This window comes from Actinomycetospora atypica, assembly GCF_042653685.1.
GTDB classification, from domain to species: domain Bacteria; phylum Actinomycetota; class Actinomycetes; order Mycobacteriales; family Pseudonocardiaceae; genus Actinomycetospora; species Actinomycetospora atypica.
The window spans coordinates 54,523-109,449 of sequence record NZ_JBHSIV010000013.1; the positions used below are offsets into that span (position 1 = coordinate 54,523).

54 protein-coding genes (2 of these 54 cut by a window edge) are annotated in these 54,927 nt (G+C 74.0%); 26 read left to right on the top strand and 28 right to left on the bottom strand.

Annotation, left to right across the window (positions count from 1 at the left end; translation table 11 throughout):
• Window positions 1-18, bottom strand: the start of a protein-coding gene (gene solA, locus ACFPBZ_RS14260) for an N-methyl-L-tryptophan oxidase (RefSeq protein WP_378036730.1). It extends 1,167 nt beyond the left edge of the window; the window shows 18 of its 1,185 coding nt (coding positions 1-18); it begins with the start codon at window positions 16-18; the stop codon falls past the left edge of the window.
• A gap of 163 nt (window positions 19-181) precedes the next feature.
• Between solA and ACFPBZ_RS14265 the strand changes: the two genes are divergently transcribed.
• Window positions 182-1,111, top strand: a complete 930-nt coding sequence (locus tag ACFPBZ_RS14265; protein WP_378036731.1) for a LysR family transcriptional regulator — start codon at window positions 182-184, stop codon at window positions 1,109-1,111.
• Between the two features lie 44 nt (window positions 1,112-1,155).
• Here the strand turns inward: ACFPBZ_RS14265 and ACFPBZ_RS14270 are convergent, their stop codons facing one another.
• The 6 genes from ACFPBZ_RS14270 to ACFPBZ_RS14295 all read right to left on the bottom strand — a co-directional run bounded on the left by ACFPBZ_RS14270 (window position 1,156) and on the right by ACFPBZ_RS14295 (window position 6,298).
• Complete coding sequence (locus ACFPBZ_RS14270; RefSeq protein ID WP_378036732.1) at window positions 1,156-1,917, bottom strand: SDR family NAD(P)-dependent oxidoreductase; 762 nt, start codon at window positions 1,915-1,917, stop codon at window positions 1,156-1,158.
• 33 nt (window positions 1,918-1,950) lie between these two features.
• A complete protein-coding gene (locus ACFPBZ_RS14275) occupies window positions 1,951-2,988 on the bottom strand; it encodes a transketolase family protein (protein WP_378036733.1) in 1,038 nt (345 codons plus the stop codon).
• On the bottom strand, window positions 2,985-3,854 hold the full coding sequence (locus tag ACFPBZ_RS14280) for a transketolase (RefSeq protein ID WP_378036734.1): 870 nt from the start codon (window positions 3,852-3,854) through the stop codon (window positions 2,985-2,987). Before ACFPBZ_RS14280 ends, ACFPBZ_RS14275 begins: the two co-directional genes overlap by 4 nt.
• A 28-nt stretch (window positions 3,855-3,882) precedes the next feature.
• Window positions 3,883-5,274, bottom strand: coding sequence for an MFS transporter (locus ACFPBZ_RS14285; RefSeq protein ID WP_378036735.1), 1,392 nt, complete (start codon window positions 5,272-5,274; stop codon window positions 3,883-3,885).
• 171 nt (window positions 5,275-5,445) lie between these two features.
• Entirely contained in the window at window positions 5,446-5,589 is a 144-nt protein-coding gene (locus ACFPBZ_RS14290) for a hypothetical protein (RefSeq protein ID WP_378036736.1), read from the bottom strand.
• A gap of 43 nt (window positions 5,590-5,632) precedes the next feature.
• Window positions 5,633-6,298 carry a GntR family transcriptional regulator gene (locus ACFPBZ_RS14295; protein WP_378036737.1) on the bottom strand — a complete coding sequence of 222 codons (666 nt, stop codon included), beginning with the start codon at window positions 6,296-6,298 and terminating at the stop codon, window positions 5,633-5,635.
• Between the two features lie 128 nt (window positions 6,299-6,426).
• Between ACFPBZ_RS14295 and ACFPBZ_RS14300 the strand changes: the two genes are divergently transcribed.
• Window positions 6,427-7,812, top strand: coding sequence for a glycoside hydrolase family 28 protein (locus ACFPBZ_RS14300; protein ID WP_378036738.1), 1,386 nt, complete (start codon window positions 6,427-6,429; stop codon window positions 7,810-7,812).
• Between the two features lie 8 nt (window positions 7,813-7,820).
• Here ACFPBZ_RS14300 and ACFPBZ_RS14305 read toward each other — a convergent pair whose 3' ends face one another.
• Window positions 7,821-10,082, bottom strand: a complete 2,262-nt coding sequence (locus ACFPBZ_RS14305; RefSeq protein WP_378036739.1) for a M20/M25/M40 family metallo-hydrolase — start codon at window positions 10,080-10,082, stop codon at window positions 7,821-7,823.
• A 72-nt stretch (window positions 10,083-10,154) separates the two neighbouring features.
• Here ACFPBZ_RS14305 and ACFPBZ_RS14310 point away from each other — a divergent pair, with 72 nt between their 5' ends.
• Entirely contained in the window at window positions 10,155-11,462 is a 1,308-nt protein-coding gene (locus ACFPBZ_RS14310) for a hypothetical protein (protein WP_378036740.1), read from the top strand.
• Here the strand turns inward: ACFPBZ_RS14310 and ACFPBZ_RS14315 are convergent.
• The 5 genes from ACFPBZ_RS14315 to ACFPBZ_RS14335 form a co-directional block, all read right to left on the bottom strand.
• Window positions 11,459-11,623 (bottom strand): hypothetical protein, encoded by a 165-nt coding sequence (locus ACFPBZ_RS14315; protein ID WP_378036741.1) that lies wholly within the window; start codon window positions 11,621-11,623, stop codon window positions 11,459-11,461. The two genes, ACFPBZ_RS14310 and ACFPBZ_RS14315, sit on opposite strands and share 4 nt — an antisense overlap.
• A gap of 252 nt (window positions 11,624-11,875) precedes the next feature.
• Window positions 11,876-12,574: a hypothetical protein gene (locus tag ACFPBZ_RS14320; RefSeq protein WP_378036742.1), complete on the bottom strand. Its 699-nt coding sequence runs from the start codon at window positions 12,572-12,574 to the stop codon at window positions 11,876-11,878.
• A 94-nt stretch (window positions 12,575-12,668) separates the two neighbouring features.
• Window positions 12,669-13,217 carry a DUF6434 domain-containing protein gene (locus ACFPBZ_RS14325; protein WP_378036743.1) on the bottom strand — a complete coding sequence of 183 codons (549 nt, stop codon included), beginning with the start codon at window positions 13,215-13,217 and terminating at the stop codon, window positions 12,669-12,671.
• A 254-nt stretch (window positions 13,218-13,471) separates the two neighbouring features.
• Window positions 13,472-14,431 carry a pyridoxal-phosphate dependent enzyme gene (locus ACFPBZ_RS14330; protein WP_378036744.1) on the bottom strand — a complete coding sequence of 320 codons (960 nt, stop codon included), beginning with the start codon at window positions 14,429-14,431 and terminating at the stop codon, window positions 13,472-13,474.
• Window positions 14,380-15,231 carry an SDR family NAD(P)-dependent oxidoreductase gene (locus ACFPBZ_RS14335; protein WP_378036745.1) on the bottom strand — a complete coding sequence of 284 codons (852 nt, stop codon included), beginning with the start codon at window positions 15,229-15,231 and terminating at the stop codon, window positions 14,380-14,382. Before ACFPBZ_RS14335 ends, ACFPBZ_RS14330 begins: the two co-directional genes overlap by 52 nt.
• A 107-nt stretch (window positions 15,232-15,338) precedes the next feature.
• Between ACFPBZ_RS14335 and ACFPBZ_RS14340 the strand changes: the two genes are divergently transcribed.
• A complete protein-coding gene (locus ACFPBZ_RS14340; RefSeq protein WP_378036746.1) occupies window positions 15,339-15,899 on the top strand; it encodes a CGNR zinc finger domain-containing protein in 561 nt (186 codons plus the stop codon).
• A 13-nt stretch (window positions 15,900-15,912) separates the two neighbouring features.
• On the opposite strand, the gene ACFPBZ_RS14345 is transcribed toward ACFPBZ_RS14340, so the two are convergent.
• Window positions 15,913-16,593, bottom strand: coding sequence for a GntR family transcriptional regulator (locus ACFPBZ_RS14345; protein ID WP_378036747.1), 681 nt, complete (start codon window positions 16,591-16,593; stop codon window positions 15,913-15,915).
• A gap of 95 nt (window positions 16,594-16,688) precedes the next feature.
• Here ACFPBZ_RS14345 and ACFPBZ_RS14350 point away from each other — a divergent pair, with 95 nt between their 5' ends.
• On the top strand, window positions 16,689-17,219 hold the full coding sequence (locus tag ACFPBZ_RS14350; RefSeq protein ID WP_378036748.1) for a YbhB/YbcL family Raf kinase inhibitor-like protein: 531 nt from the start codon (window positions 16,689-16,691) through the stop codon (window positions 17,217-17,219).
• An 84-nt stretch (window positions 17,220-17,303) separates the two neighbouring features.
• On the opposite strand, the gene ACFPBZ_RS14355 is transcribed toward ACFPBZ_RS14350, so the two are convergent.
• Genes ACFPBZ_RS14355 through ACFPBZ_RS14365 form a run of 3 tightly spaced genes read right to left on the bottom strand, consistent with a single transcriptional unit; the run spans window position 17,304 to window position 20,180 of the window.
• The gene (locus tag ACFPBZ_RS14355; protein WP_378036749.1) at window positions 17,304-18,209 is read right to left on the bottom strand and encodes a hypothetical protein; all 906 of its coding nucleotides are present in this window, start codon (window positions 18,207-18,209) and stop codon (window positions 17,304-17,306) included.
• On the bottom strand, window positions 18,202-18,699 hold the full coding sequence (locus ACFPBZ_RS14360; protein WP_378036750.1) for an SCO family protein: 498 nt from the start codon (window positions 18,697-18,699) through the stop codon (window positions 18,202-18,204). Before ACFPBZ_RS14360 ends, ACFPBZ_RS14355 begins: the two co-directional genes overlap by 8 nt.
• Complete coding sequence (locus ACFPBZ_RS14365; protein WP_378036751.1) at window positions 18,696-20,180, bottom strand: linalool dehydratase/isomerase domain-containing protein; 1,485 nt, start codon at window positions 20,178-20,180, stop codon at window positions 18,696-18,698. The genes ACFPBZ_RS14360 and ACFPBZ_RS14365 overlap by 4 nt, the downstream gene beginning before the upstream one ends.
• Window positions 20,181-20,286: 106 nt before the next feature.
• Between ACFPBZ_RS14365 and ACFPBZ_RS14370 the strand changes: the two genes are divergently transcribed.
• The 3 genes from ACFPBZ_RS14370 to ACFPBZ_RS14380 are packed head-to-tail and all read left to right on the top strand — an operon-like array spanning window position 20,287 to window position 23,523.
• Window positions 20,287-21,801 carry a class I adenylate-forming enzyme family protein gene (locus tag ACFPBZ_RS14370; protein WP_378036752.1) on the top strand — a complete coding sequence of 505 codons (1,515 nt, stop codon included), beginning with the start codon at window positions 20,287-20,289 and terminating at the stop codon, window positions 21,799-21,801.
• Window positions 21,802-21,832: 31 nt separating this feature from the next.
• The gene (locus ACFPBZ_RS14375) at window positions 21,833-22,927 is read left to right on the top strand and encodes a sensor histidine kinase (protein ID WP_378036753.1); all 1,095 of its coding nucleotides are present in this window, start codon (window positions 21,833-21,835) and stop codon (window positions 22,925-22,927) included.
• Window positions 22,918-23,523, top strand: coding sequence for a response regulator transcription factor (locus ACFPBZ_RS14380; protein ID WP_378036754.1), 606 nt, complete (start codon window positions 22,918-22,920; stop codon window positions 23,521-23,523). The genes ACFPBZ_RS14375 and ACFPBZ_RS14380 overlap by 10 nt, the downstream gene beginning before the upstream one ends.
• On the opposite strand, the gene ACFPBZ_RS14385 is transcribed toward ACFPBZ_RS14380, so the two are convergent.
• Window positions 23,520-24,509, bottom strand: a complete 990-nt coding sequence (locus tag ACFPBZ_RS14385; RefSeq protein ID WP_378036755.1) for a substrate-binding domain-containing protein — start codon at window positions 24,507-24,509, stop codon at window positions 23,520-23,522. The two genes, ACFPBZ_RS14380 and ACFPBZ_RS14385, sit on opposite strands and share 4 nt — an antisense overlap.
• A 74-nt stretch (window positions 24,510-24,583) precedes the next feature.
• Between ACFPBZ_RS14385 and ACFPBZ_RS14390 the strand changes: the two genes are divergently transcribed.
• On the top strand, window positions 24,584-25,204 hold the full coding sequence (locus ACFPBZ_RS14390; protein ID WP_378036756.1) for a TetR/AcrR family transcriptional regulator: 621 nt from the start codon (window positions 24,584-24,586) through the stop codon (window positions 25,202-25,204).
• A gap of 23 nt (window positions 25,205-25,227) precedes the next feature.
• Window positions 25,228-26,223, top strand: a complete 996-nt coding sequence (locus ACFPBZ_RS14395) for an adenosine deaminase (RefSeq protein ID WP_378036757.1) — start codon at window positions 25,228-25,230, stop codon at window positions 26,221-26,223.
• Here the strand turns inward: ACFPBZ_RS14395 and ACFPBZ_RS14400 are convergent.
• The 3 genes from ACFPBZ_RS14400 to ACFPBZ_RS14410 form a co-directional block, all read right to left on the bottom strand.
• A complete protein-coding gene (locus ACFPBZ_RS14400) occupies window positions 26,214-27,146 on the bottom strand; it encodes a hypothetical protein (RefSeq protein WP_378036758.1) in 933 nt (310 codons plus the stop codon). The two genes, ACFPBZ_RS14395 and ACFPBZ_RS14400, sit on opposite strands and share 10 nt — an antisense overlap.
• Window positions 27,147-27,224: 78 nt before the next feature.
• A complete protein-coding gene (locus tag ACFPBZ_RS14405; protein WP_378036759.1) occupies window positions 27,225-32,009 on the bottom strand; it encodes an Lhr family helicase in 4,785 nt (1,594 codons plus the stop codon).
• A 42-nt stretch (window positions 32,010-32,051) separates the two neighbouring features.
• Window positions 32,052-32,186 carry a hypothetical protein gene (locus ACFPBZ_RS14410; RefSeq protein WP_378036760.1) on the bottom strand — a complete coding sequence of 45 codons (135 nt, stop codon included), beginning with the start codon at window positions 32,184-32,186 and terminating at the stop codon, window positions 32,052-32,054.
• A gap of 114 nt (window positions 32,187-32,300) precedes the next feature.
• On the opposite strand from ACFPBZ_RS14410, the gene ACFPBZ_RS14415 reads away from it, so the two are divergent.
• The 6 genes from ACFPBZ_RS14415 (at window position 32,301) to ACFPBZ_RS14440 (ending at window position 38,191) form a co-directional block, all read left to right on the top strand.
• Window positions 32,301-32,495, top strand: a complete 195-nt coding sequence (locus tag ACFPBZ_RS14415; protein ID WP_378036761.1) for a DUF3046 domain-containing protein — start codon at window positions 32,301-32,303, stop codon at window positions 32,493-32,495.
• Between the two features lie 185 nt (window positions 32,496-32,680).
• A complete protein-coding gene (gene recA / locus ACFPBZ_RS14420) occupies window positions 32,681-33,721 on the top strand; it encodes a recombinase RecA (RefSeq protein ID WP_378036762.1) in 1,041 nt (346 codons plus the stop codon).
• Complete coding sequence (locus ACFPBZ_RS14425) at window positions 33,721-34,326, top strand: regulatory protein RecX (protein ID WP_378036763.1); 606 nt, start codon at window positions 33,721-33,723, stop codon at window positions 34,324-34,326. The genes recA and ACFPBZ_RS14425 overlap by 1 nt, the downstream gene beginning before the upstream one ends.
• A 217-nt stretch (window positions 34,327-34,543) precedes the next feature.
• Window positions 34,544-35,395, top strand: coding sequence for a hypothetical protein (locus ACFPBZ_RS14430; protein ID WP_378036764.1), 852 nt, complete (start codon window positions 34,544-34,546; stop codon window positions 35,393-35,395).
• Window positions 35,395-37,332: a fumarate reductase/succinate dehydrogenase flavoprotein subunit gene (locus ACFPBZ_RS14435; protein WP_378036765.1), complete on the top strand. Its 1,938-nt coding sequence runs from the start codon at window positions 35,395-35,397 to the stop codon at window positions 37,330-37,332. The genes ACFPBZ_RS14430 and ACFPBZ_RS14435 overlap by 1 nt, the downstream gene beginning before the upstream one ends.
• Before the next feature lie 4 nt (window positions 37,333-37,336).
• A complete protein-coding gene (locus ACFPBZ_RS14440; protein WP_378036766.1) occupies window positions 37,337-38,191 on the top strand; it encodes a succinate dehydrogenase/fumarate reductase iron-sulfur subunit in 855 nt (284 codons plus the stop codon).
• Window positions 38,192-38,218: 27 nt separating this feature from the next.
• Here the strand turns inward: ACFPBZ_RS14440 and ACFPBZ_RS14445 are convergent, their stop codons facing one another.
• The 5 genes from ACFPBZ_RS14445 to ACFPBZ_RS14465 form a co-directional block, all read right to left on the bottom strand.
• Entirely contained in the window at window positions 38,219-38,992 is a 774-nt protein-coding gene (locus tag ACFPBZ_RS14445; protein ID WP_378036767.1) for an SDR family NAD(P)-dependent oxidoreductase, read from the bottom strand.
• Between the two features lie 156 nt (window positions 38,993-39,148).
• A complete protein-coding gene (locus ACFPBZ_RS14450) occupies window positions 39,149-39,997 on the bottom strand; it encodes an amino acid ABC transporter permease (RefSeq protein WP_378036768.1) in 849 nt (282 codons plus the stop codon).
• Window positions 39,994-40,668, bottom strand: a complete 675-nt coding sequence (locus tag ACFPBZ_RS14455; protein ID WP_378036769.1) for an amino acid ABC transporter permease — start codon at window positions 40,666-40,668, stop codon at window positions 39,994-39,996. The genes ACFPBZ_RS14450 and ACFPBZ_RS14455 overlap by 4 nt, the downstream gene beginning before the upstream one ends.
• A gap of 69 nt (window positions 40,669-40,737) precedes the next feature.
• On the bottom strand, window positions 40,738-41,637 hold the full coding sequence (locus ACFPBZ_RS14460; protein ID WP_378036770.1) for a glutamate ABC transporter substrate-binding protein: 900 nt from the start codon (window positions 41,635-41,637) through the stop codon (window positions 40,738-40,740).
• An 8-nt stretch (window positions 41,638-41,645) separates the two neighbouring features.
• Window positions 41,646-42,374: an amino acid ABC transporter ATP-binding protein gene (locus ACFPBZ_RS14465; protein WP_378036799.1), complete on the bottom strand. Its 729-nt coding sequence runs from the start codon at window positions 42,372-42,374 to the stop codon at window positions 41,646-41,648.
• 159 nt (window positions 42,375-42,533) lie between these two features.
• On the opposite strand from ACFPBZ_RS14465, the gene ACFPBZ_RS14470 reads away from it, so the two are divergent.
• Window positions 42,534-43,190 carry a response regulator transcription factor gene (locus tag ACFPBZ_RS14470; protein WP_378036771.1) on the top strand — a complete coding sequence of 219 codons (657 nt, stop codon included), beginning with the start codon at window positions 42,534-42,536 and terminating at the stop codon, window positions 43,188-43,190.
• Window position 43,191: 1 nt separating this feature from the next.
• On the top strand, window positions 43,192-44,631 hold the full coding sequence (locus ACFPBZ_RS14475) for a sensor histidine kinase (protein ID WP_378036772.1): 1,440 nt from the start codon (window positions 43,192-43,194) through the stop codon (window positions 44,629-44,631).
• Here the strand turns inward: ACFPBZ_RS14475 and ACFPBZ_RS14480 are convergent.
• Window positions 44,628-45,596, bottom strand: a complete 969-nt coding sequence (locus tag ACFPBZ_RS14480; RefSeq protein ID WP_378036773.1) for a TAXI family TRAP transporter solute-binding subunit — start codon at window positions 45,594-45,596, stop codon at window positions 44,628-44,630. The genes ACFPBZ_RS14475 and ACFPBZ_RS14480 overlap by 4 nt on opposite strands.
• Before the next feature lie 95 nt (window positions 45,597-45,691).
• Here ACFPBZ_RS14480 and miaB point away from each other — a divergent pair, with 95 nt between their 5' ends.
• Entirely contained in the window at window positions 45,692-47,239 is a 1,548-nt protein-coding gene (gene miaB / locus ACFPBZ_RS14485; protein ID WP_378036774.1) for a tRNA (N6-isopentenyl adenosine(37)-C2)-methylthiotransferase MiaB, read from the top strand.
• A complete protein-coding gene (locus ACFPBZ_RS14490) occupies window positions 47,236-47,700 on the top strand; it encodes an Rv2732c family membrane protein (RefSeq protein ID WP_378036775.1) in 465 nt (154 codons plus the stop codon). The genes miaB and ACFPBZ_RS14490 overlap by 4 nt, the downstream gene beginning before the upstream one ends.
• A gap of 7 nt (window positions 47,701-47,707) precedes the next feature.
• On the opposite strand, the gene ACFPBZ_RS14495 is transcribed toward ACFPBZ_RS14490, so the two are convergent.
• Complete coding sequence (locus ACFPBZ_RS14495; protein WP_378036776.1) at window positions 47,708-49,678, bottom strand: potassium transporter Kup; 1,971 nt, start codon at window positions 49,676-49,678, stop codon at window positions 47,708-47,710.
• A gap of 111 nt (window positions 49,679-49,789) precedes the next feature.
• Between ACFPBZ_RS14495 and ACFPBZ_RS14500 the strand changes: the two genes are divergently transcribed.
• From ACFPBZ_RS14500 to ACFPBZ_RS14525, 6 genes are all read left to right on the top strand, one after another.
• Complete coding sequence (locus tag ACFPBZ_RS14500; protein WP_378036777.1) at window positions 49,790-50,056, top strand: hypothetical protein; 267 nt, start codon at window positions 49,790-49,792, stop codon at window positions 50,054-50,056.
• 126 nt (window positions 50,057-50,182) lie between these two features.
• Window positions 50,183-50,845, top strand: coding sequence for an HAD family hydrolase (locus ACFPBZ_RS14505; RefSeq protein WP_378036778.1), 663 nt, complete (start codon window positions 50,183-50,185; stop codon window positions 50,843-50,845).
• A 153-nt stretch (window positions 50,846-50,998) separates the two neighbouring features.
• Window positions 50,999-52,213: a sedoheptulose 7-phosphate cyclase gene (locus tag ACFPBZ_RS14510; RefSeq protein ID WP_378036779.1), complete on the top strand. Its 1,215-nt coding sequence runs from the start codon at window positions 50,999-51,001 to the stop codon at window positions 52,211-52,213.
• Window positions 52,210-52,995, top strand: a complete 786-nt coding sequence (locus tag ACFPBZ_RS14515; protein ID WP_378036780.1) for an O-methyltransferase — start codon at window positions 52,210-52,212, stop codon at window positions 52,993-52,995. Before ACFPBZ_RS14510 ends, ACFPBZ_RS14515 begins: the two co-directional genes overlap by 4 nt.
• Window positions 52,992-54,299 carry an ATP-grasp domain-containing protein gene (locus tag ACFPBZ_RS14520; protein ID WP_378036781.1) on the top strand — a complete coding sequence of 436 codons (1,308 nt, stop codon included), beginning with the start codon at window positions 52,992-52,994 and terminating at the stop codon, window positions 54,297-54,299. Before ACFPBZ_RS14515 ends, ACFPBZ_RS14520 begins: the two co-directional genes overlap by 4 nt.
• A protein-coding gene (locus tag ACFPBZ_RS14525; protein ID WP_378036782.1) for a D-alanine--D-alanine ligase family protein crosses the window boundary here: on the top strand, window positions 54,289-54,927 show its 5' portion. Its footprint extends 396 nt past the window's final position; only the first 639 of its 1,035 coding nucleotides appear in the window; the start codon lies at window positions 54,289-54,291; its stop codon lies off the right edge, out of view. Before ACFPBZ_RS14520 ends, ACFPBZ_RS14525 begins: the two co-directional genes overlap by 11 nt.

Below are 54,927 nucleotides of genomic sequence, written 5' to 3' on the forward strand. Positions count from 1 at the left end.
GGCGCGGTAGTGGTCCATGACGGACTCCTGCTTCCTCTGCCGGAAAGGCACGTCCCGGCACGTCAGGGGGCACATCCCGGGGGCTGCGTCGCCGGCCTCGGGCTGCTGCGGAGAAGTGTCGCCACCCGTCTCCTGTGGCGTCCATCTCAGATTCGTACAGCTGATCTTGTACGATCCGTACATGATCGACCGGCGGCTCAGCGTGCTCCGGGCGATCGCCCGGCACGGCACCGTCACCGCCGCCGCGGAGGTCTGCCGGCTCACGCCGTCGGCGGTCTCGCACCAGATGTCGGCGCTGGCCCGCGAGCTCGACGTCGCCCTCCTCGAGCACGTCGGGCGCAACGTCCGGCTCACCGAGGCGGCCGGGACGCTGCTCGAGCACGCGGAGAAACTCGCCGCGCAGTGGGAGCGGGCTCAGGCCGACCTGGCCACCCACCGGGAGGACGAGCTCACCGGGACGCTGCGGATCTGCGGGTTCTCCACCGCCGCCGCGGTCGTCGCGCCGCGGGCGCTCGTGCTGCTGCGCGACGAGCACCCGGCGCTGCGGCTGCACCTGCGCGAGATCGAGCCCGCCCGGGCGTTCGACCTGCTCGCCGCGGACGACACCGACATCGCGGTCGTCGTGGCGACCCCGAGCATCCCGCCGCGGTCGGACCCGGCCTTCGAGCAGTTCCCGTTGTTCGCCGAGCCGCTCGACATCCTCGTCGGGCCGCAGCACCCGCTCGCGGCCCGCGACGCGGTCGACCTCCTGGAGATCGCCGGCGACCCCTGGATCGTCGGGTCCCCGTCGCGCGCCTACTACCAGCTCGTGATCCTCGCCTGCACCAGCGCGGGCTTCGCCCCGAACGTCGCCCACTACGCCGACGAGTGGGACACCGGCGCGGCCCTGGTGGCCGCGGGGTTCGGCGTCGCCCTCGTCCCGCGGCTCGCGGCCCTGCCCGGGCACCACGACACCCGCCGCATCCCCATCCGCGGGCCGATGGTGCCCACCCGGCACGTCCTCGCCGCGATCCGGGCCGGCTCGCGCGCCCAGCCCGACGTCGCCGCCGGGCTCGACGCGCTGCGTCGCGTCTGCGCGACCGACCTCCCGGAGCTCGCCGAGCCCTGGTGACCGGTCCGGGCCTGCCCGCCCCCCGGGGGCAGGCCCCTCGCGCATCAGTGGATGTGGGAGCCGCCGTTGACGTCGTAGGTGGCCCCCGTGACGTAACCGGTCTCCGGCCGGCACAGGTAGGTGATGAGGTCGGCCACGTCCTCCACCCGGCCGTTGCGCCCGACCGGGATGCCGGCGAGCAGCGCGGTCTTCTTCTCGCCCTCGAGGGCGCCCCCGGTGATGTCGGTGTCGATGAGCCCGGGAGCGACGGAGTTGACGGTGACCCCGTGCGGGCCGAGCTCGCGGGCCAGGGCGCGGGCGAAGCCGAGCTGCCCGGCCTTGGCCGCGGAGTAGGCGACGCCGCCGAAGACGCCGCCCCCGCGCTCGGCGGAGACCGACGACAGGAAGACGATGCGCCCGAAGCCGCGCTCGGCCATACCGGGCGCGAGGCGGCGGGTGATGGTGTAGGCGCCGCGGACGTTGACCGCGAACACCCGCTCCCACTCGGCGTCGTCGACCTCGAGGAACGGCACCGGGGAGGTGATCCCGGCGTTGTTGACCAGCGCGCCGACCGGGGGCAGGGCGCCGTCGAGGGTGGCGAGGGCGGCCTCGACGGAGGTCGCGTCGGTGACGTCGCAGGCGAGGCCGGTGGCGCGGACGCCGTGGGTGCCGGCCGCCTCGTCGGCGGTCTCCTTGGCGCCGGCCTCGTCGAGGTCGAGGACGGCGACGTTCCAGCCGGCGGCGGCGAGGGTGTGGGCGGTGGCCCGCCCGATGCCTCGTCGGGAACCGGCGCCGGTGACCACGGCGGTCATCTCGGAGGGGGACATGGGGTGCTCCTTCGGTGGCTGGTGGGGTGGCGATCAGGCGCTGGCGGGCTCGGGCTCGGCGGCCCACGGCGTGTGGCCGTCGAGCCCGGCCCTGATCCGCGCGACGAGGGCGTCGGTGGACAGGCCGTAGCGGTCGTGCAGCGTGGGCAGGGCCCCGGCGGCGAGGAACTCGTCGGGCAGCCCGACCTGGCCGAACCTCGTCGAGAGCCCGGCCAGGGCGAGGGTCGAGCCGACCGCCTCCCCGAGACCGCCGATGACGGTGTGGTTCTCGCAGGTGAGCACGAGGCGGTCGGGGCGGGCGGCGCGCACGATCGCCTCGCGGTCGAGCGGCTTGATGGTGGGGACGTGGAGCACGGCGACGTCGACGTGGTCGGCCTCGAGCCGGGCGGCGGCCTGCAGCGCCCGCATCGTCATGAGCCCGCTCGAGATCAGCAGGACGTCGCGGCCGGTGCGCAGCTCGGCGGCCTTCCCGAGCTCGAAGCGGTAGTCGTACTCGTCGAGCACGGTGGGCACCGACCCGCGCAGCAGCCGCAGGTAGGTCGGCCCGTCGTGCTCGGCCAGGGCGGGGACGGCGGCGGCGATGTCGACCGAGTCGCAGGGGTCGACGATCGTCAGGCCCGGGCAGCCGCGCAGGATCGCGAGGTCCTCGGTGGCCTGGTGGCTGGGGCCGTAGCCCGTGGTCAGGCCGGGCAGACCGCCGACGACGTTGACGTTGAGCCCGGGCTCGGCGATGTCGAGGCAGAGGAAGTCGTAGGCGCGGCGGGTGGCGAACACCGAGTAGGTCGAGGCGAACGGGACGAGCCCGACCTCGGCCATCCCCGCGGCGGCCCCGAGCATCACCTGCTCGGCCATGCCCATCTGGAAGAACCGGTCGGGGTGCGCGTCCCGGAAGACGTGCATGTCGGTGTACTTGGCGAGGTCGGCCGAGAGCCCGACGATCTCCGGGCGCTCCTCGGCGAGCGCCGCCAGGGCGTGGCCGAACGGGGCCGGGGCGGTGCGCTGGCCGGGGTCGGCGAACGAGGCGATCATCGCCGAGGTGGTGAGCTTCGTGCGGGGGGTCGCGGTGGTCATCGCTGGTGCCCTTCGGTGAGCTGGTCACGCGCGATCTGCCACTCGTGGGCCTCGACGCGCAGGAAGTGGGCCTTCTCCCGGGTCTCGAGCATCGGGACGCCGTGGCCGGGGCGGGTGTCGCAGAGCAGGACCGAGGGCCGGTCGGGGGCGTCGCGCAGCTCGTCGAGGGCGGTGAGCAGGGCGGCGACGTCGTTGCCGTCGACGCGGCGGGCGTTCCACCCGAACGCGGTCCACTTGTCCGTGAGGTGGTCGACGCGCAGGACACCGGCGGTGGGGCCGTCGGCCTGCAGGGCGTTGACGTCGACGACGGCCAGGACGTTGGACAGACCGTGGTGGGCGCACGACATGGCCGCCTCCCACGTGGCGCCCTCGTTGAGCTCGCCGTCGGAGAGCAGGTTCACCACGCGGGCCGGCCGGCCCTGGTGGCGCAGGCCGAGCGCCATGCCGGTGGCGATGCCCAGCCCGTGGCCGAGCGAGCCGCCGGAGATCTCCATGCCCGGCGTGTAGGAGGCCATGGCCGACATCGGGAGCCGGGACTCGTCGGACCCGTAGGTCTCGAGCTCCTCGACCGGGAGGATCCCGGCCTCGGCGAAGGCCGCGTAGGCGGCGATGGCGTAGTGGCCGATGGAGAGCAGGAACCGGTCGCGTTCGGGCCACTCCGGGTCGGTCGGCCGGAGGTTCAGGACGTCGCCGAACAGGACGGCGAGGACGTCGGCGACCCCGAGGGCCTGGCCGATGTAGCCCTGCCCCTGGACCTCGCCCATGTCCAGGGCGTGGCGGCGGATGCGGTAGGCGGAGTCGCGCAGGCGCTCGATCCGCTGCGGGTCGAGGCCGGTGGCGGCCGGTGGTGAGGCGGTGGCGGTCATGGGGGTCCTCTCGTGGTGGGGGTGGCGGTCAGCCGGCGACGCGGTCGGACGGGGCGGCCGACGCGGGGTCGCCCGCGGCCCGGTGGGCGCGCTCGGCCTCGATCGCGGTCTCGCGCTCGAGCGGGCCCCAGGTCTCGCGGGTGAGGAGGGTGGCGACGAGCCCGAGCAGGCCGTAGAAGCTGATGAGCAGGGCCGGGCCGATCCAGCCGACGCCGGCGAACAGCGCCGTCGCGACCAACGGGGTGAACCCGGAGACCACGGCGGAGAGCTGGTAGGCCAGCGACGCGCCGGTGGTGCGGGTGCGGGCGGCGAACAGCTCGGAGAACCAGGCGCCCTGCACGCCGGCGAGCGAGTTCTGGCAGACCGCGTAGCTGACCAGGAACGCGATGACGATCGCGACGGCGACCCCGGTGTTGAGCAGCAGGAACAGCGGGATGCCCCAGAGCAGGGTGATCACGCAGCCGAACAGGTAGACCGGCCGGCGGCCGACGCGGTCGGTGAGCGAGCCGAACCAGACGGTCGCGGCGATCCCGACGGTCGCGGCGATCAGCAGGGCGGTCAGGCTGACCGGCCGCCCTGCGAGCTTCTCGCTGGTCAGGTAGGAGAGCACGAAGGTGACCGTGACCGCGTAGCCCGCGGTCTCGGTGGTGCGCAGGCAGAACGCGCGCAGGACGTTGCGCCAGTCGGTGCGCAGCACCTCGAGCAGCGGGTTCTTCGAGACGTCCCCGTCCTCCTTGAGCCCCTCGAACTCGGGGGACTCGTCGACCTTGAGCCGGATGACGATGCCGACGGCGATCAGCAGGGCGCTGAGCAGGAACGGCACCCGCCACGCCCAGTCCCCGCCGAGGGGCACGGAGGCGAGGAACGCGAGGTTGGCCAGCAGCAGTCCGACCGGGAAGCCGGCCTGGGTGATGCCGGTGTAGAGCCCGCGCTTGCGCCAGGGGGCGTGCTCGAAGCACATGAGGATCGCCCCGCCCCACTCGGCGCCGAACGCGAGGCCCTGGACCACCCGGACGGTGACCAGCAGGACAGGGGCCCACACCCCGACCTGGGCGTAGGTCGGCAGGACGCCGATCGCCACGGTGGCGATGCCCATCAGCAGCAGCGACGCGACCAGCACCGGCTTGCGGCCGATCCGGTCGCCGAGGTACCCGCCGACGATCCCGCCGAGGGGGCGGACCGCGAAGCCGATACCGAGGGTGGCGAAGGAGAGCAGCGTCCCCGACAGGGGATCGCTCGAGGGGAAGAACGCCGTGTTGAAGTACAGCGCCGCCGCGGTGCCGAACCCGATGAAGTCGTAGGTCTCGATCGTCGCGCCCACCGAGGCGCCGATCGCGACCCGCTTGCGGGCGGGAGTGCCCTCGGGCGGTGTCTTCGAGGCGATGACGGGGGCCGGGGCAGGTGGTTGCCGGTCGGTCATGGTGATCTCCGCTGATCGTGAGGGGGACTCGGGCGAGACGGTGGTTCGCGAGTCCCCGTCTCTCGACAGTTGACTGTTAACAGTCAACGGTCGAGTCAGATCGTGCGGCGCCACGAGGGAGGTGTCAACCGCCACATCGGCGCGAGCGGTCCCGGTCACAGCCGGGGGCGATCACCCGGTGATCGCGTCGGCGGCGTCGGTCCCGATCTCGTCGGCGCCGACCCGACGATCGCTCCCGCGGACGTCCGTGCTGGTCAGGGGCCTGCCGGTGACGCGGCAGGGGAACGCCGCGGAGGACGCGTGCACGGCAGGCACGGCCGGCTCGACGATGTCGTGGGGCCGGCCGTCCTGGACCGGTTCAGCTCCGGGCGGTCTCCGCGGCGAAGTGATCGGCCGCCGCCGCCATGTGCTGCTGCACCACCGCCACCGCGGTCTCCCGGTCGCCGGCCTCGATCGCCTCGACGATGGGCGCGTGCCGGTCGCCGGTCATCATCACGGGGGACCCGGCCGGCTCGCCGCTCATGATCGCGACCCGCATCCGACCCTCGAGGCCGCGCCACGCCTCGACGAGCATGGAGTTGCCGGCGAGCCGGCAGAGCAGCAGGTGGAAGGCGAGATCGGCCTCCAGGCGGGCGGCGAAGTCGGCGTCCGGGTCGGCGAGCCCGGAGAGCGCCCCGCGCAGCGTCGCCGCGGCCTCGTGCCGGCCCGGCGACGCGACGATCTCGGTGACCGCCAGGCCCTCGAGGGCGGCCCGCACCGTGAACAGCTCGCGGACCTCGGTCGGCGACAACTGGTTGACGCGCAGTCGTCCCCGGGGGCCGGCGGTGACGAGGCCCTCCTGCTGCAGGTGCCGGAGCGCCTCGCGGACGGTGCCGCGGCTGATGCCGAGGTGCTCGGCCAGCTCGACCTCGCCGAGGTGCTCTCCCGGGCGGTACTGCCCGGAGGTGATCGCCGTGCGGAGGGCGTCCAGCGCCCGCTCCCGCAGGGTGCTGCGGTCCAGGCTGGCCAACGGCTCGACGCTCACGCCACCTCCTCGACGCCTGCGAGCATAGTCGATCTGTTGACAACAGACAGTCGGCAGACCTGGTGCGCCGACGTAGGGTCGCCCGTCGGGACCCTCCCGCCGCACCCCCGCGATCGTCAGGAACCCCCATGGACCTCGGCCGCCGCCGGTTCCTCGGCGCCGCGGTCCCCGGTCTCGTCGTGGCGGGCCTGGCCGCGTGCTCCGCGCCCGTGGTGGTCGACGTGCGCGCCTTCGGGGCGCGGGGCGACGGCGTCACCCGGGACACGGCGGCGATCCAGGCCGCGGTCGACGCGGCATCGGAGGCCGGTGGCGGCACCGTCGTCCTGCCGGCCGGACGGTTCCTCGCCGGCACCCTCGTCCTGCGCAGCCGCATCACGCTGCACCTCGCGCCGGGCGCCGTCCTGCTCGGCAGCCCGGACGTCGCCGACTATCCGGCGCAGGCCTTCCCCGCGCGCGACCTCGACGTCGGCGGCTACCAGGTGTGGGCGCTCCTGTTCGCCGAGGACGCCGACCAGATCGCGATCGAGGGCGACGGCGTGATCGACGGCCACGGCGCGGCCTTCCCGCGGGCCGTCGTCCGGAACCCCGACGTCGCGGAGCGCCCCCGCCCGCGCACGGTCTTCCTCCGGAACTGCCGCGACGTCCGGCTGAGCGACGTGACCCTGCGAGAGTCGGGCCTGTGGACGGTGCACCTGGCGCTGTGCGACACGGTCCGCATCCGGGGACTGCGGATCACGTCGACGGTCCACATCAACCAGGACGGGATCGTCCTCGACAGCTGCCACGACGCGATCGTCGACGACTGCTCGGTGGACACCGAGGACGACGCGATCGTCCTCAAGAGCTCCTTCCCGCGGGCGTGCACCGACGTCAGGATCACGAACTGCGTCGTGCGCTCGCGCTGCGCCGGGCTGAAGCTCGGCACACAGTCGCTCGGCGGTTTCCGCAACATCGCGATCTCGCACGTCGTGTTCCGCGACTGCCGGCTCGGCGGCCTGAAGCTCCAGACCGTGGACGGCGGCGACCTCGAGGACGTGACCGTCGACGACCTCGTCATGCACGACGTCGCCGCGCCGATCTCGATCCGCCGCGGCCGGCGGGGCTTCGACTTCGGCTTCCGGGAGGCGCAGCGCCCGCGACCGGTCGGCGCGCTGCGCCGCGTCCGGATCCAAAGGGTGCGCGCCACGATGAGCGTGGACGCCCGGCGCGAGGGCCACACGATGAGCGTCGCCGGGCTCCCCGGGTTCCCGGTGGAGGACGTGGAGCTGGCCGACCTCGACGTCACGTTCCCCGGTGGCGGCACCCCCGACGAGGCCCGCCGCGCGGGGATTCCCGAGCAGGAGTCCGCCTACCCCGAGCACACGATGTTCGGGGTCCTGCCCGCGTACGCGCTGTGGGTGCGGCACGCCGCGCGGCTCACCGTGCGCGACGTCCGGTTCGCGCTCGCGACCCCGGATGCCCGGCCCGCGGTGGTCGGCGACGACGTCGTCGACTCGCGCATCTCCCCGCCCTGACCGGCTCCTCAGGGCACGACGACGCGCCGGGACAGCACGACGAGGTCGCTGCGGTTCCCCCGCGCCTGGCGCAGCTCCGGTGGTCGCGGCGTCCAGCCCGGGACAACGGCGAGGCCGTGGCTCTCGTCGTCGACGCGCAGGGCCGCCGGCCCGGGCAGCCGCAGGTCGACGACGGCGCCCTCCGGCGGGACGTCGTCGAGCCGGACCCGCAGCGGCCCGTCGCCCGGGGACACCGACAGGGACGGTCGACCGGGGTAGGTCACGGTGACGGCCGACGCGGGGAGCTCGGAGCGCAGGAGGACCGTCGGGGCGCCGCGCGGCGACGAGACCTGCACCCGGAGCCCACCGGGGGTCCGGACGGCGGTGGCGGCGGGCGCGGGGACGCCGAGCACCGGGGCGGGGCCGCTGCCGACGGGGTCCCCGTCGGGCCAGGCGGCGAGCGGCGCGGGCGGATCGGGAGCGTAGCCGCGGGTCCACGCCGCGGGCGCCCCGTCGGTGGTGACCCAGCGGGCGACGCCGGTGTCGGCGTCGAGCACGTAGGCCAGGTGGCTGCCCTGCGGGGTGGCGGCGTCGGGCCGGTCGACGAGCAGGCCGGCACCGGCGAGGACCACGACCGCGCCGAGCGCGAGGATCGGCAGCGCGAACCCGCGGACGGCGCCCGGGCGGGGCAGCGCGGACAGGGCGGCCGCCACCGGCACCCCGAGCAGCACGAAGACCGCGACCGGCAGCCCGTCCGACACCTCCGCGACGCCGTAGGACGCCACCGCGAACGGCACCAGGAGCGCGGCGGCCGGGGCGGCGCCGACGACGAGGGCGGGCACCGCGAGCCAGGGCCGGTCCCCGACCGCGAGCACCGCCGCGAGGCCGAGCGCGAGCCCGACCACCGGCCAGCCGAGCAGGAACACCGACCCGGGCGCGACGACTGCCAGGGCCACCGTGAGCAGGGCCAGGACGAGCAGGGACCCGCAGCAGGCGGCCACCGCGCCGGGGCGACGCCGCTGCGCGCCCACGACCAGGGTGACCACCAGGAGGGCGAGCACCCCGGCGGCGATCTCGTCGAGCAGCGGCCGGCCGAGGAACGGGCCGGTGTCGCCGTAGGACGGCCGGATCGCGACGAGGGCCGCCCAGAGGCCGAGCCCCGCGGCGACGGCGGCGACCAGGGCGAGCAGGAAGAGGCCCGCCCCGGCGAGGACCCCGGCGATCGTCGCGCGCCGCCGCTGCCGGGCCAGCAGAGCGAGGCCCACGACGAGCAGCAGCGCGAGCCCGGCGTGCGGGCCGGCCCACCCGCTGGGGTAGGTGACGAGGCGGCCGAGCACGGAGAAGTAGGTGCGGTCGTCCCCGGCGGGGGCGCCGGAGGCCGCGGGGTCGAGGGGGGCGAGGTCGCGGTCGCCGAGCGCGCGGGTGAGGGCGAGGGCGTTGCCGCCATGGTTCTGCAGCGAGGCGCGGCTCAGGGCCGCCGGGACGTCGCCGGGGGAGTGGTACTGGTAGGGCCGCCCGATGAACGCCGCGTTCATCCCGGGGCGCCCCGCGTCGAGGACGGGGGAGAGGTCGGTGTCGTTGGGCAGGAACCGGTAGATCTCGACCAGCGAGGAGTCGCCCCGCGGGGACGGCACGGCGTCGGCCCAGGCGTCGACGAGCCCGCCGTTGCCCGGCGAGGTCTCGAACAGCAGCGACGGGCCCTCGACCCCGCGCGCCTCCCAGTTGAGCACCACGGTGGGCCGGGACCCGACCAGCTCCTCGCGCACCCACGCCCGGGCGCCGAGCAGGCCGGCCTCCTCGCCGTCGGTGAGCACGACGGTGACGTCGTTGCGCAGCGGAGGTCCGGCGCGCAGGGCGCGGAGGGTCTCGAGGACCGTGGCGACCCCGGACATGTCGTCGCTCGCGCCCGGCCCGGCGCCCACGGAGTCGTAGTGCGCCATGAGCACGACGGCGCCGCTCGGGTCGCGCCCCGGCAGGGTCGCGACGACGTTGTCCACCCGCGCCGCCCGCACCTCGCCGTCCTCCGCGGCCATGCCGGCCGTCGCCTCGATCCGCGAGTCGAGACCCTCGGCCCGCAGGCGGACGACGAGGGCGTCGCGGGCCGCGTCGGACGCCGGGCTCCCGACGGGGCGGGGCTCCCGGGCCAGGGTGTCGACCACGGTCGCGGCGCGCTCGGCGCTGAACCCGGCCGGGGGAGCCGTGGCGGGGACGGCGTCCGGAGGGCGCTCGACGAGCACCGCCAGCACGCCGGTCACGGCGAGCAGCACCACGGCCACCAGGCGCCCGACCACGCCGAGCACCGTGCCACACCCGCGGGCATCGTCGGGAACGGTACGAGAGCGGGCTGTGCCAGGGTGTCCGCCGTGCCCCGATGGTTCCGACGCCGGTCCGCACCCGACGACGCCGGGGCCGGTGCGCCGCCGGCCGCCCCCTTCCGCGACCCGGCACCGTTCACCGACCCGGAGCGCGACGAGCTGGCCGCCCACGGGTTCGTCCTGTTCGCCGGCCGCGTCGTGCACGACGCGCAGCCGCCGCTGACCCCCGCCCGCCTGGACGAGATCGAGCAGCGCTGCGCGGGGCCGCTCCCGACGGCGCTGCGCGAGCTGTGGTCCGCCACGGCCGGGGGAGAGCTCGACTACGACCTCGCGGTCGACCTCGGCGACCACCTCGTCCTGCTCAGCTGGAACGAGCTGTTCTTCCGCGGCAGCGACGGCTACCGGGACCTCGACGGCTGGATGGCCCACGAGCTCGAGCTGGCCGAGGACGCCGCCCTGGAGCGCGGGGTCGAGCCGGTCACCCGGCTCGACGCGCTCCCGGTCGGCGGGTTCGAGTACACCGACCGCATCTACGTCCGCACCGCGCCGGGCGCCACGGCGGGGCAGGTCGTCGCGTGGATGCACGGACTCCCGGCGGGGTGGCCGCACGCCCTGCCCGGCGACACGACGATGCCCGTCGCGGACGACCTGCGCGCCGCCTTCGCCGCCCTGCGCCTCGACCGGGACCCGCTCGACCCCGACCGCCGCCACGGGGCCGGCCGGGACCTCCTCGACCACCTCCAGCGGGCCCGGGACGCCGGGCTCGACCCGGCGCTCGCGGACCGGCTCCTCGCGTACTACCGCGAGGCCGTCGTCGACTGGCGCGCCCTGCTCGCCGAGGGCCGCCTCGCCGGGGACGCCCGCGCGGCGCGGATCGCCCTCGACCACGCAGTCACGAGCGACGACGCCGACCTCGTCACCCGGCTCGCCGCGGCCGGGGTCGACCTCGACGTGGCGATGGCCGGCAGCGCGCGGGCGACCGACGTCGCGGTGACCCACGGCGCGGAGCGGGCCCTGGCCGCGCTGCTCGACGCGGACGCCGTCGTGGCGCCCGACGCCCTCGACGGGATCCACAGTGCGCTGTCCGCGGTGCTCGTGCGACGCCTGCTCGGACGCGGGGCCCGACCGAGCGGACAGGCGGTGACGCGGTGCGTGCTCCAGGGCGCCGATGAGTCGGCCCGCCTGCTGCTCGACGCCCTCGGCGATGACGCCGGGGAGGCCGAGCAGCACCGGGCGACCGAGATCGCCGGTCTCGAGCGGACGGTCGAGGAGGTCCGGTCGGGTCGGGCCGGGCACTACCTCACGATCGAGGAGCTCGAGGCCCGGCTCGACCGCCTACGGACCTTCCGGCCCTAGCCGTCCTTCCCGTCCCGCTTGGCCGCCTGCTTGTCCAGGGAGTTCTCCGACTCCGAGGACGGGCTCGACTCCGGGATGTCGGTCGGGCCGTTGCCCTCGGCGCCGCCGGGGTGGGCGTCGCCCGTCCGGTCCTGGGCGGTCTTGTCTGCTTCGTCGCTCATGGTCTGCTCCCGTCCCCCGGCGTGCGTGCGCCGAGGTCGTCGTGCATGGCCGACGCCCGCGGACGGCGGCGTCGCTGCTGATCCGCGCCCGTGTCCTGGTGGATCAAGACGGGCCGCGGCAGTGGACGCGGCTGGGGCTCGCGCCGGCACAGGTCTGCCCGGGCCGTGCATCCGTGGCCGTTCGTGGCGCGCGGGAGCCGAGGTGACCCGGGTCACGGTGCCACCTGGCGACCGGTCTGTCGAACGTGCTGGTCAGACGCTCGTGGTGTCGGCGAGCGGGCCGGGCCCGGTCCGGCGGAGGCCGCGCGCGACCAGGACGGCGCCGACGGTCGCCACGAGCGCCCCGACCGGTTGCGCCGGGCCCAGCACGAGGCCCGGGAGGACGAAGACGACGAGTCCGCCGCCGAGGGCGATCGCCGGCCCGGCGAGGGTCCGGTCGGTGCGGGCGACGGCCCGGGACAGGACGACCGCCCCGGTCACCAGGAGCAGGAGACCCACCACCGCGGTCCCGACGAGCGCCGGCCCGTAGACGTCGCGGTCGACCGCCGCGATGCCGGACGCGCCGGCGAGGTGGGCCCGCCCGATGGCGGGCTGGGCGAACGCGGCGGCCCCGAACACCGCCGTCGTCACGACGTTCCCCGCCGCGAACGTCGCGGCTCCCACGACCCCCGCCCGGGCGGCCGGGCCGGCCAGGAGCAGGGCCGCGACGGCGAAGGCGCCGAGGACGCCGAGCGCCGCCCCGCCGATGCTGCCGAGGAGGTGGGAGGCGAGGAAGACCGGGGTGCTGACGTAGCGGGCGTACTGGTCGAACGCCTCGACCGGGTCGGGCTGGTGCGTCAGCGTGGTCAGGGCGAGCAGCAGCGTGTAGAGGGGCAGGAGCCAGGTCCCCGTCCTCGCGAGGGGCACCGGGCGGGTTCGAGGGTCGAGCTCGGAGCTGGACGTGGTGACCATGGGCACCTCCCGGTCGTGGTCGTCGCCCCATTCTCGGACTCCCGTCGGGCCGGCGGCCACGGTCACCGCGGACGCGTGCGACCGGGACGGGCGGTCACGGTCGCCGGTCCCGCGGCAGCGCCCGGTGGGCGCGCCACGCGGCCAGCGCCTCGGCGCGCGGCTCGCCGGGGTGGCGGGCGCGCCGCTCGCGCAGGAACCGGTTGAGCTCGAACTGGGCCCCGATCTCGGCGGGTGGGGCGTCGCGGGTGGCGTGCCAGTGGGCGACGAGGTCGGCCAGCGTCCGGCCGGCCCCGTCGGCGACGAACCCGCGTACGTGGGCGTCGAAGGTGAAGCCCGGGCCGATCTCGGCCCGCAGGAACGCCCGGAGCACCTCGCTGCAGCGCTGTCCCGGCGGGATCACGGTGTCGAGGTCGAGCGGCGGGGCGAGCTGGCGACCCGCCGTCCTCGGGGGGCGCGGGGTCGGTGGGGCCGGGATGCCGTCGAGGGCGGCGACGAGACGCTCGGTCAGCACGAGCTTGCCGCCCCGGGCCGGGACACCGAGCCGGCGGGCCAGGGCGGTGAGCTCGGCCAGGGTCCAGTACCAGCGCCGCAGCTCGGCACCGGAGAGGTCGGGCGTGAGCTCCGGGCGCGTCGGGTCGGGCACGGGCCGGACGCTAGCGCCGCCCACCGACACCCTGGAGCGCGCGGTCAGGCCGTGGCCCACCCCCGACGTCGTCGCTAGGTCGGCTCGGGGCCCGAGTGGTGCATCGTCGGTATGCACCACTCGCCCCTCCCGCCGACCCAGCGAGGTCAGGGGTTCAGGGCCAGGAAGCCCCGGGCATCGTCCGGGAACGACGTGCAGGCAGGCGACGGCGAGCGGGCGACGGCCCGATCGAGCTCGAGCAGGAGGGGCTGTCCTTACACGCCGTCGGGGAACTCAGCGTGCCCGAAGAGCCCGGGCAGGCCCCCGGTGTGTAGGAGCACCACCGGCCCGGGAGCGAGCCCGCTCGTCGCGGCGGCGGCGCGCAGGCCGGCCATCGCGCGGCCGGTGTAGGTCGGGTCGAGCACGAGGCCCTCGGTGCGGGCCGCCAGCTCCAGGGCGTCGCGGGTCTCCGGAGTCAGGTGCCGGTAGCCGTCGCCGATCCGCGCGTCGTCGATCCGTAGCCCCTCGGGGGAGGAGCCCATATCGGTGACGAAGCCGGCGACCGTGGCGTGGGCGTCGGGCACCGCCCCGGTCGCCACGCCCAGGACGCGGTGGGTGCCGAGCGCCGTGACGAGCCCGGCCATCGTGCCGCCGGAGCCGACCGCGACCACGACGGTCCCGACGTCGGGGAGCTGCCCGAGCAGCTCGAGGCCGGCGTCCCGGTAGGCCACGGCACTGCGCGCGTCGGTGCCGCCGAACGGGATGAGGTACGCGTCCCGCGCGCGGGCCTCCTGCGCGGCGACGTCCGCGGCGTCACGGTCGCCGGAGAAGACGATCTCGGCGTCGAACAGCCGGTCGAGCAGGAGGTTGCCCTCCAGTCGGTCCGGCGCCTCGCCCTCGAGCACCAGGACGCTCCGCAGCCCGCACCGGGCCGCGGCCGCGGCGGTGAGCCGGGCGTGGTTGCTCTGCGGCGCGCCGGTGGTGACGACGGTGTCCGCGCCGACGGCGATCGCCCCTGCCATCGTGATCTCGAGTTTGCGGACCTTGTTGCCTCCGCCGCCGAGGCCGATGAGGTCGTCGCGCTTGATCCACAGCCGCCCTGCGTCGAGTCCGATCGCCTCGGCGAGGCGCGGTGCCGGCTCGACGGGGGTGGGCCGCGTGAACAGGCTGAGCGGCGGGCTCATCAGGCCGCGGAGGTCGGGACGGCGTCGACGGCCGCGCTGGTGGCCGACCACGCGTCCATCTCGGCCAGCCGCGACTGCAGCGTGGTGCGGATCTGCTCGGCGGCGTAGCTGCCCGTGGCCAGGCGCAGCGGCGGCCGGTCGGCGTCGACGGCGGCGAACACGGCCTCGACGACCCGGCGGGGTTCGCTGAACGCCGAGGGAGGCAGGGCTCCGATCTCCTCCTGCACCACCCGGACCGTCCCGTCGTAGTCCGCGATCGTGCCGGCGAGGTCCAGGTTCGACAGGAACGCCGTCGCGGTGGGGCCGGGCTCCAGGGCGGTGACGCGGATGCCGAGCGGGGCGAGCTCCCCGACGAGGGCATCGGTGAGGCCCTCGACCGCGTACTTGCTGGCCGCGAGCAGGCCGACCCCCGGGTGGGCGGTCTGGCCGTAGTACGACGACCCCTGCACGACGTGGCCGCTGCCCTGCGAGCGCAGCTGGGGCAGGACGGCGCGCAGCACGTTGAGGACGCCGAAGACGTTGGTGTCGAAGAGGGCCCGGGCCTGTTCGTCGGTGGCCTCCTCGACCGCGCCGAACAGCCCGTAGCCGGCGTTGTTGGCCACGACGTCGATGCGCCCGAACGTCTGCACGGTGCGGGCGACCGCGGCGGTGACCTCCTCGGCGTGCCCGACGTCGGTCGGGAGGGTCAGCAGTCGCGCGCCGTGGGCCTGGCGGAGGGGCTCGAGCGCTTCGACGTGCCGGGCGAGGGCCGCGACGCGCTCGCCGCGCCCCAGGACGGCCTCGACGAGTTCGCGGCCGATGCCGGAGGTGGCGCCGGTGATGATCCAGGTGCGGGGTTCGGTGTTCGTCATGGTGAGGACCGTAATCACTTCACTCCTAACGCCGCAACTCTCTCGAGCAGTGTTGTCGGCCTCCGTCGGGACGACGGATCTCACGGCGGCGGCGGTACTCTCGACTCGTGGAACCGCCCTCGGGGTCCCCGGACCTCGTCCTGGCCTTCGCCAACACCCACGCCGACGGCGGCGGGCGGCCCGAGCGGTTCGCCGACGTGGACGGCCTGCGCGCGTGGTTGCGCGAGAACGGCCTCGACGAGGCCGCCGACGACGCGTCGCCCGCGGACGTGGACGGGGTGCGGCACCTGCGGGACGCGGTGGTGACGGTGCTGCTCGGCCACTCCCACGACCCGGCGACCGACGACGCCACGGTGGCCGCGGCCGAGGACGACGTCCGGCGTGTGGCCGCCCGCCACCCGCTCGTGACCTCGGTCGACCGCGACGGTGCCCGCCTCGCTCCCGCGCAGCCCGGGCTCCCGGGAGCTCTGGGGCTGGTGCTCGCGGCCATGACCGAGCTCGCGCTCACCGGGTCGTGGTCGCGGGTGAAGGCCTGCCGCAACCCGCCGTGCCACTTCGCGTTCCTCGACCGCAGCCGCAACACCTCCGGCGCCTACTGCAGCACCGCGTGCAGCTCGCAGGTGGCGATGCGGGCCTACCGCCGCCGCAAGGCCGGATCGCACGACTGAGCCGCGCCGGACGTCACCCGTCCGGTCCGGTGTCGAGCACCATCGTCGCGGTCATGCCGATCAGCCGACGCAGGACGGCGTCGGCACGCCCGGCGTCGCGGGCCAGGACCGCGTCGAGGAGGTCCCGGTGGTCGTCGTGCGCGGCCAGGTCGTCCCCGGGCTCGCCGGGTCCTGGCGGGGGACGGCTCCACCGGCGGTACAGCTCGGCCTCGTCGCGCAGGGAGGCCGCCAGGTCGCGGAGCCGCGGGTTGGGGCAGCCGGCCAGCAGCGTCGTGTGGAAGTCGGCGTGCGCGACGGACCAGTCCTCCGAGGGATGCTCGGGGTCGCCCATCGGGGTGCGTTCGAAGGTGTGATGGGCCGCGAGCACCTGTCCCTGCCAGGTGAGATCCCCCTGCTCGACGGCCCGACGCAGGGCGAGCGACTCGATCTCGGCCCGGGTGTCGGTGAGGTCGGCCAGTCCACGGGAGGTCACCTCGGTGACCCGGAAGCCGTGGTGGGCCTCGGAGCTCACGAGGTTCCTGGCGGTCAGCCGGAGCAGGGCCTCGCGCACCGCGCCGGTGCTCACGCCGTACCGCTCGCTGAGCTCGGGGAACTTGAGCCGCTGACCCGGCCGGAGCTCGCCGCCCAGGATGTCGGCCCGGATGCGGTCGTGCACCGTCTCGCTGCGGGTCTGCTGACCGGCTCCTCGCGCCATGGCAGCGAGCCTACAACAATCAACAGGTTGTCGTGCTTTTAAAACCGTGCTTCGCTGTTGACACCCGGGACCGCCCCGGAAGAGAGGAGTCCTCGATGTCCAGCCCCTACGACGCGCTGCCCGCCGTCGAGCAGTTCACCCTCACGAGCGCCGACATCAGCGACGGGGCGCCGTTGGCTCCGGGCCAGTACGCCGCGATGAGCGGACTCGCGGGGGCCGCGGACCGGTCGCCGCAGCTGTCGTGGGAGGGCTTCCCCCTCGCGACCCGCAGCTTCGTCGTGACGATGTACGACGCGGACGCCCCGACCCCCTCCGGTCTCTGGCACTGGGCGGTGGCCGACGTCCCCGTCGGGACGACGTCGCTGCCCGCCGGCGTGTCCGACGAGGCCGGGTTGCCCGACGGCGCCTTCCACGTCGCGAACGACCTCCGGACCACCGGCTACGTCGGTGCCGCCCCGCCGCCCGGGACGGGCAAGCACCGCTACTTCGTCGCCGTCCACGCCCTCGACGTCCCGTCGGTCACGACCCTCGGCGTCACCGCGGAGTCCACCCCCGCGCTGCTCAGCTTCGCGGTGCTCGGCCACACCCTCGCCCGGGCCGTCCTCGTGCCGTGGGCCGGGGAGTGACTCCCGCGACCTGCAGTGCGTTAGTGCCCAAGCCAGTTCGGGCATCACACGGTCGGTGACCTGCACGCCGTGTCGCGGGAGCCGTCAGGCCGGCGACGTCCCGACCGCGCCCGACCTCCCGGGCCGGGTCAGAGTCGGTCGACGTGCCGGTTCGTGCCCGGCACCGTCGGGACGAACGGCCCGGCGAACTCCAGGTGCCCGAGGCCCGTGGCGTCGATCGCGGCCCCGTGGTCGCCGAAGCGCTCCGCGTAGCCGTCCTGCGGGTCGTCCTCGACGAACCAGAGGAGCGTCACCCGCCGGTCCGCCGCGTCCCCGTACGCGCTCGGCACCCGCGACGTCCTCGCGGCGACCGAGGCGGGCAGGTCGGCGTCGAGGGAGACCAGGCATATCGCCGCCCGCCGTCGCGATCCGGTCGGGGACGAACCGGTGCACCAGCTCCTCCACCAGCGCCTCGCGGCTCTGCCCGGGCAGGGTCTGCAGGATCTGCACGACGACGCCCGCGAAGGGGTGGTCGAGCGCATGGATGTCCAGCGGGCCGGGATCGTCGGGGTCGGCGTAGACGGCGCCGACGTAGGGCTGGAGCCGGCTGAACACGTGCCGCCGCGGGATGGTGTCGACGTACATCCGGCCCTCGCCCGCGAGCCGGGCGATCGTCTCGCCGAGCACCCCCGCGGAGTCCTCCACCTGCCCCCGCAGGAAGAAGTTGAGGTGCAGGAAGCGGCCGGCGTGCGGCGGGTCGACGAGGGAGCCGTCGGGCACCGTCCGCAGGGCCTGGTGCTCCACCGGACACAGCCAGCGCCGGCCCGCGAAGATGCCGGGGAGGTTCATCCCGCCCGCGTAGAAGTGGTCGTCGCCGTACCACTGGTTGAAGGCCGCCTCGTGGCCGTGCTCGGGTTCCATGAGGCTGACCCAGACCGATCCGATGTGGACCTGCTGGGCGAGCCGCCGGCCTCGGGGGGCCGGGGGGACGTCGATCATGCCGTCAGGCACGGAGCTCCTCGGTGAGGTCGGCGGTGATCGTCGGGGCCTCGACGGTGTCGGGCCAGTACCGGGCCAGCTGCCCGGCGGGGTCGACGAGGTAGGTGATGGCGGTGTGCGGGACCGCGTAGCCGTCGGGGTCGGCGGGGTCGGGCCGGCGGCGGGCGAACACGCGGAAGGCCCGCTTGGCCGCCTCGACCTGCTCGGGGGTCCCTGTGAGGCCGGTGAACCGCGGGTAGGAGGCGGCGAGGAACGTCCGCATCACCTCGGGGGTGTCGCGCTCGGGGTCGACGCTGACGTACAGCGGCCGGACCCGGGCGGCGACGGCGTCGTCGAGCCCGTCGAGGGCCGCGGTCAACTTCGTGAGGGCCCGCGGGCAGACGACGCGGCACGACGTGAAGCCGAACTGCACCAGCAGCCAGTCCCCGGGCCACGCCCCGGCGTCGACGGGCGTGCCGTGGTGGTCGACGAGGTCGAACGCGACGTCGGTGGGCGCGCTCACCGGACGAGCTCGAGGTCGTGCGCGGGGCCGGGCGCCACCTCGAGGCGCAGGCCGCCCTCGGCCGGCGTGACCTCGACCTCGCGGCCGTCCACCCGCACCCGGGCATCGTCGGGAACCCGTCCGATCACCACCGAGCCGTCCTCGCCGTCGGAGTCACCGGCCCCGCGGCGGCGCAGCCGCGCGTGCAGGACCCCGTCGAGGACCTCGGCCCGGCTGACCTCCACGTCGCGCCCCACCTCGACGAGCGCCGGCTCGGTGAAGTGCTCGGGACCCCAGGGGTGCTGGTAGAGCTCGTGCAGGCCGTCGGGGACGTCGAGCCGGGCGTAGCCGAGCAGGACGTTGCCGGTCATCGGCTCGATCTCGGTGCGGTTCCCGTCGGCGTCGGTCTTGGCGTCGTTCCGCGGGTAGTAGAGCCCGCCGTCGGCCCAGGTGGGGCCCATGAAGCGGTCGGCGTGGGCGAGGATGCCGTCCAGAGTGGCGCGGTCGCCCATCTCGGCAGCCCAGGCCGCGACCCAGCCCAGGTCGCAGGTGTCGTTGACGACGGTGTGGCCCATGACGTTCATGGCCGGGGTCGAGCGCACCGAGATCGTGCCGTCGGGGCCCGGGACGAGGAAGTCGGCGACCTGGCGCGGGTAGTTCTCGTGGACGAACTCGCGGTTCCAGGTGTTCATCAGCGCGCCGCACCAGGCGTCGACCCACGGGGCCTGCAGGGCGTTCGGCGCGACGACCTTCGAGTCCTCGAGGATCATCTGGTTGTAGTGCCCGGCGTCGTCGAGCCGGCCGAAGTCGGCCCACGCGCGCTGGTAGCCGGCGACGACCTCGTCGGCGCGGTCGCCGCCGGTGATCGCGTCGTGGAGCCGGAACCCGAGGATCGCGGGCTGGTTGCAGATCTGGAACACGCAGTTGGGCTCGCAGGCGATCCCGAGGTAGCCGTTCTCGACCATCTGCCAGTAGAGGTGCTCGTTGAGCGACTCGCGGTCGTAGGCGAACCGCTTCTCCTCCCCGCCCCAGAAGAACGACCAGTGGGCGAAGGTCAGCGACCCCGGCTGGGCGTAGCGGTCGTCGGCGAAGAGGTGGTCGTGCAGCAGCGAGCACGACTGCACGTACGCGGAGTACATGATGTTGTCGCGCACCACCGGGTCCCACTCCTCGTGGTAGCCCTCCGAGAGGTGCATGTTCGCGACCATCCCGCCGCGGGAGACGTCGCGCCAGTAGAGCCAGACGTCCGGCATCAGCAGCTTCTCGATGAGGCGCTGGATGGTCGGCCGGAACAGGCCGGGTGCCGCGGGGAGCCGGTGGCGGTGGGTCAGCGCGAGCCCGTAGACCATGTAGGCGAGCTGGAAGCGGTAGCTCCCGAAGTCGTCCTCGCCGGCGCCCTTGCCCTGCATCTGCGACCAGTCGTGGGGCAGCCGGCGGGACAGGTTGTCCCAGTGGCGCAGGTGACCGAGCTGGGCCTCGTCCAGGACCGACGGCGTCGTCATGCGTCTCGACGCTAGTCAGCTCCGTGCTCCCCACCACACCCGTTCGGGTGTGCCATCGCGGGCGCCGGCGCGGTGTGCTGGCCGCCACGACGACGTGGAGGTGCTGGTGGACGGTCCCGGAGACATCCTGCGGGCGGTGGGGGCCCGCTTCGGGACCAAGCCCGCGCTGGTCACGGCCGCACGGACGCTGAGCTTCGCCGAGCTCGACGACCTGAGCGACCGGGTCGCCGCGGGTCTCGTCGCGCGCGGGGTGCGGGCCGGGCAGGTGGTGTCGCTCTACGCGCAGAACCGCTGGGAGTGGGTGGTCACCTACCACGGGGCGCTGAAGGCGGGCGCCGTGGTGAACCCGGTGAACGTCATGCTTACCGCCGAGGAGCTCGCGTTCGTGCTGCGCGACTGCGGGTCGGCGGCGGTGTTCACCAGCGCCGAGCAGGCCGGCACGGTCCTCGAGCTCACCCGCGACCTCCCCGACCTCCACACCGTGGTGGCCTTCGGGACGACGGAGGGCGCGCTGGCCTTCGACGAGCTCCTCGCGAGCGAGGCCCCGGTGCCGGAGGTGACCACCGACCCCGACTCCGCCTGCACCATCGGCTACACCTCGGGCACCACGGGCCACCCCAAGGGCGCGGTGCAGAGCCACCGCGCGGTCCTGCTCAACTGCGCTCTCACCGCGACGATGCACGGCCGCCGGGACGACGACGTCGTCGTGACGGCCCTGCCCGCCCCGCACGTCTACGGCAACGTCGTCATCAACGGGACCCTCATGGTCGGCGGCACCGTCGTCCTCATGGAGCGGTTCGCCCCGGGCGAGGCGCTGCGCCTGATCGCCGAGCACCGCGCGACGCTGTTCGAGGGCGTGCCCGCCATGTACGCGATGCTGCTGGCCGACCCCGCGCTCGCCGGCACCGACCTGTCGTCGCTGACCCGCTGCACCGTCGGCGGCCAGACGATCCCGCTCTCGACGATCCAGCGCTGGCAGGACCGCTCGGGGGCGCCGCTGATCGAGCTCTGGGGGATGACCGAGGTGGCCGGGCTCGGCACCACCCACGCCCTGCACGCCCCGCCGGTCCCCGGGTCGATCGGCGTGGCGCTGCCCGGGATCGAGTTGCGCATCGCAGACCTCGAGGACGTCTCGCGGGACGCGCCCGTCGGGGAGCCCGGCGAGCTCATGGTCCGCGGGCCGATCGTCATGACCGGCTACTTCAACAACCCGCAGGCGACCGCCGAGACCATCGAGCCGGACGGCTGGCTGCACACCGGCGACGTGGCGACGAGGGACGCGACCGGCCACGTGTTCGTCGTCGACCGCCGCAAGGACATGATCATCACCGGGGGCTACAACGTCTACCCGGCCGAGGTCGAGCGGGTGCTCGCCGCGCACCCCAAGGTCGCGATGGTGGCCGCGGGCCCGGTTCCCGACGACGTCCGGGGCGAGCTGGCGTGCGCCTACGTGGTGCCCGCCGCCGGCACGGAGCCCACCGAGGAGGAGCTGATCGCCTACGCGGGCGAGCACCTGGCGGCCTACAAGCGGCCCCGGCTGGTCCGCTTCGTCGAGACCCTCCCGGCCACCTCCACCGGGAAGATCATGCGCCGCGAGCTGATCAAGCAGTTCACGCCGTGACACCGGGGGACCGGCGGCGTTGAATCGGCCCATGGACCCAGCGGCGGGCGCGGCCCGGGAGCACGCCGGCATCGTCGGGCTGCTCGACCGGCGGGCCGCGGTCCGCGCCGCCCTCGAGCTCCTGCGGACCGAGGGCGACGTCGTCTGGGTCGCGGAGCCGGTCGAGGGCGACTCGCCGGACCTCACGCTGGCCCAGATCGCCGGCGACCGGACCGGGCAGCTGCGCGGGCTGACCGTCTCCCACGGCCTCGGGCTCACCGGGAAGGTCGCCGGCACGGGGACGCCGTCCTGGGTCGACGACTACCTCTCCTCGGCCGAGATCACCCACACCTTCGACCGCGTGATCGACCTCGAGGGCGTGCAGCGCCTCCTGGCGGTCCCGATGGGCCGGCTCGGGGTGCTCGCCGTCGGGGCGCGCACCACCGGGACGTTCGGGGGCCGCGCCGTCGCCCGGGCCGAGGCCGTCGCCGACGAGGTCGCGCTCGCCGTGGCGGTGGCCGAGCGGGCCCGGCTGGCCCGGGAGGTCGCGGTGCACGAGGAGCGGAGCCGCATCGCCGCCGACCTGCACGACAGCGTCGGGGCACTGCTCTTCGCCATCGGCTCGGGCATGGCCGGGCTGAGCGACGCGCTCGGCGCCGACCCCGAGCTCGCCGCCCGGCTGGCCCGCCTGCAGGACCAGGCCGGCGAGGCGTCGGTGGCGCTGCGGGACTCGCTGCGCACGCTGCGCTCCTCGCCCGCGGTGCTGGCGCTCTCGGTCGCCCTGCGCGCCGACTGCGCCGCGTTCCGCGACCGCACCGGGACCGCGGCCGAGCTGGTGGTGCTCGACGACCCGCCCGCCCTGGCGCCCTCGCGGACCGAGGCGGTCGTCGCCGGGGTGCGCGAGGCCCTGCTGAACGTGGAGAAGCACGCGGGGGCCTCGGCCGTCGTCGTGAGCGTCGCGGCCTCCGTGACCGGCGGGCTCGTCGTGGCCGTCACCGACGACGGCGTCGGGCTCACGGCCGACACGCCGCGCGGGATCGGGCTCACGACGACCGCGGACGCCGCGGGGCGCCTCGGCGGCACCCTGCGCGTCGTGTCCGATCCCTCCGGCGGCACCACCTGGCGGCTCGAGCTCCCGTGCCCGTGACGCCGACGGTGCGGGTGCTCGTGGTCGACGACCACCCCGTCGTCCGCGACGGCGTCGTCAACCAGCTCGGCCGCCACAGCGACATCGTGGTCGTCGGGCACGCCGCGGACGCCGCGGGCGCGGTCACGGCGTGCGGGCGCGAGCACCCCGACGTCGTCCTGCTCGACCTGCGCCTGCCCGACTCCCTGGCCGCCGACGCCATCCCGCGCATCCGCGCCGTGTCGCCGGCGAGCCGCGTCCTGCTCTTCACCGCGTTCCCCGAGCACTCCGCGGTGGGGCCGTCCCTCGCCGCCGGCGCCGCGGGGCTCCTGGTCAAGGACGCCTCCGGGGCGGCGCTGGGCGACGCGATCCGCGAGGTCGCGCGCACCGGGCACTACCGCGGCACCGAGGCCGGGGCGCGGGCCGCGCCGGTCACCCCGCGCGAGTACGACGTGCTCCGCCTCGTCGCCACCGGCCACACCAACACCGAGATCGGGGAGACGCTCGCGCTCTCGCCGAACACGGTGAAGACCTACCTGCACAACGTCATGCACAAGCTCGACGCGCGGAACCGCGCCCAGGTGATCACGAACGCCCGGGCACACGGCCTGCTCTAGGTCTCGAGCAGCTCCGCGGCGAAGACCTCCTCGACGGTGCGGCGGCGCGGCGAGAGTCCCTGCTCGTGCTGGTAGCGCAGGAACGCCTCGATCGCGGTGCGGTTGGCGTCGATGCCGTAGGGCCACCAGTCCTCGCCCATCAGCGCGAGGTCCTCCTCGGCCAGCGCGCTCGCCCACGGCAGCATCGTCTGCACCTGGTAGAGCCGTCGCCCCATCCCGAGGTAGTGGTCGCGGGCGACGTCCTTCGCGTCGAGGAAGCCCTGGTAGGCGGCCCGGGCGAGATCGGGGTGGGCCTCGAGGGCGTCGCGGCGCACGACGACCGCGTGCATCATCGGGAAGATTCCGGTGCGGCGGAACCAGTCGCGCTCGACGGGCACGTAGTCGGGGAACAGGCGCCGGACCCGGGGGGAGCCCTCCTGCACGCACCGCGGGACGTTGGCGGAGAAGAGGGCGTCGATCTCCCCGCGCTCGAGGAGGTCGGACAGGGCCCGGTCGGGCTCGTCGGCGATCTCGACGCCCTCGGGGCGGACCTGGGGGACGAAGTCGAACGGGGCCATGGGGGAGTCGAGCCCGCCGATGACCCACCGGCAGGCCTCGGGCCGGAACCCGTACTCGTCGCCCAGGACGCCCTTGGCCCACACCCCGGAGTCCTGCGAGTACATGCCGAACTCGCCGATCGTCCGGCCGTGGAGGTCGGTGGGGGTCTCGATGCCGCTGTCGACGTTCACGTAGACGCAGGAGTGCCGGAAGACCCGGTTGGGGAAGGCCGGCAGTGCCACGAACCGCGGGTCCCGGTCGAGGTCGCGCAGGTAGAAGCCGAGACCGAGCTCGGCCACGTCGAACTCCCCGTCGCGCATCATCCGCGCGAAGATCTCCGGCACGACGACGCCGGTGCGCATCTCGACGTCGTGGCCGGCGATCGACGCCCGGCCGTCGAACAGGGCGGCCGTCGTGTCGTAGCGCATGCAGCCGACCATCAGGGACATGGTTCCACCTCGTGATGTTGGACTCGACTACAGAAATATAGCTCGCTCCATCGTCGCCCGCTAGGCTCGCGGCCGTGACCGACGACGGGGGGCTGCGCGCTCGCAAGAAGGAGCAGACGCGCCGGCTGATCGCCGACACCGCGGCGCGGCTGTTCGGCGAGCACGGGTACGACCAGGTGACGGTCGTCGACGTCGCGCGCGCCGCCGAGGTCGCGACGCAGACGGTCTACAACTACTTCCCCACCAAGCAGGACCTCGTCCTCGACCGCGACGACGAGGTCCGGGAGCGCCTCGTCGCGCTGGTCCGGGACCGTCCGGCCGGGACCAGCCCGGCCGCCGCGCTGCGGGACGCGGCCCTGGCCGAGGTCGAGCTGACCCGCACCCGGACGACGGCCGAGGCCCACGGCGACCTCTCGGCGCTCTGCGCCACGAGCGCGACGGTCCGGCGGCTGGCCCTCGAATCCCGGGACCGGCAGGCCGACGCGCTCGCCGCGGCCCTCGTCGGGACGGATCCCGGGCTCGGCCCGCTGACCGCGAAGGCCCACGCCGCCGCCCTCGTCGCGATCTTCCAGGCCGTGGTCGACGAGGTCGGGCGCCGCGCCCTCGCCGATGCGACCCCGGACGCGATCGCCGACGACCTCGTCCCCGCGGTCGGGGCCGCGATCGACGACCTGGACCGTCGCTGGCACGCGTGAGCCCATGGACGAGGATCGGCCCCATGACCCAGGCCTTCGACACCCCACCGGCCGTCGAGCTGCACTGCCACGTCGAGGGCACCCTCGAGCCCGAGCTGATCCTGGAGCTGGCCGAGCGCAACCGGGTGTCGCTGCCCTACGCCGACCTCGACGACCTGCGGGCCCGCTACGCCTTCACCGACCTGCAGCACTTCCTCGACCTCTACTACGCGAACATGGCCGTGCTGCGGACCGCCGAGGACTTCGCCGCGATGACGACGGCCTACCTGCGCCGCGCCGCCGCCGGCGGGCTGCGCCACGTCGAGCTGTTCGTCGACCCCCAGGCCCACCTCGTGCGCGGCGTCCCGCTCGAGGCGGTGCTGGAGGGGGTGGGCGGCGCGCTCGCCGCGGCCCCGGACGGCATCACGAGCGGGCTGATCCCGAACTTCCTGCGCGACCGGCCCGTCGACGAGGCCTCCGAGGTACTCGACGCCCTGCTGGCCTCGGGCGCCGACCTGCTCGGGATCGGGCTCGACTCCGCAGAGGTCGGCCACCCGCCGGGCGACTTCGCCGACGTGTACGCCCGGGCCCGGGCCGCGGGGCTGCGCCTCGTCGCGCACGCGGGGGAGGAGGGCCCCGCCTCCTACGTCACCGACGCGCTCGACGTGCTCGGCGTGGAGCGGGTCGACCACGGCATCCGCTGCCTCGACGACCACGCCCTCGTCCGGCGCCTCGTCGACGAGGCCGTGCCGCTGACGGTCTGCCCGCTCTCCAACGTCCGGCTGCGCACCGTCGACACCCTCGCCGACCACCCGCTGCCGGGGATGCTCGACGCCGGGCTCGCCGTGAGCGTCCACTCCGACGACCCGGCCTACTTCGGCGGCTACGTCGACGACAACCACCGCGCGGTCCGCGAGGCGCTCGGGCTCGACCACGCGCAGGTGCGCCGGCTGGCCGACAACGCCGTCGACGCCGCGTTCGTCGACGACCGCCGCCGCGCGGAGCTGCGGGCGGAGGTGGCCGCCTGGGCTCAGCCCTGAGCGTGCGCCCAGATGAGGAAGGCCGCGGCGTCGTCGAGGTCGATGAAACCGGCACCGAGGGCGTCGACCAGCAGGTCGTTCGACCCGACGGCCACCCGACCGACGGTGTTCCGCGTCCGGTCGGGCGCCGGGATCTCGACCTGCAGCAGGGAGCGGGCGAGGTCGCGCTTGCCCTCGCCGCCCGGGCCGCTGTCGACGCTCAGGATCGGGAGGAAGCGCTCGGGGCGCGCCACCGCGAGCACGTGGGTGAGCACCGGCTCCTTCACCCCGCCCATCGCGTAGGGCGAGCGCCCCTCGGCGAGGGCGGTGAACCTGTCCTCGAGGGACGGGTCGTCGGGGCTCTGCTCGTCGTCGCCGCTCTCGCCGCGCAGCAGATACTCGATCGCGTTGCGGAAGCGCTCCGAGGCGTCGCGGTCGCCGAGCTTGCGCCACTCGCGGGAGAAGGACGAGGTGTTGCCCGAGAGCGCGAGGACGTCGGAGGTGACGAAGTCCTTGAGCACCCCGGGCTCGGCGTGGGGGAGGCCCTGGGCGCTGAACATGAGCTCGTAGAGCCGCCGGAAGTCCGCGGCGTAGGAGTCGTGGCGCGGCCGGTTGCGAGGCCAGGCCGCCTTCAACGCGGCGAGCCGCTGCAGGGAGTCGCCGGGCACGTCGTCGAGGGTCGGGAAGCGCACGGCGACCCGCGGCTCCGGGGCCGCCGACGTCGTGGTGCTCCGGCTCGCGGTCGCCCGGCTCGTGGGGGCCCGGGTCCGCGTTCCCGACGAGGCCTTCACCGGCTTGGGGACCACGGCGCGCGGGGACAATGGCTTCGACCCGAGCATCCAGTGGTGGCCGCACGAGGTGCAGCGCATCTCGTTGCGCCCGTCGTCGGCCATCCCGACGTACTCGGCGGCCGCCTCCTCGCAGCTGGGACACGCCAGTGCCATCGATCTCCCATCCTCGGGCGGGCTCGCCGGGTCCCATTCTGCCCGGCGGCCGCCCGCCCCGCGGAGCCGGTGCACCCCCTACGCCCGGATGCGCAGTCCCTTCGGGCTGTTGCGGAACCCGGCCTCGGACAGCGCCTCGGCCAGCACCCCGTCGAGCGCGCCCGACCCGTCGGTCCGCTCCACCGACAGCCCGCCCAGCGAGCCGTCGCGCACCGCGGCGCTCAGGGCGTTGGCCGCCGTGGTCAGGAGCTCGAGGTCGTCGGTGAAGGACAGCAGCGACTTCCCGCCGCGCTCCACGTAGATCGTCGGCTCGCCGTCGGTCAGCACGACGAGCGCGCCGGCCTTCCGACCGGGACGGTGGTTCGTCCCGCCGTCCTGCGAGGCCCGCGTCGGCGGCCACTCGAGGGCGGCGCCCCACGGCTGCGCGGGGTCGGTGGCCGCGAGGACGAGGGAGCCCTGCCCCTTCGCGGACCCGTCGTCGTCGCGGGACGTGGCCCGGAGCCGGTCGATCGCGCCCGGGACCGCGAACTGCGCCGCCCCGAGCCCCTCCACCACGTAGCCCCGCCGGCAGCGTCCCGACTCCTCCATCGCCCGCAGCACCGGGTAGATCCCCGAGAACCCGCCGGTGACCCGCTCGGTGTCGAGCGCGCCGCGGGTGAGCACGCCGTGGCGCTCGAGGAAGGACTCGGTGCGCGCCTGCGCCCGCCGGGTCACCTCGGGCTCGCGGTCGGGCACCCGGGACCACCGGCCCGCTGCCGTGGGCGGTCCGGTGCGCGAGGGCATCTGCGGGCGGCCCACCCGGGCGTAGCGCCCCCGGGACGGGGCCCGCTTGCGCTGGTGGGCGGCCTTCGACCGGCCGCCGTTCCCGGCGACGAGGGCCCGGACCGGGGCGAGCGTGTCGTTCGTGGCGTACCCGGCCCACACGAGGTCCCACAGCGCTTCGACGGTGGTCGGGTCGTCGGGGATCTTCTCCTCGGCGTCGCGCAGGATCGTCCCGGCGCGGTCGGCGAGCGTGCGGAAGAACAGCGCGCCGCCGCCGTCGAGCGCGTCGAGCAGCGCCCGGTGCAGCGGCGTCGAGACCAGCGACTCCTCGGGGTCGGGGAGCATCAGGTCGGCGACGTCGGTGGGGGCGACCGCGAGCCAGCCGTCGCCGCCCGACAGCGTCCCGCACCCGGTCCAGGTCACCTCGCCCGCGCTGGTCAGCTCGTCGAGCAGCGCCGTGGTGTAGCCGGGCAGCCGGGTCGGCAGGACCAGGGACTCCCAGGCGCTCGCGGGGATCGGAGCGCCCGCGAGCTGCTCGATGACGTTGAGGACGTCGTCGGGCCCCGGCGCGCGGCGCCGCCGCCCGCCGATCCCGTGCCACGACGGCAGGAACCGGCCCAGCGCCGCGGGCTCGACGGGCTCGACCTCGGCGCGCAGCCGCGCCAGCGACCCCCGCCGGATGCGCCGCAGCACCTCGGCGTCGCAGAAGTCGATGCCGCCGTCACCGGACCCGGTCTCCCCGGGCACCGGCGGGGCGTCGGTGGGCCGCAGCTCACCGCGCACGAGGCGCCCGGCCGCCGCCATCCGCTCGAGCACGTGGGCCACGACCGCCGGCCCCAGCGCGAAGCGCCGGGCGGCGGCCGCCGCCGGGAACGGGCCGCGGGTGCGGGCGTAGCGGGCGAGCAGGTCGCCCAGCGGGTCGGCGACCGGCTCGGTGAACGCCTCGGGCACGCCCACCGGCAGGCCCGCCCCGAGGGCGTCGCGCAGCCGGCCCGCGTCCTCGATGGCCACCCACCGGGTCTCCCCGGCGATCTTCACCCGCAGCGCGCGGCGCGAGGACTCCAGCTCGACGAGCCACTCCTCCTGCACGCCGCGCGCCGCGGCCTCGGCAGTGGTGAGGTCGCCGACGAAGCGCAGCAGGTCGGCCGTCTGCTCCATCGAGCGGACGTGACGCTCGGGGTCGGTGCGCTGCAGCCCCGCCTCGAGCTCGGCGAGCACCTCGACGTCGAGCAGCTCCCGGATGGCCTCCGACCCGAGCAGCTCGGCGAGCAGCGTCGAGTCGAGCGAGAGCGCCGCCGCCCTGCGCTCGGCCAGCGGGGCGTCCAGCTCGTAGAGGAACATCCCGACGTAGCCGAACATCAGTGTGCGCGCGAACGGCGACGCGGTCGGGGTGGCGACGTCGACCACCTGCACGGTCCGCGACCGCACGTCGCGCATCAGCTCGACGAGCCCCGGCACGTCGTAGACGTCCTGCAGGCACTCCCGGTAGGTCTCGAGCACCACCGGGAACTGCTCGTACTTCGCCGCGACCGACAGCAGCTGCGCCGCCTTCTGGCGCTGCTGCCACAGGGGCGTGCGCCGGGTGGGGTCGCGCCGGGGGAGCAGCAGCGAGCGTGCCGCGCACTCGCGGAAGCGGGCCGCGAACATGGCCGACCCGCTCACCTCGGCGACGACCAGCTGGTCGACCTCGTCGGGGTCGAGCAGGATGTCCTCCGCACCGGGCAGGATCTCCTCGCCGGCCTCGTCGAGGGTGTCGGGCAGCCGCAGCACGATCCCGTCGTCGGCCGAGGCCGCGGACACCTCGAGGCCGCGCTGCTCGCGGAACCGCGCCGCGATCGCGAGCGCCCACGGCGCGTTGACCTGCGCCCCGAAGGGCGAGTGCACGACGATCCGCCAGTCGCCCAGCTCGTCGCGGAAGCGCTCGACGACGATCGTGCGGTCGCTCGGGACGTGCCGCGTCGCCTCCCGCTGCTCGCCGAGGTAGCCGACCAGGTTGTCGACCGCCCAGGCGTCGAGCCCGGCGGCCGCGGCGCGCTCCCGCGCCACGGCGTCGTCGGCCCCCGCGATCTCGCGGACGAACGCCCCGAGCGCGCGCCCCAGCTCGAGCGGCCGGCCCGGGGCGTCGCCCTTCCAGAACGGCATCCGCGCGGGAACGCCCGGCGCGGGCTCGGCGATCACGCGGTCGCGGGTGATGTCGACGACCCGCCAGCTCGTGGAGCCCAGCAGGAACGTGTCGCCCGCCCGGGACTCGTAGACCATCTCCTCGTCGAGCTCGCCGACCCGCGACCCGCCGGTGCCGTTCTCCCCGGACCCGGGCGTCACCACGGTGTAGAGCCCGCGGTCGGGGATCGTGCCCCCGGAGGTCACCGCGAGGCGCTGCGCGCCGGGCCGGCCCGCCAGCTCGTCGGTGACGCGGTCCCACGTGATGCGCGGGCGCAGCTCGCCGAAGTCCTCGCTGGGGTAGCGGCCCGCGAGCATGTCGAGCACGGAGGTCATCGCCGAGTCGGGCAGCCCGGAGAACGGGGCCGCGCGCCGGACGAGCTCGGTGAGGTCGGTGAGCGACCAGTTCTCCATCGCGGTCATCGCCACGACGTGCTGGGCCAGGACGTCGAGGGCGTTGCGCGGGTAGCGCATCGCCTCGATCCTCCCGCCAGCCATCCGCTCGGCGACCACCGCGCACGACACGAGGTCGCCCCGGTACTTGGGGAACACGACGCCCTCGGAGACCGCACCCACCTGGTGGCCCGCGCGACCCACGCGCTGCAGCCCGCTCGCCACCGACGGGGGCGCCTCGACCTGGATCACCAGGTCGACCGCGCCCATGTCGATGCCCAGCTCCAGGCTCGAGGTGGCCACGACGCAGGGCAGCTCGCCCGACTTCAGCGCCTCCTCCACGAGCGTGCGCTGCGTGCGGCTCATCGAGCCGTGGTGCGCCCGCGCGACGATCACCTCGGCCGGCTCGGCGACCCCCGACTGGCCGACCGCCTCGGCGGGGAACGGCCCGACCCGGCGCAGGACCGGGGCGAGCTCGTCCGCCTCGTCGTCGCGCGCGCGGGGCGCGTCGGGGCCCTCGTCGTCGGGGTCCTCGTCGTCGTACTCCAGCTCGACCGGCGGGCGCTCCGCCGCGGCCATGGCGGCCCGCTCGGTGGCGAGCTCGTTGATCCGCGCGGTGAGCCGCTCGGCGAGCCGGCGGGAGTTGGAGAAGACGATGGTGGAGCGGTGCGACTCGACGAGGTCGAGGATCTTCTCCTGCACGGCCGGCCAGATCGAGGCCCGCTGCGCGGCACCGGCGGCCGAGCCCTCGACCTCCTCCTCGACGCCCGGGCCCGACTGCGAGCCCCCGCTGTCGAGGGCGCTCATGTCCTCGACCGGGACGACGACGCTGACCTTGACGACCTTCGTCGACTCGGGCTGCACCACCCGCACCGAGCGCCCGCCCGCGAGGAACGTGGCGACCTCCTCGACGGGGCGCACCGTCGCCGACAGCCCGATCCGCTGGGCCGGCGCGTCGAGCAGGGCGTCGAGCCGCTCGAGGGACAGGGCGAGGTGGGCGCCGCGCTTGGAGGCGAGGACCGCGTGCACCTCGTCGACGATCACCGTGTCGACCCCGCGCAGCGACTCCCGGGCCGCGGAGGTGAGCAGCAGGAACAGCGACTCGGGCGTGGTGACCAGCACGTCGGGCGGGGTGCGGTTGAAGCTGCGCCGCTCGTCGGCCGGGGTGTCGCCGGTGCGCGAGCCGACGGTGATGTCGGGCTCGGGGAGCCCGAGCCGGTGGGTGGCCTGCCGCAGGCCGGCGAGGGGGGAGCGCAGGTTGCGCTGCACGTCGACCGTCAGCGCCTTCATCGGCGAGACGTAGAGGACCCGGCACCGCCGCAACGGCTCCTCGGGCACGGGCGAGGCGGCCAGCCGGTCGAGCGCCCAGAGGAACGCGGCCAGCGTCTTGCCCGACCCGGTGGGGGCGACGACGAGGGCGTGCTCGCCGTCGGCGACCGCGTCCCACGCCCCGGCCTGCGCGGCGGTGGGCGCCCCGAACGCGCCGCTGAACCAGTCGCGCGTGGCGGGGGAGAAGCGGTCGAGCACGCTCCCCGGATGATCGGACATGTCCCCATGGTGCCCCGGGGGTCCGACAGTCACCGTCCGGAACTACCGCCTGCGCTGGGTGAACCACCAGCGCAGCAGCACGACGAGCGCCGCGAGGAGCCCGAGCAGGGCGAGCACCTGGCCGATCCAGCCGGAGCCCGTCGGGTCGAGCGGGGCGGCGACGATCAACGCGTCCATGCCCCCGACGGTACCGGCGTGTCCGCTTCGTCCGGTTGCCCCGGCCGCCGGCCGCCGACGGGGCCGGGCCTTCCCGACGACGGCCGTGGTCGGCCCGCCGCCTACCCTGGGGTCGTGCGCCTGACCCACTTCCGGCAGCTCATGGAGGACGAGTTCGGCGCGGTGCGCGCCTCCTCGATCAGCCGCGACCACGTGTTCTCCGCGCTCGGGGGCCGGACGGTCCAGGAGGCGCTCGACGAGGGCACCGAGGCCCGCGACGTGTGGCGCGCGGTGTGCGCCGAGTTCGACGTCCCGGCCGCTCGCCGATGACCGGCGTGTCCCCCTACGGGATCGAACACCTGTTCGTCTAGTCTGACTGCCGTACGCGGTTGTCCACACCGGCACCGGACACCGCATCCGTCCACAGCCGAAGAGCCCGCCCGCACCACGTTGTCGGACCCCCGGCCTAGCGTCGCCTCCGTCAGCACACCACCCGTCCCGAGGGGGAACCCCGAATGCCTCAGGCACCGGACCGCGACAAGGCGCTGGAGCTCGCGCTCGCGCAGATCGACAAGCAGTTCGGCAAGGGCTCGGTCATGCGGCTGGGCGACGAGGGCCGCGCGCCGGTCAGCGTCATCCCCACCGGATCGATCGCCCTCGACGTGGCCCTCGGCGTGGGCGGTCTGCCCCGCGGCCGCGTCGTCGAGATCTACGGCCCGGAGTCCTCCGGGAAGACGACCCTGGCGCTGCACGCGGTCGCCAACGCCCAGAGCACGGGCGGCGTCGCGGCGTTCATCGACGCCGAGCACGCGCTCGACCCGGAGTACGCGAAGGCCCTGGGCGTCGACACCGACGCCCTGCTCGTCGCGCAGCCCGACACCGGGGAGCAGGCGCTCGAGATCCTCGACATGCTGATCCGGTCGAACGCCCTCGACATCATCGTCATCGACTCGGTGGCGGCCCTCGTGCCGCGCGCGGAGATCGAGGGCGACATGGGCGACAGCCACGTCGGCCTGCAGGCCCGCCTCATGAGCCAGGCGCTGCGCAAGATCACCGGCGCGCTGAACCACTCGGGCACCACGGCGATCTTCATCAACCAGCTGCGCGAGAAGGTCGGCGTGATGTTCGGGTCGCCGGAGACCACCACCGGTGGGCGCGCCCTGAAGTTCTACTCCTCGGTCCGCCTCGACATCCGCCGGATCGAGACGCTGAAGGACGGCACCGACGCGGTCGGCAACCGGACCCGCGTCAAGGTCGTGAAGAACAAGGTCGCGCCGCCGTTCAAGCAGGCCGAGTTCGACATGATCTACGGCGTCGGCATCTCCAAGGAGGGCTCGCTGATCGACGTGGGCGTGGAGCAGTCCTTCGTCCGCAAGTCGGGTGCCTGGTACACGTACGAGGGCGACCAGCTGGGCCAGGGCAAGGAGAACGCCCGCAAGTTCCTCCGGGAGAACCCCGACATCGCCGGGGAGATCGAGAAGCGGATCAAGGAGAAGCTCGGCATCGGTCCGAAGCTCGACGCCGACGAGACCACGCCCGCCCCGGTCGACTTCTGATGGCGGGATTCGGGCGACGTCCGAAGCGGCCGGCCCGCGAGGCTCCCGAGCACGACGGTCCCGCCGATCCGGCGGCCGACCCCGAGTCGGTCGCCCGGACGATCTGCCTGAACCTGCTCTCCGTCCGGGCCCGCACCCGCGCGGAGCTCGCCAAGGAGCTGGCGCGTCGCGACGTCGAGGACGACGTCGCGGCCACGGTGCTCGACCGGCTCGTGGAGGTCCACCTGCTCGACGACGCGGCGTTCGCCGAGCAGTGGGTCGACTCGCGGCACCGCCACCGCGGGCTGGGCCGTCGGGCCCTGTCGCAGGAGCTGCGAACCAAGGGGGTCGAGTCCGAGGTCGCGAGTGCGGCGCTCGACGAGCTCGGCGACGACGCCGAGCGGTCGAAGGCCGCCGAGCTGGTCCGCAAGCGGCTGCCCTCGCTCGACCGGGTCGAGCCCCCCGTCGCCGCCCGGCGGCTCGTCGGGATGCTGGCGCGCAAGGGCTACGGCGCCGGGCTCGCCTACGAGGTCGTGAAGACCGAGATGGCCGCTCGCGGAGCCGAGCTCGAGGACGAGGTCGACGGCCTCGAGGGCGACGACGAGGTGGCGGCCGGCCGGAGGTAGTCCCGGCGGTCAGTGCCCGACCGGTCGTGACCGGAATCACGGTCAACATCACCTGTGATCCCGACGACAACTGGGATTGAACCGTCGTAATGTGCTCCGCACCACACGGCGAGGCGCCGTGCGCAGGGCGGATCACCGGCGGTCACCACCACCATCGCCACCGGTCCGGCGACGTGTGTGCGCGCCTCGCGAGCTCCGTCGACGAGGACCGGTGCGAGTGACCACCACAGCGCACGACCCTGCAGCGAAGGACCCGGCGGCACCCTCGGCGGGGAACGCCGGGCGGGCCGACATCGGGGCGAGGACCCTCCGCCGCGACCGATGGTGGCTCCCACCACTGGTCAACGCGCTGGGCCTGATGACGTTCGTCGTCTACGCGACGATCCGGTCGTTCTGGGGCTCGGCGTACTACGTCCCCGAGTACCACTACCTCTCGCCCTTCTACTCGCCGTGCTTCTCGGCGAGCTGCGTCCCGGGGGCGAGCCACTTCGGCACGTTCCTGCCGGAGTTCCCGCCGTGGATTCCGCTGGCGGTCCTATCGCTGCCGTTCCTGCTCGGCTTCCGGCTCACCTGCTACTACTACCGGAAGTCCTACTACCGGGCGTTCTGGGCGTCGCCGCCCGCATGTGCCGTGTCCGAGCCGCACTCGAAGTACACCGGTGAGACGCGGTTCCCGCTGATCCTGCAGAACGCGCACCGCTACTTCTTCTACGTGGCGGTGCTGATCTCGGTGATCAACACCTACGACATGGTGGTCGCGTTCCAGAGCGACGCCCCCGACGGCAGCGCCCGCTTCGGGCTGGGGCTCGGCAACCTCATCCTGCTGGTCAACGTGATCGGCCTCTGGCTCTACACGGCCTCGTGCCACTCCTGCCGCCACGTCACCGGCGGCCGCCTCAAGCACTTCTCCCGCCACCCCGTGCGCTACAAGGTCTGGACGGTCGTCTCCCGGCTCAACACGCGCCACATGCTCTTCGCGTGGATCACGATCGGGACGCTGATCCTCACCGACCTCTACATCATGCTCGTCGCGAGCGGCACCATCTCCGACCTGAGGATCGTGAACTGATGGCCGAACGGGAAGGCCCCGCCGTGGACGGTCCCGCCGTCGTCCACCACACCTACGACGTCGTCGTCATCGGCGCCGGCGGCGCGGGCCTGCGGGCCGCGATCGAGGCGCGGATGCGCGGCAAGCGCGTGGCGATCCTGTCGAAGTCCCTGTTCGGCAAGGCCCACACCGTGATGGCCGAGGGCGGGATCGCCGCATCGATGGGGAACGCGAACTCCCGGGACAACTGGGAGGTCCACTACCGCGACACCATGCGCGGCGGGAAGTTCCTCAACAACTGGCGCATGGCCGAGCTGCACGCCAAGGAGGCCCCGCAGCGGGTCTGGGAGCTCGAGACCTACGGCGCGCTGTTCGACCGCACGCCCGAGGGGAAGATCAGCCAGCGCAACTTCGGCGGGCACCAGTTCCCGCGCCTGGCCCACGTCGGCGACCGCACCGGCCTCGAGCTGATCCGCACGCTGCAGCAGAAGATCGTCTCGCTGCAGCAGGAGGACCAGGCCCGCACCGGCGACCACGAGTCCGACCTCCGGGTCTTCCACGAGTTCACCGTCACCGAGCTGATCAAGGACGGCGACCGGGTCGCGGGGGCCTTCGGCTACCGGCGCCCGACCGGGGAGTACGTCTGCTTCCACGCGGCGGCGGTGGTGCTCGCGACCGGCGGGATCGGCAAGTCGTTCAAGGTCACGAGCAACTCGTGGGAGTACACCGGCGACGGCCACGCGCTGGCCCTGCGCGCCGGGGCCCGGCTGATCAACATGGAGTTCGTCCAGTTCCACCCCACGGGCATGGTCTGGCCGCCCAGCGTCAAGGGCATCCTCGTCACCGAGTCGGTCCGGGGCGACGGCGGCGTCCTGAAGAACTCCGAGGGCGAGCGGTTCATGTTCCGCTACATCCCCGACGTGTTCCGCGAGCAGTACGCGACCAACGAGGACGAGGCCGACCGCTGGTACACCGACGCCGACAACAACCGGCGTCCCCCCGAGCTGCTGCCGCGCGACGAGGTGGCCCGGGCGATCAACAACGAGGTCAAGGAGGGTCGCGGGTCGCCCGCCGGCGGGGTCTTCCTCGACATCGCCAGCCGCCGGACCACCGAGTTCATCACCAAGCGGCTGCCCTCGATGTACCACCAGTTCAAGGAGCTGGCCGACGTCGACATCACCGCCGAGCCGATGGAGGTCGGGCCCACCTGCCACTACGTGATGGGCGGGATCGAGGTCGAGCCCGACACGGCGGCCACGGCGGTGCCCGGCCTGTTCGCGGCGGGCGAGGTGGCCGGGGGCATGCACGGCTCGAACCGCCTCGGCGGCAACTCGCTGTCCGACCTCCTCGTGTTCGGCTGCCGCGCCGGCGCCGGGGCGGCCGACTACCTCGACGCGCTCTCCGGGGCACCCGCGGTCAGCGACGAGGCCGTCGACGCGGCCCTCGCGGCGGCCGAGCGGCCCTTCACCGCCATGTCCGAGCGCGGCGGCGGCGAGGAGAACGCCTACACGCTGCACCAGGAGCTGCAGCAGACGATGAACGACCTCGTCGGGATCATCCGGCGGGCCGACGAGATGGAGATGGCGCTCAAGCGGCTCGCCGAGCTGCGCGACCGCATCCCGCGCGTCGGGGTCTCCGGCGGCCGGGCCTACAACCCGGGCTGGCACCTCGCGCTCGACCTGCGCAACATGCTCATGGTCAGCGAGTGCATCGCGGTCTCCGCCCTCGAGCGGCAGGAGAGCCGGGGCGGCCACACGCGCGACGACTACCCCGCGATGGACGAGAACTGGCGGCTCGAGCTGCTGAACTGCTCGCTGGTCGACGACGAGGTGGAGCTGGGGCACCAGCCCCAGCCGGCGATGCGGGCCGACCTGTTCGATCTCTTCGAGCTCGACGAGCTGAAGAAGTACTACACCGGCGACGAGCTCGGCGGTCACCGCGCGGGCCAGGGGGCGTAGAGCGATGGGCTACCGGGCGAAGTTCGAGGTCTGGCGCGGCGACCACACCGGCGAGGGGGAGCTGCAGCCGTTCGACGTGGAGGTCATGGAGGGCGAGGTCGTCCTCGACATCGTGCACCGGCTGCAGGCCACGCAGGCCGGCGACCTCGCGGTGCGCTGGAACTGCAAGGCGGGCAAGTGCGGCAGCTGCTCGGCCGAGATCAACGGGCGGCCGCGGCTGATGTGCATGACGCGGATGTCGACCTTCGACGCCGACGAGACCGTCACGATCACGCCGCTGCGGACGTTCCCGGTGATCCGCGACCTGGTCACCGACGTCGACTTCAACTACGTGAAGGCGCGCGAGATCCCGTCGTTCGCCCCGCCGGAGGACCTGGCGCCCGGCGAGTACCGGATGGACCAGCTCGACGTGGAGCGGCCGCAGGAGTTCCGCAAGTGCATCGAGTGCTTCCTGTGCCAGAACACCTGTCACGCGGTGCGCGACCACGAGGAGAACAAGACCGAGTTCGCCGGCCCGCGCTACCTCATGCGGATCGCCGAGCTCGACATGCACCCCCTCGACGTCCGCAACCGCAAGGAGGAGGCCCAGGAGGACCACGGCCTCGGGTACTGCAACATCACCAAGTGCTGCACCGAGGTCTGCCCCGAGCACATCAAGATCACGGACAACGCGCTGATCCCCATGAAGGAGCGCGTCGTCGACCGCAAGTACGACCCGCTGGTGTGGCTCGGCAAGAAGATCTTCAAACGGGAGGAGCTGGAGCGCCGCGACGCCACGGGCAAGCTCTCGCTCGACGGCGCGGGGCCCGACAACGGCTCCCCGCTGCCGGCCGACTCGATCGGCCCGGCCGGCACCTAGGTCGGCCACGATCCAGTTCGGCGGCACCTAGGTCGGCAACGGGGTCCCGGTGAGCCCGGCGCAGTAGTCGAGCAGCGCGTCCTGGTGGCTCGACGACTCCGCCGGAGCCGGGGCCGGCCGGGGCCGCTGGTGGCGGAAGTGGGTCGCGGTCACCTGCGTCGCCGGGTCCTCCCCGGCGGCCAGCCAGGCCTGGGTGACCGGCGCGAGCGCCATGTCGTCGGGGGCGCCCGGCCCGCCCATCCGGGTGGGCACCCAGCCGGGCTCGACGGTGTTCGCGAGGACGTCGGGCCACCGCCGGGCGACGCCGAAGGCCAGGACCGTGTCGAGCAGCTTGCTGTCCGAGTACGCCTGCGCCCCGTTCCAGCGGCGGTGCTCCCACTGGAGGTCGTCGAGCTCGGCGCTGCCGCCGCGCGCCATCCCCGAGCTGAGGTAGACGAGCCGGCGGGGCCGGGGGAGCAGGGCGGTGAGCAGGTAGGGCGCGAGCACGTTGACCGCGAACACGTGCTCCAGCCCGTCGACGGTCTCCACCCGCCGGGGCTCGCGGTAGCCGATGCCGACGTTGTGGATCACGGCGTCGAAGGGGCCGGTGGACGCGGCCTGCTCGGCCACGGCGCGGACCCCGGCGATGGTGGACACGTCGCCGACCACGACGTGCTCGGCCCCGGGCAGCGCCTCGCGGGCGTCCCCGGCGCGCTCCGGGGTGCGGGCGTGCAGCGTGACCGCGTGTCCCTCGTCGGCCAGGTGCCGGGCGGACATCAGCCCGAGCCCGTCGGACGACCCGGTGATCAGGATCCGTGACATGTCGCCTCCGCTTCGCCGGCCCGGACGATCACCAGCACACCAGGCGGCCCCGGCGGGCGCGAATCCTGCCCGGGCAGAACGGACGAACGGCCCGCTCGTCACCGGAGAAGGTGACGAACGCGCCGTCCGTCCGGAACCCGAGGACTCGAGGAGCCCCTACGCCCCGTCGTCGGCGAGCACCGGAGCCGCCACCGGCGATCGTCGGGAACGACGCTCCAGGTACGAGGCGAGCGCCGCGAGCAGCAGGCACAGCGTGATGTAGACGAGCGCCACGACGAACGCCACGGGCAGCAGCGGCCGCCCGAGCTGGCCGGAGCTGCCGAGCAGGCGGGCCTGGTAGAGCAGCTCGGGGTAGAGGATCAGGAACCCGAGCGCGGAGTCCTTGAGCAGGACGACGAGCTGGCTGACGATCGTCGGGAGCATCGACCGGACGGCCTGCGGGAGCAGGACGAACCGCATCACGCCCGACTTGCGCATGCCCAGCGCGTAGGCCGCCTCGGACTGGCCCCGCGGGACGGCCTGGACGCCGGAGCGGAAGATCTCCGCGAGCACCGAGCCGTTGTAGAGGGTCAGTCCCGCCACGACCGCGGTGAAGGTCGAGACCGTCACCCCGACCGAGGGCATGCCGAAGTAGAAGATGAACATCAGCACGACGAGCGGGATGGCCCGGAAGAACTCGACCACGGCGGTCGAGACGCCCCGGAGCCACGCGTGGTCGGAGAGCCGGCCGAGCGCGAAGACCGCCCCGAAGACCAGCGCCAGCACGGCCCCGAGCGCGAACGCCCGCAGCGTGTTGAGCAGGCCGTCGAGCAGGGCGAGCTGGATGTTCTCGTAGAGGATCCACTCCCACACGGCGGCGTCGAACTGACCGGTCGCGGCCAGCCGCACGACGATGAAGGCCAGCAGGGCGGCCACGACGATGACCGCGACGACCCCGAGGGCGCCGTGGCGGACCCGGGCCTTCGGGCCGGGGACGTCGAACAGGACGGCGGTGGGGGCGCTCATCGGGCACCCGCCTTGACCGCGCCACCCGACGAGACCGACCAGCGACGCTCGAGCGAGCGTTGCAGCAGCGTCATCGGGATGATCAGCACGATGAAGCCGAGCGCCACCCAGAGGAGCCCGACGAGGGTGGAGTAGCCGCGCTCGGAGAGCACCTGGTAGATGCCGCCCGCCTCGACCACCGAGAAGCCGGCGGCGACGGTGGTGTTCTTGATCAGCGCGATCTGCACGCTGGTCAGCGGCGGGACGACCGCCCGCACCGCCTGCGGCAGGATGATCAGCGAGAGCGACTGGCCGAAGCCGAGCCCGAGGGCGCGGGCTGCCTCCGCCTGCCCGGGCGGCACCGTGGAGATGCCGGCGCGGACGGTCTCGCAGACGAACGCCGCCGTGTAGAGCGACAGCGCGACGACCGCGAGGGTGAAGTAGCTCAGGTCGACGATCTCCAGGCGCGGGAAGCCCAGCGCGAAGAAGAACATCACCAGGGTCAGCGGGGTGTTGCGCAGCAGCGTCACGTAGGCGGTCCCGGTGACCCGCAGGGCGGGGACGGGGCTGACCCGCATGGCGGCGAGCAGGGTGCCCAGCACCAGGGACGCGATCGAGGAGAGGACGAACAGCTCGATCGTGCCGAGGAAGCGGATGCCGAACTCACCGAGGTTGTCGAACAGGACGTCCACGGGGTGCCTCCCTCCGGTCGGCCCGTGAGCACTGATCCGTGCCCGGGCACGGATCAGTGCTCACCGGCGTCAGTACCTCTGGATCGCGGGCGGGGTGGCGGGCGTGCCCGACTTGCCGAGCGTCGCGTCGTAGATGCGCTGCCAGGTGCCGTCGGTCTCGGCCTGCTGGATCAGGTCGTTGACCTTGGCGCGGAACGCGACGTCGTCGCGGGCCACGCCGACGCCGTAGGGCTCCTGGGAGAAGACCTGGCCGACGACCTTGAGACGCTGCGGGTCCTGGGCGGCGAAGCCCTTGAGGATCGCGTCGTCGGTGGTGACGGCGTCGACCTGGTTGGCGATCAGCTGGTCGACGCACTGCGAGTAGTTCTGGAACTCGACGACGTTGGCCGTCAGGTTCTGCTGGCGCACCCGCTGGATCGGGGTGGAGCCGGTGACCGAGCAGACCCGCTTGCCCTGCAGCGTCGTCGGGCCGGTGATCGACGGGTCGTCGGCGCGGACGAGGAGGTCCTGGCCGGCGAGGAAGTACGGGCCGGCGAAGCCGACGCGCTGCTTACGGTTGTCGTTGATCGTGTAGGTGCCGACGTAGTAGTCGACGTCGCCGCGGGAGATCGCGTCCTCGCGGGCGGCGGAGGGGACCACCACGTAGTCGATGCGGTCGGCGGGGATGCCGAGGCCCGCGGCGATCATGCGGCCCATCTCGACGTCGAAGCCGGTGTACTGGCCGGTGGTCGGGTCCTGGACGCCGAGACCGGGCTGGTCGTTCTTCACGCCCATCTTGACGCGGCCGGCCTGCTGGATCTTCGCGAAGGTCGCGGAGCCGGGGACCTGGACGTTCTGGGCGACCGGGTAGGTCAGGCCGGTCGGGGCCGCCGCGCCGGGGCCGCCCTCGCGACCACACGCCGCCCCGAGGAGCAGGGCCGCGAGGGCGAGCAGGACGCCGACCGCACGGACGCCGGATACGCGTCGCATCGTTCTCCTTAGTGGGTGAGGATCTTGCCGAGGAAGTCGCGCGCCCGCTCCGAGGAGGGGCGGCTGAAGAAGGCGTCGGGCGTGGAGTCCTCGACGATCTCGCCGTCGGCCATGAACACCACGCGGTGCGCGGCCCGGCGGGCGAAGCCCATCTCGTGGGTGACCACGACCATCGTCATGCCGTCGCGGGCGAGGTCGGCCATGACCTCGATGACCTCGCCGACCATCTCCGGGTCGAGGGCCGAGGTGGGCTCGTCGAAGAGCATGACCTTGGGATCCATGGCGAGCGCCCGGGCGATCGCGACCCGCTGCTGCTGCCCGCCGGAGAGCTGCGCGGGGTACTTGTTGGCCTGCTCGCCGATGTTGACGCGGTCGAGCAGCGCCCGCGCCCGCTCCTCGGCCTCACCCTTGGACTTCTTGCGCACCTTCGTGGGCGCGAGGGTGACGTTCTCGAGGATCGTCTTGTGGGCGAACAGGTTGAACTGCTGGAACACCATGCCCACGTCGCTGCGCAGCGCGGCGAGCTCCTTGCCCTCCGCCGGCAGCTCGGTGCCGTCGATCTCGACGGTGCCGGAGTCGATCGGCTCCAGGCGGTTGATCGCCCGGCACAGCGTCGACTTGCCCGAGCCGGAGGGCCCGAGCACGACGACCACCTCGCCGCGGCCGATCTCGAGATCGATCTCGCGCAGCACGTGGAGTTCGCCGAAGTGCTTGTTCACCCCGGCGAGACGCACCATCGGTGTCGTCATGAGTGGTCCTCCTCACGGTCGTCCGCCCGATGCGCACCTTGCCGGGGGGTTGACGAACTGCCCAGGGCTCTTGAGGAAGGCTTAGGGTTGGCTTGACGCCGGGGAAACGTGACGGGGCGGGCGGAGCGACGGGGAGGGGCGCGGCCGGTGCGGATCCTGCTGGTGGAGGACGACGACCGGGTCGCCGCCGCCCTGCGGACCGCCCTCGGACGCCAGCAGATCGAGGTCGTCCGGCTGGCCGTCGGCCGCGACGTCGTGTCGCACCTGGCGGGGATCGACGTCGTGCTGCTCGACCTCGGCCTGCCCGACGTCGACGGCATCGAGGTCTGCCGCCGCATCCGCGCGGCCGGGGACACCCCGGTGATCGTGGTGAGCGCCCGCGGCGAGGTCGACGACCGCATCCTCGGCCTGCACTCCGGCGCCGACGACTACCTGGTCAAGCCCTACGACGCGGGGGAGCTGGTCGCCCGCATCCACACCGTGCTGCGGCGCCGGCCCGCCGGGTCCCCGGTGGACGTGGTGGACCTCCCGGGCGGGGTCGTGGTGGACCTGGCGCGCCGCGAGGTGCGCGACGAGGGGTCGCCGGTGGCGCTGAGCCGCAAGGAGTTCGCGGTGCTCGCCCTGCTCGCCCGCGCGGGCGGGGCGGTGTGCTCGCGCGAGCGGATCGTCGCGGAGGTGTGGGGGAGGACGTGGCCGGGCGCCAACCGGACGCTCGACGTCCACGTCGCGACCCTGCGCACGAAGCTCGGGCGCCCGGAGCTCGTCGCCACGGTCCGTGGCGTGGGGTACCGGCTGGGGACCTGACGTGCGGACCCGGCTGCTCGTCGTGGTGTCGGTGCTGGTGGTGGCCGTGGTGCTCGGCCTCGGGGTGCCGCTGGCGATCGCCACCGCGACGGCGTCGACCTCGGAGATGTTCACCGACCGGCTCGGCGACACCACCCGCTTCGCGGCCCTCGCCCAGCGCCCCGTCACCGACTCCGACACGGCCGCCCTGGGGGCCGAGCTCGCCCGCTACGACGAGCTGTTCGGGGCCCCCGCCGCGATCCTCGACCGGCAGGGCGACGTGCTCGCCGCGTCCCGACCCGACCCGCTCGCGGGCATCTCCGACGGCGACGCGGCGCGCATCGACCTCGCGCTGGCCGGCCGCCGGTCCCCGCCCCACGGGACGGTCTGGCCGTGGGACGCGCGCCCGATGCTGCTGGCCGAACCGGTCCTGGTGGGCGGCGAGGTGCGCGGGGCCGCCGTCACGGTGTCGCCGACCGGGACGCTGCGCACCGACGTGCTCCTCGCCTGGGCGGCGCTGGCGGTGGCCGGGGCCGCGGCGCTCGGCCTGACGGCGGCGCTGGCGGTGCTCCCGACGGTGCGCTGGATCCTCGCCCCGGTGGAGCGGCTCGACGCCGGGACGGCGCGGGTGGCCGCGGCGGTGCGGGCGGGCCGCCCCGCGGTGCCGGTGGGGGCGGAGCGCGGGCCGCCCGAGCTGCGGCGGCTGACACGGGACTTCGACGCCATGGCCGCCACCGTGACCGGCACGCTCGAGGCCCAGCAGGCCTTCGTCGCCGACGCCGGGCACCAGCTGCGCAACCCGCTCACGGCGCTGCGGCTGCGGCTGGCGACCCTGGCCGAGGACCTCGACGGGATGACCGTGCCGGCCGAGGTCCGCGACGGCCCCGGCGCGGCGATCGAGGAGGTCGACCGGCTCTCCGCGGTGCTCGACGCGATGCTGGCCCTCGCCCGGACCGAGGGCCGGGTGGCCACGACCGTCGAGATGCGGGTGGACCCGGTGCTCGACGAACGCGTGGAGACCTGGGAGGTCCTCGCCGAGCACGAGGGGCTGCGACTGCACCGCGCGGGCCCCGGCGGCCTCGTCGTGCGCTCCGACCCCCTGACCGTCGCGACCGTGCTCGACGCGGTGCTCGACAACGCCGTCAAGTACTCCCCGCCCGGCGGGGCGGTGGAGCTGACGACGGCCCGGGTGGAGGGGGCCGTCGAGATCGCGGTCCGCGACCACGGGCCGGGTCTGCGCCCGGAGGAGCTGGTCCGCGCCACGGAGCGGTTCTGGCGCGGCGACCGGGAGGGGCTGCCCGGGAACGGAACCCCCACGGGGTCGGGGCTGGGGCTCGCGATCGCCGCCCGCGGGGCCGAGCGGGCCGGGGCGGAGCTGGCGCTGGAGCTGCCCGACGACGGCGGGCTCCGCGTGGTCCTGCGCTGGCCCCGGGCCCAGGACGGCTCGGCCGGTGAACCCTAGGACGGCTTCGCCGCGCGGTAGGCCTCGGCGGCGCCGGCGTGCAGCGGCACCGGCTGGGTGCCGATGGCCGTGCGGGGGTCGACGCTGCGTCCGGCCGGGTCGGCGGCGGCGAGCGCGGGGACCCGGTCCAGGAGCACGCGGGTGAGCCCGCGGGCCGTCGTGGTCTCCATCGCGGCGGTCACGACGAGGACGTTGCGGACCGACACGGTCGTCACGGGGTCCCCGATCCCGTAGGCGCGGGCGGGCACCGTCGTGACGTCGTAGACCGGGTAGACCCGGCGCAGGGCGTCGACCTCGCCGGTCAGGTCCAGGAGCCGGAGCGGGACGCTGCGCGCCAGGTCCTCGACCCCGGCCGTCGGGACCCCGCCCGACCAGAAGAACGCGTCGATCACCCCGGCGCGCAGCGCGGCCACGGAGTCCCCGAGCCCGAGCATCGACGCCACGAGGCCGGACTCCGGGGACAGGCCGACGGTCGCGAGCAGGCGGGGCGCGATCACGAGCACCCCGGAGTTGGGCGCGCCCACCGACACCCGGCGTCCGCGCAGGTCGGCGAGCCGCCGGACGTCCGACGAGGCCGGCACGACGACGTGGACGGCGTCGTCGTGCATCCGCGCGAGCGCCTGCAGGGGGCGCTCCGGGCGGGCCCCGTCGACCGCGCCGTCGGCGGCCACGTCGACCGCGCAGAAGGCGACGTCGGCGAGCCCCGCGGCGAGCATCCCGACGTTGTCCACCGAGCCCTGGCTGTCGAGCAGCGAGGTCCGGGCCCCGAGGTCGGTGCCCCACAGGTCCACCAGGGCCGCGCCGAGCCGGTGGTAGACCCCGGCGGGCGTCCCACTGGCGAGGGCGATCGGCACCCCGTCCGCGTCCCCGGCGCACCCCGCCGCCCCGAGGCCGATCCCGGCCCCGAGCGCCAGCGCGCCGCCGGCCCCCAGCACCGTGCGGCGTGAAGGCGTCCGGGTGGTCACCCCGGCGAGCCTGCCAGGTCGCACGACATCGGAGGGTGGGACGGAGGTCGACGCGGAGGGGCTGGTGACGGGGGCCGGGCCTATCCTGGCCGGTGATGACCGCTAGCCCCTCTCCCGTCGCTGCGCCCGCCCCGGCGCGGACCTTCGCCATCCGCACCCACGGGTGCCAGATGAACGTGCACGACTCCGAGCGCCTCGCCGGCGTGCTCGTCGAGGCCGGCTGGGAGCCCGCGCCGCCCGACGACGACGTCGAGAGCGCCGACCTGGTCGTGTTCAACACCTGCGCGGTGCGCGAGAACGCCGACAACAAGCTCTACGGCCAGCTGGGGCGCCTCGCGCCGACGAAGGCCGCCCGGCCCGACCAGCAGATCGCGGTCGGCGGGTGCCTCGCCCAGAAGGACCGCGAGGTCGTCACGAGGAAGGCCCCGTGGGTCGACGTCGTGTTCGGCACCCACAACGTGGGGTCGCTGCCCGCCCTGCTCGAGCGGGCGCGGCACAACGGCGAGGCCCAGGTGGAGATCCTCGAGGCGCTCGAGACGTTCCCCTCGCACCTGCCCGCGCGCCGCGACTCCGCCTACTCGGGCTGGGTGTCGATCTCCGTGGGCTGCAACAACACCTGCACGTTCTGCATCGTCCCCTCGCTGCGCGGCAAGGAGGTCGACCGTCGCCCCGGGGAGGTCCTCGGCGAGGTGGAGGCCCTCGTCGCCGAGGGCGTGCTCGAGGTGACGCTGCTCGGGCAGAACGTGAACGCCTACGGCGTCGACTTCGAGGACCGGTCGAGCGGGCGCACCGCGTTCGCCGACCTGCTGCGCGCCTGCGGGGGCATCGACGGGCTCGAGCGGGTCCGCTTCACCAGCCCGCACCCGCGCGACTTCACCTCCGACGTCATTACCGCGATGGCCGAGACGCCCAACGTCTGCCCGCAGCTGCACATGCCGCTGCAGTCGGGCTCCGACCGGGTGCTGCGGGCGATGCGCCGTTCCTATCGGGCGAAGCGCTATCTCGACATCGTCGCCGAGGTCCGCGAGGCCATGCCCGACGCGGCACTGACCACCGACATCATCGTCGGGTTCCCGGGCGAGACCGAGGCCGACTTCGCCGAGACGCTGCGGGTGGTGCGGGAGTCGCGGTTCTCCCAGGCCTTCACCTTCCAGTACTCACCGCGCCCCGGGACCCCGGCCGCGACGCTGCCCGACCAGGTGCCGAAGGCCGTCGTCCAGGAACGGTACGAGCGGCTCGTCGCCCTCCAGGAGGAGATGTCGCTGGCGGGCAACCGGGAGCAGGTCGGCCGCGAGCTCGAGCTGCTGGTCTCCACCGGCGAGGGCCGCAAGGACGCCGCCACCCGCCGGATGTCGGGCCGCGCCCGCGACGGCCGCCTGGTGCACTTCACGCCGACCGGCCCCGCCGTCGACCGGGAAGTTCGGCCCGGCGACGTCGTCACCGTCCGCGGCACCTACGGCGCCCCGCACCACGTGGTCGCCGACGGCGACGTGCTCACCCACCGGCGCACGCAGGCGGGCGACGCGCAGGCCGCGGGGACGCGCCCGACGACCCCGCGGGTCGCTCTGGGGTTGCCGTCACTCGGTGCTCCCGAGCCCCTGCCGGTGTCGACCGGCTGCACCGTGGGGAGCCCCTCGGTATGACCCGTCCCGACCCGTTCGACACTCCGGCGTCCGACGTCGACGATCGCCCGGCCCGCCCCCCGATCTCCCGCGAGGTCGACTTCGGCCCGAGGATCATGGTCGTCGCGGTCGCGATCCTCGTCCTGCTGCTCGCCGCGGTGCTGCGCTGGACCGCGAGCGGCTCGTCGGGCTGGGAGGTGGTCCAGGGCGCGCCCGGGGTCACCGCGCTGCCGCGTCTGTTCTCGATCCTCGCCCTGGTGTTCGGGGTCGGGTTCTCCGTGGCGTCGGTGATGTCGCGGCGCTGGGTGGTCGTGTTCGTCGCGGCCGCCGGCTGCGCCGTCACCTCGGTGACCGGCGTGTGGGCGGTCTGGTCGCAGAACACCGTGCCGGGCAGCGGACCCGGCTTCGGGATGGTGCTCGCGCTGATCGCGATGGTGGTGCTTACCGCCCGCTGGGCCGGCTGGGCCTTCTCCCGCGACTGAGCCCTCGTCAGAGGTCGATGTTCGAGCCCATCACGACGGTGCGGTGCGCGGGCAGCCGGAACGACCCGGCCGGTGAGGCCGCGTTGTGGGCCAGCCCGATGAACAGCCGTTTGCGCCACGGCCGCAGGCCGGGCTCGTCGCCGCGCTCGACCGTGATCTTCGAGATGAAGTAGAGCGGGTCGTCGGCGTCGTCCTCGTTGAGCTCGTCCGAGATCAGGCACGCCTGGCGCAGGACCGCCGGGAGGTCCTGGCTGTCGGTGAACCCGAACCGGGCGCTCGCGTGGACGATCCCGTCGTGGGAGTGGTCGAGGTCGTCGACGGTCAGGCGCTCGTCGACCGGGACGTGTGGCACCGGCACCATGATCAGGCTGACGATGACGATCTTCTCGTGCAGCACGTGGTTGAACTCGACGTTGGCCCGCAGGGCGAGCGGCGCCGTCTCGGACGTCGGATGGGGGAAGACCGCGGTGCCCGGGACCCGGACGACGTCCGCGGGCAGGTCGTCGACGAACTCCTGCAGCGACCCCTCGAGCGCGGTCCGCCGCTCGGTGACGACGCGCCGGCCGCTCTGCCAGGTGGTCATGACGACGATGACGATCAGCGCGACGAGCAATGGCAGCCAGCCGCCCTCGGTGATCTTGGTGAGGTTCGCGGCGAAGTAGACGAGCTCGACCCCGCCGAACACCACGGCGATCAGGACGAGGCGCCAGCGCGGCCACTGCCAGGCCGTGGCGGCGTGCATGATCAGCAGCGTCGTCGACACCAGCAGGGTGCCGGTGACCGCGAGCCCGTAGGCGGTCGCCAGTCTCGAGGACGACTGGAACGTCGCCACGAGGATCAGGACCCCGCCGAAGAGCAGCCAGTTGACCACCGGGACGTAGATCTGCCCGCTCTCCCGCCGCGAGGTGTGCTTCACCGTCAGGCGCGGCAGGTAGCCCAGGCGCACGGCCTGCTGGGACACCGAGTAGGCCCCAGAGATCACCGCCTGCGACGCGATCACGGTCGCGGCGGTGGCCAGGACGATCAGCGGGATGCGGGCCCAGCCGGGCGCGAGCAGGTAGAACGAGCTCGAGGCCGCGCCCGGGTCGTTGAGGATCAGGGCGGCCTGGCCCAGGTAGTTGACGATGAGGGCCGGATACACCAGCGCCCACGCCAGCCGGATCGGGCGGCGCCCGAAGTGGCCCATGTCGGCGTAGAGGGCCTCGGCGCCGGTGATCGACAGGACGACGGCGCCCATGGCGATGAACGCCGTGTACGGGTGGTCGACGACGAACGAGACGATGTAGGTGGGGGAGAGCCCGAGGAGCACCTCGGGGTACTCGACGATGCGCGGGATCCCGAGTGCGATCAGCACCACGAACCACACGGCCATGACCGGGCCGAACAGCCGGCCCACCCGCTCGGTGCCGAGGCGTTGGGCCACGAACAGCATGGCGAGGATGACCGCGGCGATCGGCAGCACCGCCTCGGCGAGCTCGGGGCGGACGACCTCGAGGCCCTCCACCGCGGAGAGCACCGAGATCGCCGGCGTGATCAGCGAGTCGCCGGAGAACAGGGCCGCGCCGAGCACGCCGAGCCCGAGGGCGAGCGACGCGTGGCGGTTCGACACCGCACTGTGCACCAGCGCGGAGAGTGCCATCACCCCGCCCTCGCCGTCGTTGTCGGCGCGCAGCATGAAGACGATGTACTTGATCGTCACGACGATCGTGACCGACCAGAAGATCAGCGAGGCGACCCCGAAGACGTCCGACGGTGTCGGCTGCACGGCGCCGTCGTCGATGGAGAAGACGGTCTGCACCGCGTAGAGCGGGCTCGTGCCGATGTCGCCGAACGCCACGCCCAGGGCTCCGAGGGCGAGTCCCGCGCCCCCGGCCCCGAGGGCCGACGGGTGGTCGACCCCGGTCGAGCGCGCCCGGGGTGTGGCCGCTGGCTTCGAGGTGCCGGGACCCGCCGTGGGGGCGGCCTGGGCGTCGGTCATGGGCGCCAGTCTGGACCGCCGATCACCGTCGCGTGCGCCGGAGCCCCCGGGGGTGGACCGTGATCGGACACGGGGGACGAACCGCCGTGCGACTGGCCGCGAACCCGGCATGTGACCGATGACGGCGGGCGTCCGCTCGACCCCCGCGAGCAGGGTGAGTTCGAGTCGATCCTCGCGGGCTACCGCCGTACCGCCCGCCGCGAGGGCGACGGCCCGGCCGGGTTCCAGGTGGTCGCGGTGCTCGCCGGCGCCCTGCTCGTGGCGGTCACGACGGCCCTGCTGCCGAGCCCGCTGAACCTCTGGCTGCCGGTGCTCGCGCTCGCGGCGGTGGCCGCCGGGGCACTGCTGCGCGGAGTGGCGGAGAACTCCCGACGTTAGCTCCTGCAATCCCCGGGTACGCCAGGGGGCGAGGTGCTCGCCTCTCCCGTCGCCCGGTGGCCACCGGCGGCGGACATCCATCGTCGCGCCGGTCCGTCGGGCCGCCACCGCAGGGAGACCTGACCCGTGCCCTCCGCCATCCTCTTCGGTTCGATCAGCACCGTCGTCGACACCTCCGAACTGCAGCGCAAGTCGTTCAACCGCGCCTTCGCCGAGCACGACCTCGACTGGGAGTGGAGCCGCGAGGACTACCTCGCGATGCTCGAGAGCAACGGCGGCGCCCAGCGGATCGCCGACTACGCCTCCCAGCACGGGCAGTCGGTCGACGCCGAGGCCGTGCACGCCACCAAGTCGCGCCTCTTCCGCGAGGCGCTGGCCTCCGAGCAGTCCGCGCCGCGCCCCGGCGTGCTCGACGTGATCCGCGGCGCGAAGGAGTCGGGCCTGCGGCTCGGCCTCGTCACCACCACCTCGAAGGCCAACGTCGCGGCCCTGCTCGACGCCGTCGAGCCCGACATCCGCGCCGCCGACTTCGACGTGGTCGTCGACTCCTCGCAGGTCGAGGCCACCAAGCCCGACCCCGAGGCCTACCGGGTCGCCCTGCGCGAGCTCGGCGTCGAGCCCGGTGACGTCGTCGCCGTCGAGGACAACCTCGGCGGGGTCGAGTCGGCCAACGCCGCCGGGATCACCACCGTCGCGTTCCCCAACACCAACACCGCCGCGCACGACTTCTCCGCCGCCTCGACCCGCGTCGACGCCCTCAATCTCGGTGAGCTGCGCGCGCTCGCCTAGCACGCGCGTCGGGTTCCGCCCGACCCCACCATCGCCACGTCACGGCCCGGACCTCGCCCCGGGCCGTGTCGTCGGCATGCCCCGACGACCCCCCGGTCCGGCTCCACCCCACCGGATCGCCAGCCATACCCGCCCGTCCCAGGAGTCCACACCATGGCCGCCCCGCAGCCCACCCTCACGTCCACCGAGACCGCCTTCCACGTCGAGGCCTACGAGAAGATCGACTACTCGCTGGTCTACGTCGACGGCGTCTTCGATCCCGCGAACCCCCAGCTCGCCGACGCCTACCGGCCCTACGGGCGCGCGCTGATGATCGTCGACCGCACGGTGCACGAGCTCTACGGCGAGCAGATGCAGGCCTACTTCGACCACCACGGGCTCGAGCTCACCACCTTCCCGATCCTCATCCGCGAGCCCGACAAGACGCTGCGCACGATGGAGCGGATCGTCGACGCGTTCGGCGAGTTCGGCCTCAACCGCTTCGAGCCGGTCCTCGTGGTGGGCGGCGGGCTCATCACCGACGTCACCGGCACCGCGTGCTCGCTGTTCCGCCGGACGACGCCCTACATCCGCATCCCGACGACGCTGATCGGGCTCGTCGACGCCAGCGTCGCGATCAAGGTCGCGGTCAACCACGGCAAGAACAAGAACCGGCTCGGCGCCTTCCACGCCTCCCAGCAGGTCATCCTCGATTTCTCGTTCCTGAAGACCCTCCCGGTCGACCAGGTCCGCAACGGGATGGCCGAGCTCGTCAAGATCTCGACCGTCGGCAACTCCGGCATCTTCGAGCTGCTCGAGAAGTACGGCGAGGACTTGCTCCACACCCGCTTCGGTCACCTCGACGGCACGCCCGAGCTGCGCGAGATCGCCCACCAGCTCACCTACGACGCCATCCGGACGATGCTCGAGCTCGAGGTCCCGAACCTCTGGGAGCTCGACCTCGACCGCGTCATCGCCTTCGGGCACACGTGGAGCCCGACGATCGAGCTCACGCCCGACCCGCCGTACTTCCACGGCCACGCGATCTCGATCGACATGGCGCTCTCGACCACCCTGGCCGAGCGGCGCGGCTACATCTCGGTGAGCGACCGCGACCGCATCTTCTGGCTCATGAGCCGCATCGGGCTGACCCTCACCAGCCCGCACCTCACCCCCGAGCTGCTCACGAAGGCCACCGAGTCGATCACGCAGACCCGCAACGGCGAGCTGCGCGCCGCGGTCCCGCGCCCGATCGGCACGTGCTACTTCATCAACGACCTCACCCCCGACGAGCTCGCCGCCACCGTCGACGTCCACAACGAGACCGTCGCCGGCTACCCGCGGGCCGGGCAGGGCGAGGACATGTACGTCGTGCCCGAGCAGGCATGACCTCGCCAGGTGCCCCGCGCCCGGTCACCCCGGTCTCGATCCTCGCCGCGCGCCTCGACGACCTCGTGAAGCGTGCGGTGGGGACGGAGCTGGAGGACGAGGTCGTCGCGGTCCGCGACCTCGCCGCCGGTCTCGACCCCTACGTCGAGGCGATGACGAGCCCGGAGTCCCCGGCCCTCGCCGAGCTGGCCCGGGCCACCGCGGAGCACGACTGGCGCGACCACGGCGGCGGGCTGGAGCAGGAGATGCTCTCCGGGCACGTCGAGGGCCGGTTCCTCGCCGTCCTGACGAGGGCCGTCCGGGCGCGGTCCGTGCTGGAGGTCGGGATGTTCACCGGCTACTCCGCACTCGCCCTCGCCGAGGCCCTGCCCGACGACGGCCGGGTCGTGGCCCTCGAGCTCGACGCCGACGTCGCCGCGTTCGCGCAACGCCAGTTCGACCGGTCCCCGGCCGGGCGGCGCATCGACGTCCGGGTCGGCCCCGCCGCCGAGACCCTCGCCGCGCTGGCGGGGGAGCGGTTCGACCTCGTCTTCGTCGACGCCGACAAGGCGGGGTACGCCGGCTACCTCGAGACGATCCTGTCCGACGGGCTCCTCGCGCCCGGCGGGCTGATCTGCGTCGACAACACCCTCATGCAGGGCCAGCCGTGGCTCCCGGGCGAGCAGCCGCCGAACGGGGTGGCGGTCCGCGAGTTCAACGAGGCCGTCGCCGCCGACCCGCGGGTCGAGCAGGTCGTCGTGCCGCTGCGCGACGGGATCACGCTCATCCGGGAGGTGTCGTGAACCGCGTCGCGCGGACCCTCGGGATGCAGGCGCTGCTGCTCGCGGCGCTGCCGGCGAACCTGGCGGTGACGGCGGGCTCCCTGCTGTACACGGCGATCGTCGGGAACGAGGAACCCCGGCCCACCCCGGACCGCCGGACGGTGATGCTGAGCGGCGGCAAGATGACGAAGGCCCTCGCGCTCGCGCGGGCCTTCCACGCGGCCGGGCACCGGGTGGTCCTCGTCGAGCAGGCGAAGTACCGCTACACGGGCCACCGGTTCTCCCGCGCCGTCGACGTCTTCCACACCGTCCCCGCGCCCGACGACCCCGGCTACGCGCAGGCGCTGCTCGACGTCGTCCACGCGGAGGGCGTCGACGTCTACGTCCCGGTGTGCAGCCCGGCGTCGAGCTGGTACGACGCGCTCGCGAAGCCCCTGCTCGAACCGTGGTGCGAGGTGCTGCACGGCGACGCCGACGCGATCGGCACCGTCGACGACAAGGCGGCGTTCGCGGCGGCCGCGCTGGAGTCGGGCCTCGGGGTGCCCGACACGCACCGCGTCACCTCCGCCGCCGAGGTCGCGGCTTTCGACGCCCCGCCCGGCTCGGTCTACGTGCTGAAGTCGATCCCGTACGACGCGGTGAACCGGCTCGACCTCACCCCGCTACCGCTGTCGACCCGCGCGGAGACCGAGGCGTTCGCGGCATCGAAGCCGATCGGCGACGACACCCCGTGGATCCTCCAGGAGTTCGTCCGGGGCACCGAGTACTGCACCCACGGCACCGCCCGCGACGGCGCGCTGACCGTGTGGTGCTGCTGCGAGTCCTCGGCGTTCCAGCTCAACTACGACCAGGTCGAGGTCCCCGCCATCGAGGACTGGGTGGCCCGCTTCGTCGCCGACCGCAAGCTCACCGGCCAGTACTCGTTCGACTTCATCGTCACCGACGACGGCGAGGTGCGGGCGATCGAGTGCAACCCCCGGACCCACTCGGCGATCACGATGTTCCACGACCAGGAGGCGGCGCTCGCGGACGCCTACCTCGGTGACGCGACCGGCACGCTGCGGCCCACGGAGGCGAGCCGGCCCACCTACTGGCTCTACCAGGAGCTGTGGCGGATGCTCAGCCGCCCGTCGACGGTGCTCGAGCGGCTCGGGGTGGTGCTGCGCGGGAAGGACGCGATCTTCTCGGTGCGCGACCCGCTGCCCTTCCTGCTGGTCCACCACCTGCAGATCCCGTGGCTGCTCGCCGCGAACCTCGTGCAGGGCCGCGACTGGATCAAGATCGACGTCAACATCGGGAAGCTGGTGGAGCCCGGTGGCGACTAAGGTTCTGCACCTCGTCGGCTCGCCCACCACCGAGTTCTTCGCCGACCTGTCGAGGCTCTACGCGCGCGACGCGCTGGCCGCGATCGGCACCGCCGACCACACGATCGCCCACGTGTCGCCCGACGGGCGCTGGTGCTTCCCCCGCGACCTCTCGCCCGCTGCGCTCGCCGCCGCCCCGTCGGTCGACCTCGCCGGGGCGGTCGGGCACCTCGCGGCCCTCGCGCCCGACGTGATGCTGCCGCAGATGTTCTGCCCGGCCGGGATGACGTCCTATCGGGCGCTGTTCGACGTGCTCGGCGTCCCCTACGTCGGGAACACCCCCGAGGTCATGGCCGCGGCGATGGTCAAGCCCCGGGCGAACGCGCTGGTCGCGGCGGCCGGGGTCGACGTGCCCGAGTCCGAGGTCCTCGCGCCGGGGGAGCGCCCGACCCTGGCCCCGCCCGTCGTCGTGAAGCCCGCCGACGCCGACAACTCGGTGGGCACCACGCTCGTCCGGGTCGAGGGCCAGTACGACGAGGCCCTGCGCGCGGCGTTCGAGCACTCCGCGCAGGCGCTGGTGCAGACCTTCGTGCCCGCCGGGCGCGAGGTCCGGTGCGCCGTGCTCGAGCGGGGTGCTGCACTCGACGGT

What these genes read in the sequence shown, in the direction of transcription:
- ACFPBZ_RS14270 (WP_378036732.1), bottom strand. Translation starts at nt 1,917, where the DNA reads ATGTCCCCCTCCGAGATGACCGCCGTGGTCACCGGCGCCGGTTCCCGA.
- ACFPBZ_RS14445 (WP_378036767.1), bottom strand. Translation starts at nt 38,992, where the DNA reads ATGTCACGGATCCTGATCACCGGGTCGTCCGACGGGCTCGGGCTGATG.
- ACFPBZ_RS14495 (WP_378036776.1), bottom strand. Translation starts at nt 49,678, where the DNA reads ATGACCGACGCCCAGGCCGCCCCCACGGCGGGTCCCGGCACCTCGAAG.
- ACFPBZ_RS14425 (WP_378036763.1), top strand. Translation starts at nt 33,721, where the DNA reads ATGGCGGGATTCGGGCGACGTCCGAAGCGGCCGGCCCGCGAGGCTCCC.
- ACFPBZ_RS14285 (WP_378036735.1), bottom strand. Translation starts at nt 5,274, where the DNA reads ATGACCGACCGGCAACCACCTGCCCCGGCCCCCGTCATCGCCTCGAAG.
- miaB (WP_378036774.1), top strand. Translation starts at nt 45,692, where the DNA reads ATGACCGCTAGCCCCTCTCCCGTCGCTGCGCCCGCCCCGGCGCGGACC.
- ACFPBZ_RS14435 (WP_378036765.1), top strand. Translation starts at nt 35,395, where the DNA reads ATGGCCGAACGGGAAGGCCCCGCCGTGGACGGTCCCGCCGTCGTCCAC.
- ACFPBZ_RS14315 (WP_378036741.1), bottom strand. Translation starts at nt 11,623, where the DNA reads ATGAGCGACGAAGCAGACAAGACCGCCCAGGACCGGACGGGCGACGCC.
- ACFPBZ_RS14460 (WP_378036770.1), bottom strand. Translation starts at nt 41,637, where the DNA reads ATGCGACGCGTATCCGGCGTCCGTGCGGTCGGCGTCCTGCTCGCCCTC.
- ACFPBZ_RS14450 (WP_378036768.1), bottom strand. Translation starts at nt 39,997, where the DNA reads ATGAGCGCCCCCACCGCCGTCCTGTTCGACGTCCCCGGCCCGAAGGCC.
- ACFPBZ_RS14280 (WP_378036734.1), bottom strand. Translation starts at nt 3,854, where the DNA reads ATGACCGCCACCGCCTCACCACCGGCCGCCACCGGCCTCGACCCGCAG.
- ACFPBZ_RS14515 (WP_378036780.1), top strand. Translation starts at nt 52,210, where the DNA reads ATGACCTCGCCAGGTGCCCCGCGCCCGGTCACCCCGGTCTCGATCCTC.
- ACFPBZ_RS14465 (WP_378036799.1), bottom strand. Translation starts at nt 42,374, where the DNA reads ATGGTGCGTCTCGCCGGGGTGAACAAGCACTTCGGCGAACTCCACGTG.
- ACFPBZ_RS14440 (WP_378036766.1), top strand. Translation starts at nt 37,337, where the DNA reads ATGGGCTACCGGGCGAAGTTCGAGGTCTGGCGCGGCGACCACACCGGC.
- ACFPBZ_RS14405 (WP_378036759.1), bottom strand. Translation starts at nt 32,009, where the DNA reads ATGTCCGATCATCCGGGGAGCGTGCTCGACCGCTTCTCCCCCGCCACG.
- ACFPBZ_RS14375 (WP_378036753.1), top strand. Translation starts at nt 21,833, where the DNA reads ATGGACCCAGCGGCGGGCGCGGCCCGGGAGCACGCCGGCATCGTCGGG.
- ACFPBZ_RS14320 (WP_378036742.1), bottom strand. Translation starts at nt 12,574, where the DNA reads ATGGTCACCACGTCCAGCTCCGAGCTCGACCCTCGAACCCGCCCGGTG.
- ACFPBZ_RS14410 (WP_378036760.1), bottom strand. Translation starts at nt 32,186, where the DNA reads ATGGACGCGTTGATCGTCGCCGCCCCGCTCGACCCGACGGGCTCCGGC.
- ACFPBZ_RS14395 (WP_378036757.1), top strand. Translation starts at nt 25,228, where the DNA reads ATGACCCAGGCCTTCGACACCCCACCGGCCGTCGAGCTGCACTGCCAC.
- ACFPBZ_RS14300 (WP_378036738.1), top strand. Translation starts at nt 6,427, where the DNA reads ATGGACCTCGGCCGCCGCCGGTTCCTCGGCGCCGCGGTCCCCGGTCTC.
- ACFPBZ_RS14365 (WP_378036751.1), bottom strand. Translation starts at nt 20,180, where the DNA reads ATGACGACGCCGTCGGTCCTGGACGAGGCCCAGCTCGGTCACCTGCGC.
- ACFPBZ_RS14335 (WP_378036745.1), bottom strand. Translation starts at nt 15,231, where the DNA reads ATGACGAACACCGAACCCCGCACCTGGATCATCACCGGCGCCACCTCC.
- recA (WP_378036762.1), top strand. Translation starts at nt 32,681, where the DNA reads ATGCCTCAGGCACCGGACCGCGACAAGGCGCTGGAGCTCGCGCTCGCG.
- ACFPBZ_RS14350 (WP_378036748.1), top strand. Translation starts at nt 16,689, where the DNA reads ATGTCCAGCCCCTACGACGCGCTGCCCGCCGTCGAGCAGTTCACCCTC.
- ACFPBZ_RS14275 (WP_378036733.1), bottom strand. Translation starts at nt 2,988, where the DNA reads ATGACCACCGCGACCCCCCGCACGAAGCTCACCACCTCGGCGATGATC.
- ACFPBZ_RS14490 (WP_378036775.1), top strand. Translation starts at nt 47,236, where the DNA reads ATGACCCGTCCCGACCCGTTCGACACTCCGGCGTCCGACGTCGACGAT.
- ACFPBZ_RS14385 (WP_378036755.1), bottom strand. Translation starts at nt 24,509, where the DNA reads ATGTCCCTGATGGTCGGCTGCATGCGCTACGACACGACGGCCGCCCTG.
- ACFPBZ_RS14400 (WP_378036758.1), bottom strand. Translation starts at nt 27,146, where the DNA reads ATGGCACTGGCGTGTCCCAGCTGCGAGGAGGCGGCCGCCGAGTACGTC.
- ACFPBZ_RS14345 (WP_378036747.1), bottom strand. Translation starts at nt 16,593, where the DNA reads ATGGCGCGAGGAGCCGGTCAGCAGACCCGCAGCGAGACGGTGCACGAC.
- ACFPBZ_RS14510 (WP_378036779.1), top strand. Translation starts at nt 50,999, where the DNA reads ATGGCCGCCCCGCAGCCCACCCTCACGTCCACCGAGACCGCCTTCCAC.
- ACFPBZ_RS14265 (WP_378036731.1), top strand. Translation starts at nt 182, where the DNA reads ATGATCGACCGGCGGCTCAGCGTGCTCCGGGCGATCGCCCGGCACGGC.